Here is a 56,915-nt window from a genome sequence, read left to right on the forward strand (position 1 = left end):
CCCAACACGCGCCTGCATCTGGAATATGAGGCCGTCGGGGGACCGATCGAGCGCCTGATCGATGATAACGCCGACCTCGTGTTTCATCGCGCGGACCCGTCCGATCCGCGTTTCGAACGCATCGAACTCGCGACCACGACCATGGTGCCGGTTGTCGCTCCCGGGTTTCTGCCATTCGCGTGGACGAAGAAGATCGCGCCGGAGCAGATGCGTCCCTTCACGCAGTGTGTGATCCGTGACACGGCGCGGCAATCGACATCGGAAAGCTTCTTCCTGATCGACGGCGCCCATCGCTGTACCGTGCCGGATCAGATGATGAAGAAGGAGCTGATCCTGCATCGTCTGGCCTGGGGCCATCTGCCGGCGTGGCTGATCGAGGATGAGCTCAGGGATGGCCGACTGATCAGCATCGCGGGACCGAATTTTCCGGGCCGCGAGGAACATCTGGCGGCGATCCGCCATCGGCAGCATGCGCACGGACCGGTCGCGGAAGCGCTTTGGCTTCATCTCGAAGAGTGGCGGCTCGCGCGGCGCGCAGGGCAGGGCACCAAACGGCTCCGCGCAAAGCGCGGGCGATGAACGGGCCTAACTCACCGCAGTGATGTCGCGGAGAGGTGGCGGATTACGCTTGCGCTCATCCACCCGACAAAGTGCCGCCGCGACGAGGGCGTGCAACGTGTTGTTAAGAATCGGCCCGCGCCGATTTTTCGATTCCGATTCGTTCTTCGCGAACGAAATGGAGTCGAACGGAGAACGTGGCGGTGATGTCGTCTGTCGCACAATCCGGGAGGCCGGCACATGCGACGGACCCGAACCACACGGCGATATCCCGCACCGAGCGCAATAATCCCACCATGGCACAACATCGATCACTCAGACTCGGTACGTGCACAGAGGTTGTTAACGCCTGAGCCGCACCGATTTTTCCGATTCCGATTCGTTCCTCGTGAACAAATTGGAGTCAGATGCAGAACGGAGTGGTGGCGTGCGATGCGTTTCTCTGCTCCACTCGGTGCCCACAACAGAGATCGCGCCGATGGCCAAGAAGACAACCAGGAAGGCAAGCAACAAGAAGACGCAAAGAGCCGTGTCGCGCCGGACGGTGCTGGCGATCGACATCGGCGGCACGCATGTGAAGGTCATGACTGACAAGGAGCGCATCAAGCGCGAGTTCGAGTCGGGTCCAACGCTGTCCGCCACCGAGATGGTGCGGCAGGTCAAGGCGCTGACCAGGGATTGGTCCTATGACGTGATCTCGATCGGCTATCCCGGGCCGGTGGTTCACGACCGTCCGTTGACGGAGCCGCACAATCTCGGCCGCGGCTGGGCCGGCTTCGATTTTCACAGCGCGTTCGGCCGGCCGGTGAAGGTCGTCAACGATGCGTTGATGCAGGCGATCGGCAGCTATCAGGGCGGACGGATGTTGTTTCTCGGCCTCGGCACCGGGCTTGGCTCGGCGATGATCGTGGAGGGCGTTTACGAGCCGATGGAGCTCGGTCACTTGCCCTACCGCAAGGACGGGACGTTCGAGGACTATGTCGGCGCTGCCGGCCTCGAGCGGCGCGGCAGGAAGAAATGGCGCAAGAGCGTCGATGACGTCATCGCGCGGCTGTCGGCGGCGTTGGAGCCCGATTACATCGTGCTCGGCGGCGGCAATGCCGACAAGGTCGACAACCCGCCGCCGAAAGTGAGGTTCGGCGACAACGCCAACGCGTTCGAGGGTGGCTTCCGGATGTGGAAGAAGGCAACGCGCAAGACGCGCGGTGCGCGTCGGTGAAACCAAGTCTGCCACCAAATTGCCGCAACTGCCGAAGTTTCGCGCTGCTCCGCCACCTCTGTTGCCGGAACTGATTGGGTGCGCCGCTCGTTTTATGCGGCATGACATCCCGTTCCATGAGGAGTGACTGATGCGAAGCTTGATTATTCCCGCCATTGCGGCGTTGGCGATCGGCGCAGCGACGCCGGTGATGGCCTATGATTCCGGCAGCCAGATCTCGATGGAGGCAGCCCTCGATGTCGCGACCAATCTCGGCGTCGTGACGGTGTCCAACACCCAGTTCCTCGGCGACGAGTGGGAAGTCGAGGGCCGCGACCGGCTCGGCCGCTGGATGCAGGTCGATGTCGATGCGCGCACCGGCGAGGTGCGCAATGTGGATCGCAGCTGGTAGCGGCTTATTCATCGCAACGTGAGCAGCCCGCGCCGGCGATCGGTCCTGATGTCGTTAGCTAAGTGACATCACGCACGCACGATACGAGGTTTTCGGACGGCCGGCGGCGCGGGCGCACGCCGGCCGTTCGTTATCCAGAGTGTTCGATGCAGTGTTTTGGCGGAATGGCACAAAGGTGGAGTATGCTTGCGGCAGATTCTTATGGATCAGCCGATGCGGCGATCCCTCGAGACAAGGAGACTGGCCGTGGTCAAACCGTTTCCGTCCAGAACCCACATCGGCAATCACCTGCTGCATCCGGAAACCCAGATGCTGAACTACGGCTACGATCCGCAACTGTCGGAGGGTGCCGTCAAGCCGCCGGTATTTTTGACCTCGACCTTCGTGTTCCGGACCGCCGAGGACGGCAAGGACTTTTTCGATTTCGTTGCGGGCCGGCGCGAGCCTCCGGAAGGCATGGGAGCGGGGCTGGTCTATTCGCGCTTCAATCATCCGAACAGCGAGATCGTCGAGGACCGGCTCGCGATCTATGAGCGCACCGAGAGCTGCGCGCTGTTCTCCTCCGGCATGTCAGCGATCTCGACCACGGTGCTGGCCTTCGCGCGGCCCGGCGACGTGATCCTGCATTCGCAGCCGCTCTATGGCGGCACGGAGACGCTGTTCACCAGGACGCTGGCGGGCTTTTCGATCGGCGCGGTCGGCTTTGCCGACGGCCTCGACGAGACCATCGTCCGCGCTGCTGCCGACGAGGCGATGAAGAAGGGCCGCGTCGCGATGATCTTCATCGAGACGCCGGCCAATCCGACCAACGGCCAGGTCGATATCGCGCTCACAAGGCGCGTCGCCGACGCGATCGGCAAGGCGCAGGGCTTTACCCCGATCATCGCCTGCGACAACACGCTGCTCGGGCCGGTGTTTCAGCGCCCGATCGAGCACGGCGCGGACCTCTCGCTGTACTCGCTGACCAAATATGTCGGCGGCCACTCCGATCTGATCGCGGGCGCGGCGCTCGGATCGAAGAAGCTGATGAAGGACGTCAAGGCGCTGCGCGGCGCGATCGGCACCCAGCTCGATCCGCATTCCTGCTGGATGATCAGCCGCTCGCTGGAAACGCTCAGCCTGCGCATGGAGAAGGCCGACCGCAATGCGCACATCGTTGCCGACTATCTGCGCGACCATCCCAAGGTGGCGCAGGTGCAATATCTCGGCCATCACGACGCAGCGTCGCCGGCGGGGCGTGTGTTCGCAAGCCAAAGCAGCGGCGCCGGCTCGACATTCTCGTTCGACATCGTCGGCGGGCAGCAAGCGGCGGAGAAATTCCTCAACAGCTTGCAGATCTTCAAGCTCGCGGTCAGCCTCGGCGGCACCGAGTCGCTTGCGAGCCTGCCTGCGACGATGACGCATTCCGGCGTGCCGGCCGACATCAGGAAGAAGATCGGGGTGCTGGATACGACAATCCGGCTCTCGATCGGGATCGAGCATCCATCCGATCTGGTCGCCGACATCGCGCAGGCATTGAGCAGGGTGTGAGCGTGCGGGATCGCTGCACGCCGGCGGAGCTAGAGTTGCGCCTTGAGCGCGGTGGCCAGGAAATCGATGGTGGCGCGAACGCCGGGCAGCATGCCGCGGCGGGACGGAAACACCAGATGGATGATACCTTCCCTGGCGCTCCAGTCCGGCAGGACGCGGACCAGCCTGCCTTCGCTGATTGCGGCCTGACATTGCAGCTCGGGCAGCAGCGCGATGCCGAGCCCGGCCTCGGCTGCGTGAATGAGAATGGTGAAGTCACCCGCCGAGATCTTCGGCTCGACGGCGACCGAGGCCTTTTGTCCGCGTGGGCCTGACAGCTCCCATGTCCGCACGCCCTGCGTTTCCGTGGCATCGAGGATCGGCAGCGCCGCGAGATCGCTCGCCGCCTTGGGCACGCCGTGCGCCTTGAGCAAGGCCGGGCTCGCGACCAGCAGCCTGCGGCTGGTCCCGATCCTGCGCATCTGCATCTCGCTGTCGTCATCGAGGCTGTCGCGGATGCGGATGGCGACGTCGACCTGCTCCTCGATCAGATTGATCGGCCGGTTGGTGATGAGAAATTGCGCCCGCAGCCGCGGATATTTGGCGAATAGTTCCGGCAGTTTCGGCGCCAGCGCCCGCTGCACGCCGACCGGGCAGCCGATGCGGACCAGGCCCTGCGGCTCGGATTTCATCCGCAACGCGACTTCATCAACGGCCTCGGCGGCGTCGACCACGGTCTGCGCATGCCGATAGACGTCGCGGCCGATCGCCGTGATGCTCAACCGGCGGGTCGAGCGTTCGATCAGGCGAACGCCGAGTTGCTCTTCCAGCAGCGCGACATGGCGGCTGATCCTGGACTTCGGCAGGCGGAGCGCGCGCGCCGCGGCCGAAAAACCCTCGTGCTTGACCACGGCCGCGAAGAAATAGAGGTCGTTGAAGTCCCGCATGAAAGGCACTGCCAGGTCAATTCCGCCCGCATCGGGCGGGACCAGATCATTCATCCGCATCATAGTTCCCTTGGATTTTCAACGTCGAATCGCCGCCTGTCGACCGGAAAGCCGTTCGACAGGCAGCGCGGCGAAAGCCTGCATGGCGGCGAGGGCGCCTCGTGAGCGGCCTCACCAGCCATCGTCGAGGCTGGTCTTCGGGGTTGCGATGTCGCCATCGTCCTCGTCGTCGTCCCGGACGACCGGCGTGAGATAGGCGTGCTGGAAGCCGCGCAGGGCCTTGATCAGGTTGTGTTTGAGGATGTCGCACATGGTCCGTCTCCTTCGATGCATGGGATCGTAGAGACGATCGGTCGGTCGCATTAGCCGGCGTTTGTCAGACGGAGCGTTCCACTGACTGAACGACGCTGCGCGATCCGGATCATGTCCCGCGATCGTTCTTCTGGTGGAACGATCCGTCTGAAACTGGACGGCTAATCGATCGGCGGTTGCGGGGCGATAACAGGGAAGAAGCGGACAGCACAACGGTTCGCGACCGGCGAGGCCACCGACGGTGGGGCGCCGTATTCATCCACGCAACAAAGGATCACGACCATGAGCGCTACCAAATATCTTCCCTTCGCCGGCCGGCTTCTGATCGGCCTCCCGTTCGCCATGAGCGGCCTCGGCAAGCTCGGCGCGTATGCGGCCACCACCGGTCTGATCGGTGCGGTCGGCCTGCCGTTTCCGCCGCTCGCCTTTGCGGTGGCGGTCGTCGTCGAGCTCGGCGGTGGCCTGCTGCTGATTGCCGGCTATCAGGCCCGCGCCGTGGGGCTGGCACTGGCGGTGTTTTCGATCGCGACCGCGGTCGCGTTCCACAGCAATTTCGCCGACCAGAACCAGATGATCCACTTCCTGAAGAACGTGATGATGGCGGGTGGATTGCTGCAGATCGCAGCGTTCGGCGCCGGCGCGCTCAGCCTCGACAACCGCGCCAGCCATGCCGTGCCACAAGCCGTCGCTGCGCATTGAGCCGAATGCGAACCAGCAACCGCTGCCGCGCCAGAAGCGGCAGCGGTCGGCTGCGTGATGCTACGCTTGCGGCTTGATCCCGCCGGCCTCGGCGATCAGCTCGAACGATCGCAGCCGCTTCTGGTGGTCGTAGACGTCGGATACGATCATCAATTCGTCGGCGCCGGTCTCGGCGACCAGCGCATCGATGCCGGCACGCACCGTCGCGGGCGAGCCGATGATGGTGCGGGCGAGCATCCGCATCGCCTGGACCTTCTCCGATGGCGACCAATAGGTCTCGATGTCGTCGATCGGCGGCTGGCTGAGACCGCGCGCGCCGCGGAAGATGTTGGTGAACGACATCTGCTGCGTGGTGGCGAGCCGCCGCGCTTCCGCGTCGGTGTCGGCGGCGATGATGTTGACGCCGACCATGGTGTAGGGCTGCTGGAGCTGCTCCGACGGCTTGAAGCGCGCGCGATAGATCTGCAGTGCCTGGATCAGGAGCTCAGGGGCGAAGTGCGAGGCGAAGGCGTAGGGCAGGCCGAGCTCGCCGGCCAGCATCGCGCCGAAATTGCTCGATCCGAGAATCCACAGCGGCACGTCGGTGCCCGCGGCCGGCACCGCCTGGATGCGCTGGTTGGGACCGGCGGCGGCGAGGAAGGCCTGTACCTCGAGCACATCCTGCGGAAAGTTCTCGGCGGATTCGGGCGTCCGGCGCAGCGCGCGCAAGGTGAGCTGATCGGTGCCCGGCGCGCGGCCGAGCCCGAGGTCGATGCGATCAGGAAACAGCCGCGCCAGCGTGCCGAACTGTTCGGCGATCACGTAAGGCGCGTGGTTCGGCAGCATGATGCCGCCGGCGCCGACCCGGATGGTCTTGGTGCCCGCCGCGATGTGCCCGATCACCACCGATGTCGCGGCGCTCGCGATGCCAGCCATGTTGTGGTGCTCCGCCACCCAGATCCGGCGATAGCCCAGCGCCTCGGCATGGCGAGCGACATCGCGCGCATTGTAGAGCGCGCCGCGCGCGTCGGTCTCTTCGGTGACGCGGACGAGATCGAGAATAGAGAGGGCGGCCACGGGAGCTCCGGAATGAGAGGAGGGTGCGCAAGGGACGAGGCCGGTGGTATCAGGCTGTGTCCACGGTGGGTGCGAATTTCATGCAGATGCATATGGATACGGTCGCCATGCGGGTCAATCCGCCTGATCCGACCGAGGTGCGCTGAAGCGGCAAAGCTGCCCGTCCCAAAATATCGAAAACAACCCCATGCAAAGTAGCCGTGGCCGCCGCGACCCGGAGAAGCGACTTGACGCGTCGGGCAACTCAGTAGTATTTTTCCATTATTCCGAAATTGTGCAAGTGCCCGCGGTTCGACCGCCGCCGCCCGAGAATCGTCGCGTCAGCCCCCAGACGATTGCGGCCGTGGCTGCCGTCGCGAACAGATGCTTCAGGGTGTGTCCGCTGACGAAGCCGAGCGTGTCTGCGATCCGATGGTCGAGCACCTCGGCGATCTTGGCCGCGACGTACAATCCCATCGCGGCGGCGAAGGCGATGCGATCGGCGCGCGGTGCGCGATAGATCGACTGCCACAGCGGAATCAGAATCAGCGGCAGCACCTGCAACAGCAGATACGGTCGTAGGTCGCCCGCACCGTGTCGGTCGGTATAGACCCACCATGCGACGCTGGCGGTGGCGAAAAGGGCGAGCACGATCGCTTCGATGTTCGTCTTCGATACCGGCCGGGTGTCGCCGCGAACGCCGACGAGCAGTCCCGCGCCGGCGAGCGCGATTGGCAGCATGTCCCAGGTCAGCCGGCCATTGCCGGGGGCGAGGTGAAAGAAGGCGGACCCGAAGGCGGTCAGGAACAGGCCGATCAGGAACAGGCGATAGCCCGGCCATCCGGCGCGAAGCTGATCGCTGTTGCGGTAGGGGCGCAGCGCCAGCCAGCCCCAGATCGCGACCAGGGTGAAGCCTGCGTTCGACAAGACATCGGCGGCGTGAGGGATGCCGAAGACGGCCGAGTGGTCTGCGAAATCGTTGTAGTTGGCCGGCTGCGCGATGCGTCCGTGCACCGCGAATGCCGCAATGATGCCGATCGTGATGATCGTCGGGGCGACTTTCATCCACGGTTTCGCGGGCCGCTCGGCCCCGGTCGAACCGTCGATCCGGAAGGTCGTCTGCATCGTCGCCTCCAACAAAAATGAACAATGTTCAATAATAGATCAAGAAAATGAGCGATGTTCAAGTTCTATTTTTGAGGGAGTTTTGGCGGCCGCTGATGGGCAGGTGCCTGGAGACCTCAACTGAAGCTTCGAAGCGGTCTCTGGCCTTGCCGGGGCGAAGTCCGCCTTGCTCCACGGCAAAGCTGAGCGCGCAGCGCGCTTCAGCGAGGCGTTACTTGCCGAAAATGTGCTGATGACAGCGGCTTACGTCCGCGGCCGATCCACCTTACCTTCGCTGAGCGCTTACCGCAGAGCCTTAACCGATCCGATCCGGAGCGAACCTATTCCCCAACTCATCTTCGGCCTGACCGGTCTCTTGATTCTGGCCCGCTTCATCTGGCCGCTCGACTGGCCGCTTTCGGCAAAGATCGTCGCAGCGTTGCTGGTGCTGGTCGCCTTGCAGTTTCACCGCTGGAACAGATGGTCGTCGGGATCGGAGTTCTCGCCGGAGTTTCCGCGTCCGGTGGTCGCGCTCTTCAACTGGGCGTTCGGTGCGGTCATGCTGTTGGCGCTGCTGCAACTGGCGCTCGATGCGGGCCTATTGGTCGCAGCCCTGATCCACGGCGGCTTCGTCGGCGCGCCTGACGACGTCCGCTACGCAATTGCAGCGCTCGCGGCCGTAGCCGCCGCGATCGGCGTCCATCAGGCCATGCGAATTCCGCCGCTCAGGGATGTTGAGGTCGCCATCCGCGGACTTCCGCGGCAGTTCGACGGCTACACCATCCTGCACCTGACCGATCTTCACATCAGCCGGCTGTTTCCGGCGCCATGGGCGCGCGAGGTCGTCGCGCGATCGAACAAGCTCGGCGTGGACCTGATCGCGATCACCGGCGACCTGATCGACGGCACCATCGATGCGCGGCGCAAAGGACATCGAGCCGTTGCGGGATCTCGTGGCCGCCGATGGCGTCTACGTGATCTCGGGCAATCACGAATATATCTTCGGCTATGACGCCTGGATGGCGCACTACGAAGCGTTGGGCCTGCGCTCGCTCGAGAACAGGCACATCGTGCTCGAACGCGGCGGCGGCCGCCTGGTGATCGCAGGGATTACCGACCGCGCGTCGCGCCGCAGGAAGCATCCCGTCCGCGATCTTGCCGCGGTGCTCGAAGGCGCCCCCAAGGGCGCGCCCGTCGTCCTGCTCGACCACCAGCCCAGCGACGCGCGCAACTCGGCTGCGCTCGGCGTCGCGCTGCAACTCTCCGGACACACCCATGGCGGATTGATCTGGGGCATCGATCGCCTCGCGGCGCCCGCGAATGCCGGCTTCGTCTCGGGCCGCTACGACGTCGACGGGATGACGCTCTACGTCAACAACGGCACCGCGCTCTGGCCGGGCTTTGCCCTGCGGCTCGGCCGCCCGTCCGAATTGACGCGGATTACGCTGCGTGTGGCTGGCGACGCCTGAGTGATTTGTTTCGGATGCGGTGATGTGAGTTCGAGCATGTAGGGCGGGTTAGCGAAGCGTAACCCGCCGATCGGCGAGAAGGGCGGCGGATTACGCCTTCGGCTAATCCGCCCTACGGTTGCTGCGAGCGTATCATCGTCACAAAAATACCTCAGCTATGAACACGCCGCAGCGGTCGCATGCTTAAGGTATTGGTCATCTCTTTGCTTTCATTTTCACGACCTCATTCAGCAGGAGGCACCATGTCTGACATCACCATTCCCGGCGGAAAAATTCGTTCCTTCGTCGAGCGGGTCGAGAACCTTGACACTGAAATCCAGGAACTGACCGAGCAAAAGAAGGAAGTCTTCTCGGAGGCCAAGGGCGAAGGCTTTGACGTGAAGATCCTCAAGGAGATCATCAAGCTGCGCAAGCAGGACCAGGACGAACGCGACGAGCGTGAATCCCTGCTCGATCTCTACATGCGCGCGATGGAAACCGCGCCGGCAGAGAAGGAAGCAAAGGCGGCGTGAGGTCGAGGGGCGCATCGTATGCGTAGGGCGGGTTAGCGAAGCGTAACCCGCCGCGACTGTTGCGAGCGAAGCGGCGGATTACGCCCACGGCTAATCCGCCCTACGCTTTACTCTTGTGCGACGGTGGTTGTCCGCAGATGCGGGTGGGGTAATTGGACGTGGTCATGCTTTCGCGAGGGCTAGTCATTGTTGCAGCTACGCTCATGCTCGGGACCTTGTCGGTGCGCGCGCAGCAAAGCACCGAGTACGATGCGTGCATGGACAAGGCCGAAGGGGTGTCAACCAAGATGCTCGATTGCGGCAAGGCTGCCATCGAGAAGTGGGACGTCAGGCTCAACGCCGCTTATCAAGCGCTGCTCGCAAAGTCGAAGGGCGAGGCGCACGCGCAATTGCAGACCGAGCAGCGGACCTGGCTGAAGCATCATCTGGGTGAAACCCATCGCCTCGCCGTGGACCCCAACAACGGGTCGGTCGCGTTCCTCGACTCCCAGGCATTCGAATTGCAGGACATCTCCGACCGCACGCTGCTCCTTGAAAAGCGTGCCGGCCAGTAGGGCGCATGATGTCGCGACGGGCCATCGGCGACGTGACGAGGCGCGCGACGAAGCGTTGCGAAAGTCAGGCGCGAGGCTCCAGTTGCTCGCCATTGAAAATATGGAGCATCCCGGCAAATCCGGGATGATCGGCCTCCACGACGTAACGCACTGCACCGGCTCGCGTCGTGAAAACTGAAACGATAATGCCGGGATACTCATAACCGGCACGCTTCCTGACGAGATCGCCGACTTTGAAAGGATGGGACATTGTTCCTCGTGAAGTTGCGAGCGGCCATTGCTGAATCACTCAGGCGAGCTGCCATCATAGCAGGTCACAACGGCAGGTCGCTGAGCGAGTAGGGCGGGTTAGCCAACGGGTCCGCCCGCAGGGCGGCGCTTGCTCATGCTCGCTGCCAGGCAATCGATGGCCGCCCGTAATCGGCCTGCTGCGGAGCGTGCGGCCGCAGCGCAAGTGGTCTGCACGCTGAATAACCCGCACACTGCGTCGCCTCAGCAACGCGGGAGGCGTGTGATGGAATTCTTCTGTGGCCTGGATGTCGGCATGGACGAGACGGCGATCTGCGTGGTGGACGACAAGGGCAAGGTGCTGCTGGAGGCGGCGGTGGTGACCGATCCCGACGCGATCAAGGCGGCGCTGGCGCTGTATCTCGGCCGCTTGCGGCGGCTTGGCCACGAGGCCGGCTCGCTGTCGCCCTGGCTGCATCCGGAGCTGTTAAGACTTGGATTGCCGGCGGTCTGCCTGGAGACCCTGCATGTGCGCGCGGCGCTGAAGGCGCAGCGCAACAAGACCGACAAGGCGGACGCGCTCGGGATTGCCCATATCATGCGCACCGGCTGGTTCCGGCGTGCGCATATCAAGAGCGCGGCCTGCTACCGGCTGCGGCTGCTGCTGACGCACCGGCGCAATCTGAAGCGCAAGTTTCTGGATCTCGAGAACGCGATCCGGCATTCGCTGAAGGTGTTCGGCATCCGCCTGAACCGGGTCAGCCGTGGCGGCTTTGCGCAAGCCGTGCGCGAGGCCGTGGACGGCGACGCGCTGGTCAGCGAGCTGATCGACGCCATGCTGGCCGCGCGCGCGGCGCTATGGCAACAATACTGCCGGCTGCATGACCTGGTGGTCAAGCTGGTCGCCGGCCACGAGCTGTGCCGGCGCTTCATGCAGATTCCCGGCGTTGGCCCGATCGCGGCCTTGAGCTTCATGACCGCGGTCGACGATCCCTCGCGCTTCAAGAGGTCGCGCGATGTGGCGGCATATTTTGGCCTGACCTCGCGGCGCTGGCAGTCCGGTTCGTCGATCGACGTCCACGGGCGGATCAGCAAGGCCGGCGACGGCGACGTGCGCCGCGCGCTCTACGAGGCGGCGAGCGCGCTGCTCACCCGCTACAAGAAAAAGGACAAGGTCAAGAGCTGGGGGCTGGCACTGGCCAGGCGGTCCTCGCACCGCAAGGCGACCGTGGCGGTGGCGCGCAAGCTCGCCGTGATCATGCACGCCATGTGGAGCAGCGGCACGTTCTACTGCGGTGACCCGGATGTCGCGGCAGCAGACGTCAGCGCGCGCGCCGCGGCCAAGGATCGCCGGCTGCTCGGAGTCTACGCATGAGAAGCGCAAGGGATTTGCACGTCGGCGGCACGATGCCCGCCGCGAATTGAACACGGAGCTCCGCGCGAGCGGATGAGGACTGGTGCAGCACACGAACGACGGAACGCACGTTATCTTGCCTGCGACGGTGCATCTTCGGATGCCGACCGATCGCGCCGGATTGCCTGTGATGTGGCTCCGTCATGCCGATGGAAAGATGCGCCGCGACGGCGTCCGCGCTGCCTTGCTGCAGCGAAGCCTGGCCGTCGATGAGCGCGGAAGACTGCACGGCGCATCAGGACTCATGACGATCGCGGCGCTTCGCGTCATGGCGTGGATCAAACAGGCTTGTCGCAGAAAAGAAAGGAAGCGAGAATGGCTGAGATCAGAGAGACGAGACGCCCGATTAAGACGGCAAGATAATGCCATGCTCCCTGAAGGGCGAATTGCAGTGCGATTATTTCAGGACGCTGCGACAGGCAGCCCAATCCATCCAGCGCAATCGGCGATCTCAGAATAAACCTCTCGACGGGCGGAAACACCACGACGTGCCTTTCGCGCGGCACGTATTGACCGGGAGCCGCACGGTCCCTATTGGCGGGCGCGGAGAATGCCGACGCAACGATACGGGATGGGCTCGATGCAAGTGACTTTGATGAAGGGCAAGATTCATCGCGCGCGTGTCACCGAAGCGGACTTGCACTACGAGGGCTCGATCTCGATCGACCGCAACCTGATCGAGGCCGCCGGCTTCCTGATCAACGAGCGCGTCGACATCTACAACATCGACACCGGCGCGCGGTTCTCGACCTACGTGATCGAGGCGCCCGCAGGCTCCGGCACCATCGGCCTCAACGGCGCCGCCGCGCGCCTCGCGATGGCGGGCGACAAGGTCATCATCGTCGCCTATGCCGGCTTTGATGCCGAGGAGGCGCGCCGGTTTCGTCCGCGCGTGGTGATGGTGGATGAGAAGAACCGGCGGGTGGAGGCGGGTGGGGTGTCGTCTGGTGCTGTGTTGGCTGAGGCGTAGGTCACGCTCGCCGCGTCGTTGAGCTGCGTAGTTACCGAAGCGTAACCCACCGAAAACTGTTGCCGGCAAAACGGCGGATTACGGCTTCGGCTCGTCCGCGTCGAATTTTTGTTTGGCCGTCTTGATCAGCCCTTTAATCGCTCGCAATGTGCGGGACAATGACGGGGCATTTCCATCAGCTACGGCGCGAGTAGGATCCCATTGCGTATGTGCGAATTCGATTATCCAAGCTGCATACTCAGGGCCAATCGAAATACCCGCGCCCTGTTCAGGGACTAGACCAATCTTAACGGCCCTTTTTCGCGACTTTCGCGCAAGATTCACGATCGTCAACTTGGGATCTTCCAAGGTTTCAGGTTGGATCGGAACTTGGGCGAACGGCACACCTATCGCGCTCGCAAATGCTTCCCGATCTGCCAATAGCCAAGCTTCAGTCTCCCTCACGGCAATCCGAAAACACATCAGCTCATTTGATGAGGGCAAGTTCTGGGCTCTTAATGCAGGAGCGCAAGCTGCATCGTGATCCATGTCGCGGATCGCTAACCAAGGGTAGTGGGCTGCCGCCGCATTGTACTTTGATAGATCAGCAACGAGTTTGCTCTTTCCACCCATTACACGTTCAATGCCAGGCGTCGCGCCGCCGACGCGAATCAATGTGCGCGCAATAGCGGCATCAGTGACGCCCTCAACTAGATAGTTTATCTCAGGAAGAGATGGCATCGAACAGCGACAGTTGCTCGACCCCCTTGGGGCGCGCAAGTGGCATAGTGGCCTCTCCGACAGAGAGCCCACTTTCAACAAGAGTTCGGACTTGCTTGTTATTCTTTGCTGTCTCTATGGTCGTTCCGTTCTCGCTGGGGATCAGACGGTGGACTTCTTGAAGCCCAACGCCATCTGCACCGACTAGCGCGTCAGAGTGAGTGGTCATACAGACTTGGCGTCCGGAAACTCGTTGCATCCGCGCAATCATTGCAGGCAACTGACGCACGACGTCGGGATGTAGAGAGAGTTCCGGTTCTTCCAATAGTAGAGGACCGTCTTTCTCACCTAAAGACCAGAGGAAGCCAATTAGTCTAAGTGTGCCATCCGAGAATACTTCCTCAGTCTGGTACGTAGGGCGAGGACGCCAATGCTTGAAGCCAGCTTTCAGGTGTGGTCGTCCCTCCTTGTCATGATCAAGCTTCAGGTCAACGAACTGGGGAACTGCGATCTTGAGAGCGTCGGCGACTCGACGCAGGCGAGATTCGCGGGTCCGGGGCGTCGCCTCGTTGATACGCTTGAGGAGGTCGCCCCCATATGGATCCTCGCTACGTTCCAAGGCTCTCCGAGGGTCACGAACAATCTGAGGAACTACATGGAGGTATCGTATTGACGTGAAGAATCCGACTAGCTCTCTAAAGTTGGATTGGTTAGCTGCCTGTTGAATAAGTGACTGGCTGTATCTAATTGGGTCAGGTGTTACCTTTTTTCGGCTCTGTGCCGCAATTAGCTCGCCATCGCGCTTGATTTCTTCTTCTTCCACGGTGGGAAAAGGCTCCCGGCCGAACCTAGTAAAGCGTATCCGATAGGACCATATCGCTTGTTCGTCGTCCGTGCCGATATCGACGTCAATTTCTACGTAGCTTACCCTTCGGGCTTCTAAGCAACGAATGGCTCTCAGACCATCGCGGTCCTCGATTGCGGTGCTGAAGCCGCCAGCAATCGGCTTGACGAGATCTCTAAGAAATCTAATTGCATCCAGGAGATTAGATTTTCCCGATGCATTTGGCCCAATGAAGAACGCTCTCTTGGAGAGCGCGACTTCGGCCGATTGGAAGTTTCGCCAATTGGTAAGTTTCAGCCGAGTTAAGCGTAGTCTTTGGTGTTCGGGCTTGGCCATCTTGTAAGTCCACCGAGCGCAATCTTCCGTCGGAGTTTAGTCTGGAGTGACAGAAGATTGCGCACTGTGGGTATCAAAGACTGCTACGTCAAGGAGTTACGAACACCCCGTCGTGCTGCCGCAAGTATCGCACTTCATGCAGGTGCCATTCCGCACCAGCGTGAAGTTGCCGCACTCCGAGCACATCTCGCCTTCGTAGCCCTTGGCCTTCGCCTCGGCGCGACGCTCGGCCTTGGACGGGGCAGCGGCTGCGGCGGTGCCGGGCTTGCTCCAGTTCAGCGCCTCGAGCTTCTCGGTCGGCGAGAGGTCGTGGCTGACTTCCTGCTTGAGGGCAACCGCGCCTTCGATGGTGTCGGAGACGCCGCGGGCGGTTGCGCCGTGCGGAGCGAGAGCCGTGACGCGGCTGCCACCGGCGGGGGCGTTGTCGGCGTTGCCGCTGACCGCGGCCGAGCCGCCGCGCATGACGACGAGGTTGTCAGTGCGCGACCGGGTCAGGCCCTTCGACACGTACTTGGTCGCCTGGTGGGTCGGGGCCTCATCCGGCTCCTTGCCTTCCTCGACGCCCTTGCCGAGCGCGTCGAAGCCGCTTTCGTTCGGATCGACATGGGCGAGGTCGAAGCGGCTCATATAGCTCACCGCGAGCTCGCGGAAGACATAGTCGAGGATCGAGGTCGCGTACTTGATCGAGTCGTTGCCCTGGACGGGGCCTGCGGGCTCGAAGCGGGTGAAGGTGAAGGCGTCGACATATTCTTCCAGCGGCACGCCGTATTGCAGGCCGAGCGAGACCGCGATTGCGAAGTTGTTGATGAAGGAGCGCAGCGCCGCGCCTTCCTTGTGCATGTCGATGAAGATCTCGCCGAGCCGGCCGTCGTCATATTCGCCGGTACGGAGATAGACCTTGTGGCCGCCGACAACCGCCTTCTGGGTGTAACCCTTGCGGCGATCGGGCATCTTCTCGCGCTCGCGCATCACGATGATGCGCTCGACCAGCTTCTCGACGATCTTCTCCGAGACCTGGGCGGCACGTGCGGCCATCGGCTTCTCGTAGAGCGCTTCCACCGCATCGTCCTCGTCCTCATCGTCGGAGATGAGCTGCGAGTTGAGCGGCTGCGACAGCTTCGAGCCGTCGCGGTACAGCGCGTTGGCCTTCAGCGCCAGCTTCCACGACAACAGGTAGGCGGACTTGCAGTCCTCCACCGTGGCGTCGTTCGGCATGTTGATGGTCTTGGAGATCGCGCCCGAGATGAACGGCTGCGAGGCCGCCATCATCCGGATGTGGCTCTCGACCGACAGGTAGCGCTTGCCGATCTTGCCGCAGGGGTTGGCGCAGTCGAACACGGGATAGTGCTCGGCCTTCAGATGCGGGGCGCCTTCGACCGTCATCGCGCCGCAGATGTGGACGTTGGCGGCCTCGATCTCGCGCTTGGAGAAGCCGACCGCCGAGAGCAGGTCGAAGCCCGGCGCAGCAATCGCCTCAGCGCCGATGCCGAGCGTGTCGCGAATGAAGTCTTCGCCAAATGTCCACTTGTTGAAGGCGAACTTGATGTCGAACGCGGTCGGCAGCGCCTTTTCCACCTTGGCAATGGCTTCGTCGGTGAAGCCTTTTGCTTTCAGCGTCGTGGCGTTGATCCCGGGCGCATTCGACAGCGAGCCGTGGCCGACGGCATAGGCCTCGATCTCCGCGATATCAGCTTCGCGATAGCCGAGCGCGCGCAGCGCGGCCGGCACCGCCTGGTTGATGATCTTGAAGTAGCCGCCGCCGGCGAGCTTCTTGAACTTCACCAGCGCGAAGTCAGGCTCGATGCCGGTGGTGTCGCAATCCATCACGAGGCCAATGGTGCCGGTCGGCGCCACCACCGTGGTCTGGGCGTTGCGATAGCCGTTGACCTCGCCGAGGGCGAGGGCGTCGTCCCACGCCAGCTTGGCATGCGCGACGATGTCGGCCTGCGGGCAGGACTCGTGGTCGAGCGCCACCGGATTGACGGCGAGCGCCTCATAGCCGCGGCTTTCACCGTGCGCGGCGCGGCGGTGGTTGCGGATCACGCGCAGCATGTGGGCCGCGTTCTTCTTGTAGCCCGGGAAGGTGCCGAGCTCGGCCGCCATCTCGGCCGAGGTCTTGTAGGAGATGCCGGTCATGACCGCGGTCAGCGCGCCGCACAGCGAACGGCCTTCCCTGGAGTCATAGGGCAGGCCCATGGTCATCAGCAGGCCGCCGATGTTGGCGAAGCCGAGGCCGAGGGTGCGGAACTCGTAGGAGAGTTCGGCGATCGCCTTCGACGGGAACTGGGCCATCATGACGGAGATTTCGAGCACGATGGTCCAGAGCCGGCAGAGGTGCTCGTAGGACTCGATGTCGAACCGCTTGGTGGTCGAGCTGTAGAACGTCAGCAAATTGGCGGAGGCGAGGTTGCACGCCGTGTCGTCCAGGAACATGTATTCCGAGCACGGATTGGAGGCGCGGATGTCGCCGGACGCCTTGCAGGTGTGCCAGTCGTTCATCGTGGTGTTGAAGTGCAGGCCCGGATCGGCCGACGCCCAGGCGGCGTAACCGATCTTCTCCCAGAGGTCGCGCGCCTTCAGCGTCTTCGTCACCTTCTTGGTGGTGCGGCCGACCAGATTCCAGTCGCCGTCCGTTTCCACCGCGCGCAGAAAATCATCCTTCAGCGACACCGAGTTGTTGGAGTTCTGGCCGGAGACGGTGAGATACGCCTCGGAATCCCAGTCGGTATCGTAGATGTCGAACGAGATGTCCTTGTAGCCCTGCTTGGCGAACTGGATGACGCGCTTGATGTAGTTGTCGGGCACGAGGCTGCGGCGGGCGAGCTTGATCTCGCGGCGGAGCGCCGGGTTCTTCTCGGGATCGAAGCAATCGTCGCCACTGCCTTCGCAGTTCACGCAGGCCTTCATCACGGCCTTGAGGTGCTTCTGGTTGATCTTGGAGCCGGTGACGAGGGCCGCGACCTTCTGCTCCTCCTTCACCTTCCAGTCGATATAGGTCTCGATGTCGGGGTGATCGGCATCGACCACCACCATCTTGGCGGCGCGGCGGGTGGTGCCGCCCGACTTGATCGCGCCCGCGGCACGGTCGCCGATCTTGAGGAAGCTCATCAGGCCGGACGAGCGGCCGCCGCCGGACAGCTTTTCGCCTTCGCCGCGCAGGCTGGAGAAGTTGGAGCCGGTGCCGGAGCCATACTTGAACAGGCGCGCCTCGCGCACCCAGAGGTCCATGATGCCGCCCTCGTTGACGAGGTCGTCGCCGACGCCCTGGATGAAGCAGGCATGCGGCTGCGGATGCTCATAGGCCGACTTCGATTTTGTCAGTTTGCCGGTCTTCCAGTCGACGTAATAGTGGCCCTGGCCGGGACCATCGACGCCATAGGCCCAGTGCAGCCCGGTGTTGAACCACTGCGGCGAGTTCGGCGCGACCATCTGCTTTGCCAGTTGGAAGCGCAGTTCGTCGAAGAAGGCGAGGGCATCTTCTTCGGTCGAGAAGTAGCCGCCCTTCCAGCCCCAATAGGTCCAGCAGCCGGCGAGGCGATCGAACACCTGCTTGGCGCTGGTCTCGCCGACGATGCGCTCGTTCTCGGGCAGGGTGGCGAGCGCCTCGGTGTCGGGCACCGAACGCCACAGCCAGGACGGCACGGTCTCTTCCTCGACCTTCTTCAGGCGCGCGGCGACGCCGGCCTTGCGAAAATACTTCTGCGCCAGCACGTCGGAGGCGACCTGCGACCAGAACTCCGGAACCTCGACGTTCTCGGCACGGAACACGACCGAGCCGTCCGGGTTGCGGATCTCAGATGTGGTCAGGCGGAAATTGATCCCGGCATAGGGAGATTGTCCGCTGGTGGTGTTGCGTCGTTGGATCTGCATGGTCGAGCCCCGTCTCTTCTTCTGCCCGGCCCCACGTTTCCCCGCAGGTTGCCGGAATGTTATCTGTTCGCGGACATCAGGGAAAACGCGTCAGCACGCCTCCCGTCATCCGCAGCTCAGCCGGTGGACCCGGCCTGTTTTCTCTCGTCCGTCCGGCGCCGGTTTGACCCGGCCCAGCGGCGGCATGATCCCGCGGCGGCGCCCGACTGGTCGGGTCCTCCGGGTCATGCATTCAACGCCCCAAACGCTCACGCGACACGTCACGCGTACGCTTCTCGCGGGCCGGTTACGGCCTCTGTTTCCGGGTCCTTCTCGGCCCGTTCGTCGTCCCTACAGCGGCCCAAAAACAGGGCAGACAAGCCCTTCACCCGCGGCCCGAAGGCCTGGCGGAGTGGTCATTTTGGAACCCTTGTGGGAGCGACCGGCGGGGACCCAAACACACTCGCGCCGAACAGGTTGAAAGCTAGGCCATGTCCGTTGCGCCCGTCAAGGACTAGTACGAGTTTCTGAATCAAACACTAAATATGGTGGACGAAGGGGGATAACAGGGGTCGGTGCCGCGCCTGTGATCGAGCCAACTATCGGTGAGTCCTCAGGGATTCCCAAGCCAAAAAAATTCGCTCCGCCTGTGGATTGGAGGTTCGCCCCGCTGTTCACAGGCGAAGTTTTTATTCGCCGTGGCGGATTGAATTTTGGGGACTCACGTAGCCCTACGGGCAAACTACGGATCAGGCATGTCAGAGGCGTGATGGTCGGGCGACAAAATCGCGGGCAAGCTGCGGCCGACTCACTCCTCTTCATACCTTTGCTCTTCACACCCTAGCCGGGTTCCATGACAGATCCGAAGCCTTCCGGGCGGACGCGCCTTGCGCCCGCCGGCCTGATGTTCCTCGCCATCACCTCGGTGGGCTGGGGGTTCAACTGGCCGTCCACCAAGTTCCTGCTCAGCGAGCTGCCGCCGCTGACCCTGCGCGGCATCACCGGCGTGATCGGCGCCGTGCTGCTGGCGGCGCTGGCGCTGCTCCGCGCCCAGAGCCTGCATGTCGAGGCAAGGCTGTGGCCGCGCCTCGTGCTGTATGCGGCGCTCAATGTCTCCGGCTGGATGGTGCTGATGGGGCTCGCGCTGTTGTGGCTGCCGGCGAGCGAGGCCGCATTGATTGCCTACACCATGCCGGTGTGGGCCTCGCTCCTGGCCTGGCCGGTGCTCGGCGAGCGGCCGACGTGGCTTCGGACCATCGCGCTGGTGATGGCGTTCGCGGGGCTTGCCGCGATCATGGGCGGCAACGGGATTTCCGCGAGCAAGGACAAGCTGCCGGGAATCATCATGGCGCTCGGCGGCGCGTTCGGCTTTGCGCTCGGCACGGTGCTGGCGAAGAAATACCCGCTGGTGATGCCGCCGATCCCGGCCGCGGCCTGGCAGATCGGGCTCGGCTGCGTGCCGATCGCGATCATCGGCCTCCTGATCGAGACCACGCATCTCGATCGCGTCACGACGGTCGGCTGGTGGCTCCTGGTCTATTCGACGCTGATCCAGTTCTGCGTCGCCTATGTCGCCTGGTTCGCCGCGCTCGCCCGCCTGCCGGCCTCGGTGGCGGCGATCGGCACCATGGCGGTGCCGGTGATCGGCGTGATTGCTTCGGCGATCGCGCTGCACGAGCCGCTCGGGCCGACCCAGATCACAGCGCTGCTGTTCACGCTCGCCGGCGTCGCGCTGGCGACAAGGTAGCTCACATCACTCGCCGAGCGCCTGCTGCAGCATGCTGGCGAGCTGCGCCTTGCGATAGGGCTTTGCCAGCAGCAGCACGCCTTCGTCGAGGCGGCCGTGATGCACGATCGCGTTCTCGGTATAGCCCGAGGTGTAGAGCACCTTCATGCCGGGGCGCCGTTTTGCCACTTCGTCCGCGAGCTGCCGGCCGTTCATGCCGCCGGGCATGATGACGTCGGTGAACAACAGGTCGAACTTCTCGCCCTTGTCGACCAGCGCCAGCGCGGCGCGGGCGTCAGGCACGGCAATGGTTTTGTAGCCGAGCGCGCCGAGCTGCGTGACCACGTAATTGCGCACCAGCTGGTCGTCTTCCACGACCAGGATGACTTCGCTGCCGCGCCGCGGCGGCTCCGGTGCAGGCGCCTCGACCTCGACCTGGCCGCGGGCAGGGGGCAGATAAAGCTTGATCGTGGTGCCGTGGCCTTCCTCGCTGTAGATCTTGATATGGCCGCCGGACTGCTTGACGAAGCCGTACACCATGCTCATGCCGAGGCCGGAGCCCTTGCCGACCTCCTTGGTGGTGAAGAACGGCTCGAACACCTTGTCCTGCACCGCGTGCGACATGCCGGTGCCGGTGTCGCTGACCGCGAGCAGCACGTAGCGGCCCGGCGTGATGTCGGGATTAACAGACGCATAGGCGTCGTCGAGCACGATGTTGCTGGTCTCGAACAGCAGCTTGCCGCCGTTCGGCATCGCGTCGCGGGAGTTGATCGCCATGTTGAGCAGCGAGTTGGCGAGCTGCGACGGGTCGATGTGAACGCTGGCGACATCGGAAGCGAGCACCTGATCGATCTCGATCTGCTCGCCGAGCGTCGGCCGCAGCAGCTTGGCGATATCGACCACGGTGCCGTTGATGTCGACGGTGCGCGGCTCCAGCGGCTGGCGGCGGGCGAAGGCGAGCAGATGCTGGATCAGCTCGCGGCAGCGCTCGGCGGCGCGGTCGATCAGCTCGGCGGTCTGCGCAAGCTTCGGCTGGCTGCGCAGGCTGTCGACCAGCGTCTCGGTGGTGCCGGTGATGACCGTCAGCATGTTGTTGAAGTCGTGCGCGACGCCGCCGGTCAGCTTGCCGATGGCGTCGAGCTTCTGCGCCTGCTGCAGCTTGTGCTCGGTTTCGCGCGAGGCGGTGATGTCGTGATAGATCAGCGCCGCGCCAGTGATGGTGTTGTCGCCGTCGCGCAGCGGCCGGCCCGACACCACGAGGTGAATCTCCGACGCGCCGCGCACCGGCCGGGCGACGAATTCCAGCCCGTCGAATTCCTCGCCGCGCAGCGCCTTGGCCGAGGGCATGTCATCGGCCTGCATCGGGGTGACGCCGTCGGCCTGGAACACGTTGCTCATGGCGCGCAACTGCCGGACGGTCATGCCGGGCTTATAGCGCAGCATCTTCTCGGCGGCCGGGTTCGAGAGCAGCACGATGCCTTCGGCGTCGATCACCAGCACCGCCTCAGCCATGGTGCGGAAGGTGGTTTCCATCACCGAGGTGGAGCGGCGGAGCCCTTCGAGGGCGGCGCCGAGGTCCTTGGTGCGTTCGGCCACCTTGCCCTCGAGCGACAGATTGGTCGCCTTGGTCGCGCTGAGCGCGCCCTGCAATTCGCGGCTGGCGCGCCGGGCCGCCAGCGTCAGCGCGACCGCGAGCAAGAGGATCATCATCACGCCGGCAAGGTCGACCGCCAGCAACAGCCGGCCATTGGTCTTCGACTGTTCGGTGCGAATCCCGAGCAGGCGGCGTTCCTCGGCGACCAAACGGTCGAGCGCCGTACCGACCTTGTCCATCAGCGCGCGGCTCTCGTCCGCCGAGATCAGCGCCGCGGCGCCGGCCGTGTCACCCGCCGTGCGCAACCTGATCAGTTCGGCGCCGAGCGCAACGGCGCGCTCGACCTGTCCCTTGGTGCCCGCGATCAGCTGCGCTTCCTCCGGGGCCGACTTCACCGCGGCCATCAAATCGTCAAACGCGGCGGTGAGGGCGGTGCTCTGCTGGCGAAACTCGTCGGCAAAGGACGTATCGCCCGTCAGCGCGAAGCCGCGCGCCGCGCTCTCGACGCCGCGCGGCAGCGAACGCGCATCCGAAATGCGCTTGAGGATGCCGAGCGCGTGATCGACCGAATCAATCTCGCTGCGCGACTTGACGTCCAGCCCGATCGACGCCGCGCTGATGACGAGGAGGATCGCAAGGCCGCTGCCGAGGATGAGACGCTGGGAAGCCATCGACGATTAGTACGAGCAATTATTTGGAAAGACGAGCAGAAGGAGCAGACTTCGCAAGACATTCGTTAACGGCGGCAACCAGCGCCTGCGGGGTAAACGGCTTGCGCAGGCAGGCCGACGCGCCGAGCTCGATCGTCATCCGCAGGAAATCCGGCGCACGGTCGGCATTGGCGAAGGCATAGCCGGACATCGCGATGACGGGAATATGGGGCGCGCGCTCGTGGAAGACGCGGATCGCCTCGAAACCGCGCATATGCGGCATGAAGACGTCGACCAGCATGACGTCGAACGACGCCTTGTCCAGCGCGCGCATACCCGATTCACCGCCATCCGCGACGGTGACGTCGAAGCCCTGGCGCTGCAAACACACCTCGATGGCGACGCACACCATCGGGTCGTCATCGACCACGAGAACGCTCGGCACGATGCATCCTCTTCCTGCGGCCTTGCGTGCCGTCGACTCGCTTGGCCCGTCTGCCGATTAAGGCGGAACCTGGATGGAAAGTCTGTATCATAGAATGCATATGCTGTTTGCTGACAAGCAGATTTCCAGCTAGCCCTGACACCATCACTTGTATTTGTCCGCCCACATTACGACGGGTCCATGACCGCAGTTCCAGTCGCCGGCCGCGCCCCGCTGTCACCGCTCGGTCTCGCATTCCTGGTGGTCGCATCGACCGGCTGGGGTCTCAATTTCCCGATCATGAAGTTCCTGCTCACGGAGTGGCCGCCGCTGTCGTCGCGCGGGCTCTGCGGCGTGGTCGGCGCGATCGCACTCGCTCTGGTGGCGGTCGCACGCGGACAGACGCTGCGCGTCCCTGACGGCATGTGGTTGCGGCTTGCCCTAGTGTCGACGCTGTCGATCGGTGGCTGGGTCGCGTCGATGGGCCTGGCGCTGATCTGGCTGCGGGCCAGCGAGGCGGCCGTGCTCGGGATCTCGATTCCGGTGTGGGTCGCGCTGGCCGCCTGGCCGGTGCTCGGCGAGCGCGTGTCGCTGCCGCGTGCGCTCGCGCTTGGCGTGGCGCTTGCCGGCATCGCCGCACTGATCGGCGGTGGCGGCCTCGACGCGAGCCTCGGCAAGTTGCCGGGCCTGCTGTTCGCGCTCGCGGGCGCGCTCTGCGTCGGGCTTGGCACGGTGCTGACCAAATCCTTCAAGCTCGCAATGCCACCGCTGTCGCTTGCCGCCTGGCAGCTCGCGATCGGCTGCGTGCCGATCGCAATCGCCGGCGTCCTGATCGAGCAACCGCAGCCTGTCGCGCTGTCGCAGCTCGGCTGGGCGTCGATGCTCTACATGACGCTGATCCAGTTCTGTCTTTGCTATGTCTGCTGGTTCGCGGCGCTGGAGCGGCTGCCGGCGGCGACCGCGTCGATCGGCACGCTGCTGGTGCCCGTCGTCGGCGTGCTGGCGGCAGCGGCCATGTTGCGCGAGCCGCTCAGCACGAGCGACGTCGCGGCGCTGGTGGTGACGTTCGCGGCCGTCGCGGTGGCGTTGCGGACATGAAAAAGGGCGGCGTTGCCGCCGCCCTTCGCCAACTCAAAGATTCAGGTCGTGATTACGGGCAGGGGTGCCGCAGGCCGTCAAAGCCGAGATAGGTGCCAGAGGCCGGATCGTAGGACCTGTAGCGCTGCGCGCAGTAGCTCGCATCGCCGCCCGGCGCGGCCTCGACGGCGACAGGCGCGCTGTCGTCGTAATAGCCGTAGCTGTCGTCATAGTAGCCGGGGCCGTAGCCGCCGTAATACGCGCCCGAGGCGAGGGCACCGCCGACGACTGCACCGGCAACCGCGCCCGGCCAGAAGCCGCCGCCGCGGTGATAGCCACCGTGCCAGCCGCCACCGCCGCCGCGCCAACCGCCGCCGCCGCCACCACCGGCCCAGTGGCCGCCGCCGCCGCCACCGGCCCAATGACCGCCGCCGCCACCGCCCATCGCGGCACCACGGCCGCCGCCAAAGCCACCACCGCCGCCGCCGACATGGCCACCGCCACCGCCACCGCCGCCGCGAGCACCACCGCCACCGCCCATCGCGCCCATCTGCGCGGCAGACTGGGCGAACGAGATGGTCGGCGCCACAGCCAACGGCAGCGCAAGCGCCAGCGCCGCGGCGGTGCTCAGAACCTTCATATTGATCATTTTGGACTCCATTAAATCGGACAATGTCTAACCATCTCTGGGGTCGGACGTTCCTGCGCTCGACATTGATTGTCCGTCATCTTTGCTTGACCGGCGGCGCATGTATGGCGGGTGAACAAAACTCCTCGTGACCGCGTCATTTGGTCGCCAAAAGTCCCGCAACCCGGGGTCTATTCCGGGAGTGCCGGCTACCTTGGGGGCGGCTGGACATTTGGAGATTCAGGTGGCATCAGAGCCGGACTGCCTCGAACCGACCGGCCACGCATGAAACAATTCCTGCTGAAATTCTTCACCTGGTGGAACGGCCAGACCTTTGGCACGCAATTTTGGACCTCGCGCTATGGCGAGCTGGTCGGCGAGGACGAGCAGGGCAATCGCTACTACCGGACCAAGGGTGGCGAGATCGATCCGACGCTGCATTTCGAGCGCCGCTGGGTGATCTATAACGGCTATGCCGAAGCGTCCCGGATCCCGGCCGGCTGGCATGGCTGGATGCATCACACGGTTGATGTGCCCCCGACCGAGGAGACGTACGCGCCGCGGGAATGGGAAAAGCCGCATCTGCCGAACATGACCGGCACCGCGCAGGCTTACCGTCCGTCCGGCTCGACGCTGGCGAGCGGCCGCCGCCCCAAGGCGACGGGCGACTATCACGCCTGGACGCCGGGTAGCTAAGCTTCACGCATTTCGGATGTGCGCGCGCGTAACACCGCGCGTGCGTCGCACACGGGCCTGTGGCAGCGCAAGCGCGCCTGTGAACAACGGTAACAGCGGGGACAGGTGCGCCGCATTCGATGCTGTCCGCTTGCGCTGTGCGCGCCTTCGCGGCTCAATGAAGCCATCTTACGGAGATGGGAAACCATCGCGTCGGATCGGGCTCCAGATCGCGACTGTCCCGATGAGCAGCGGCCTCCGAGTTGGATGCGGCCGGGAGATAGGCCCCCGGTGCAGACGTCCGGAAATCGCCCGCAAATGTGAGGCTGCCGTGAGACAGGAAGGGCCGCTCGGGAAACCGGGCGGCCTTTTTCTTCGTCTCACGATCTTCTTTGTCTCACGATCGGGTCAGGACAGCCGTGCCGCGGCGCGGCTCATCAATTCGCCCCGGCGCGCGTGTGCCGGTCCCATCCGCTCCTTCATGAAGGCGAGGATCTCGGCCGGCGCGGTATCGGGTGAGCCGGCATTGAACGGCGGGGCCGGGTTGTATTCGAGCCTGAGCTGGATCGCTTCCGCGGTCTTGCGATCGACGAGTTCGGACACCAGCGTCAGCGCGAAATCGATGCCGGCCGTAACGCCGCCGCCGGTGAAACGGTTGCGGTCGACGCAGACGCGCGTCTTGGTCGGGATGGCTCCGAAGCTCGACAGGAAATCGATCGCGCTCCAATGCGTGGTGGCACGATAGCCCTTCAGCAGACCGGCGGCGCCGAGCACCAGCGAGCCCGTACAAACCGACGTGACGTATTTCGCTCCTTCGGCCTGCCTGCGCAGGAAGCCGAGCATCTCCTCGTCGCCGACCATGTCGTCGGTGCCGAACCCGCCGGGCACGCAGATCACGTCGAGCTGCGGACAGTCGGTAAAGGTCGTGGTCGGCGTCAGGATCATGACGGAGTCGGTCGGAACGGGTTCGATCCGTTTCCAGATCAGATGCACCTTGGCGCCGGGGACCGAGGAGAACACCTGCAGCGGGCCGGTCAGGTCGAGCTGGGTCACCTTCGGGAAGACGAGCAATCCAATCTGCAGGGGTTCGGACATCGGAGGTCTCCAAATAGCGCTTGACGGAACCACGATGCCATGGTGGCCTCCTGTCCAAAATGGCGTAATTCCCTCATTTTCGGACGTCGACGCCATCTCCCGGTATTCGGCATTGCGAGGATTTGGCAGATGATCGGCGTCCTGATCTTTCCCGACTTCCAGCTGCTCGACGCAGCCGGCCCGATCGCGGCGTTCGAGATCGCGGCACGCTTCGCCAACAATCCGCCTGATATCAAGACGATCGCGCTGAAGGCCGGGCCGGTGCGCTCTTCGTCCGGCGTCGAGATGCTGGCGCGCGGCTTCAAGCCGTCGGCGGCGATCACGACGCTGATCATCGCGGGCGGCAACGGCGTGCGCACGCCGGCGACGTGTCCGATCACGCTGTCATTCGTGGGGCGGATGGCGAGCCGCGGCATCCGCGTCGCCAGCGTCTGCTCGGGCGCCTATGTGCTGGCCGAGGCCGGTCTGCTCGACGGCCGCCGTGCCACCACGCATTGGCAGCGCACGCCGCATTTCGTGAAGACCTATCCGAAGGTCAAGCTCGAGCCGGACCAGATCTTCGTCCGCGACGGCAACATCTGGAGCTCGGCCGGCATCACCGCCGGCATCGATCTCGCGCTCGCCATGATCACCGAAGACTACGGCGACGAGGTCGCGCAGAAAACCGCGCGGCAGCTCGTGCTGTATCATCGGCGCAGCGGCGGGCAGTCGCAGTTTTCCTCGCTGCTGGAATTGAAGGCGCCGAACGGTCGGTTCGGGCCGCTGCTCGCCTGGGCGCGCGAGCATCTCGACGCGCCGCTGACGGTCGAGGATCTCGCCGACAAGGCCGGGATGAGCTCGCGGCATTTCACCCGCGCCTTCATCGCGGAGACCGGCACGACGCCATCGAAAGCGGTGGAGCGGCTGAGGATCGAAGTGGCGCGACAGCGCGTGCAGTCGTCGGGCGAGGCGATCGAGCGCGTCGCCGAGATCACCGGCTTCCGCGATCCGGAGCGGATGCGCCGCGCCTTCATCCGCGCCTTCGGCCAGCCGCCGCAATCGCTGCGCCGGGCATCGCGCGCGGGCTAGGTCGTGGACGCGCGGAACTCCGGCGCGTTGTTGGAAAGATTGGGTGATCATTCCAGCGGCGAAGCGAACGCGGCTGCCGATGAGGGACCGTCGCCAAGCTCACCGGCGCTGCCGGCAGCGGTAATTTGAGTTTGGGACAAGCTCGTTGTCCGATCTCACGCGATTCATTCAGTCGTTGCACCGAATGAACCGGCGCGAAGGTTCCTGTGACCCACGTTAGGTGGGGCGTTGCGGACCCGAGGAGGTTCCACATGACCAAGCATCGAACGATTACCGGGTTCGTGGCCGTCACCCTGCTGGCTGTCACTGCAACCGCCGCGACGATCAGGTCGCACCTGCCCCGGACCGAGGGTGTCGTCGTCTCCGACACGGACGCGCTCCCGGCCAAGGATTTCAGCGACCGCTGGTCCCCGATTTCAGCCTTGCCTCCGGCAATGGACATGACTGAGCGCGCACCTGACGTGCGTTAAGCCGGTCATCGACGCAGATCCGGCCCAGTCGCGGACACCCGCGCGCAGAGTTCACCGCAGCACAAAGGCCCCGCCGAAGCGGGGCCGGATGTTGAACCACTTGATGTTGAACGACTTAATCCCGAACGACTTGATCTCAAATAGAACTAACGGTCCCGCCGCGCCGGAATAGCGCAGGCCTTCACCTATGCACGACCAAAATCCACGGACGGCTGAGTACGAAACGTGCCCGAGCCAAATATTAATTGCCCAATGTGTCTGTCGCGATCTTCTTCTTGAGTGCTTCGCAGGTATTCCTGACCTCCGTGGTCATCAACGAAACGGCTTCGATCTGCAGGAAGAAACGCTTGCCCTGGTCGCGGTAACCCGCGGCGAACTCCTTGATTTCCGCGATCATCTCATGGACGCCTGCCACCATTGCCTCACAGTTCTTGGCAGCCGCTTGCAGTTCCGATCCGAGGGCCTCGATCTCTTTGACCGCCGCTTCGTATTCGCGCACGACCGCCTCGGCCGATAGCTTGCCAACCTCGTTGACGCCGTTGCGGTGCTCGACGTAGTCCGGCATCGGTGAGAGAGGCCTGACGTTGCTGCGTGGTCGAGGCGAAGTCATCGTGTCGACTTCGCTCTGCAACTGTTCCAGCGGGGCGCGGGCGAGGACTTCTGCACTGACACTCATGCGAACGCTCCATAAGTTGTTACGACGAATGGAGTTTAGCAATGTCAACGGATTTGTCTCGCTTTTCCACAAGTTTGAAGCAATCCAATTGTGCGCCGCAGCATGGTGAGTTCCACATTTGCCTCAATGCGGCGCGTCCGGATGCCAGCCGAGTAGGGCCAGCATCACGAAGAAGCCGACGACGTAGGCCACCATGATCGGCCAGCCCTGGGTGATCCAGCGGACCACCGACTTGGCTTCCGGATACATGTTGGACACCGCAACGCCCGCGGACGAGCCGAACCAGACCATCGATCCGCCAAATCCGACCGCGTAGGCGAGGAAGCCCCAATCGTAGCCGCCTTGCCTAAGTGCCAGCGCGGTCAGCGGAATGTTGTCGAACACCGACGAGATGAAGCCAAGCCCGAGTGCGGTCTGCCATGATGCGGCCGGCAGCGTCTCCACCGGCATCATCGAGGCCGCCGTCACCAGCGCGAGCAGGAACACGGTGCCCTTGAACGTCTCGGGCATCACCGACCAATCCGGCCGCCGCAGCAGGGAGGTGACGAGGATCGCGGCCCAGACCGCGAGCCCGAGCACGGGCAGCGCATCGAGCAGCGCGGGGAATTTCAGATTGGCGGTCACATTGGCCGAGAGCGCGGCGAGCAGGATCACCGCGACGATCGCAACCCGCGACCAATCGATCGCGAGACCGGACGGCGGGTTCTTCACGATCGGGGAATAGCGGTGCTGCTGCAACGAGGCCGGCACCGCAAACACCAGCATCGCCACGATGGCCGCGACATAGGCGTCGACGACGGTGAGCGGGCTGACGCCGTCGATCCACATCATCGTGGTCGTGGTGTCGCCGACGACGCTGCCGGCGCCGCCGGCATTCGATGCGGCAACGATCGCCGCGAGGTAGCCGATATGGACGCGGCCGCGGAACACGGAACGCGCGACGGTGCCGCCGATCAGCGCGGCTGCGATATTGTCGAGGAAGGCCGACAGCACGAACACGATCACCAGCAGGATCAGTCCGCCCTTCCAGTCGTCGGGCAGCAGCGCCGGCATCTCGTCCGGGATGCGGCTCTCCTCGAAATGCCGCGACAGCAGTGCAAATCCCATCAGGAGCAGGAACAGGTTCGCGAGCGTGACCCACTCATGCTCCATCTGGTGCACGAGGCCGGGCAGGCCCGCGCCGAACCTTGCGAAGCCCGTGAACATCAGCTTGTAGGCGACGATCGTGGCAAGGCCGGTCAACGCCACCGCGAGCGTATGGTGATGGAAGATCGCAACGCCGAGCAGCGTCAGCGCGAACAGGATGAATTCGAGCGGGATACCGTAGACGAGGATGGACGTGAACAAGACGATCTCGATGGCTGGAGTGCCCGGTGGCGCGAAGCGTGCCCGGCCGCACTATCGCGCGGCGCGGGGAACTTCAAGGCGCGCTAACGCCGCAAGCTGCGCGCGCCATCCACTCCGAGCTTCGATCGAGAGGGCGACGCTGCAAGCGCGTCGCCCGGATCGGATCGCTAGCCCAGCGTCTTCAGCCAGGCGCTGATCTCGGTCACCGCGATGTTGGCCTGGTTGAGCAGCTTGCCCATGGTGAAGAAGCCATGGAACTGGCCGGGGAAATGCCGGTAGGTGACGGGCACGCCGGCGTCCTTGAGGAATTTCGCGTACTCGTCGCCTTCGTCGCGCAGCGGATCGGCGCCGGCGGTCAGCACATAGGCCGGCGGCAATCCGGCGAAGTCTTTCGCGCGCGCGGGCGAGGCGCGCCAGTCGCTGTTGTCGGCGCCGCCGAGATAATGGTCGCCGAACCAGCCGATCACCGAATGCGTCAACAAGATGCTGGTCTCGGGCTCGCGATGCGAGGGATGCTTCCGCGAGAAATCGGTCGCGGGATAGACCAGCAGCTGGGCGGCGAGCTTTGGTCCGCCGTCGCGGGCGGTGAGGGCGACCACCGCAGCCAGATTGCCGCCGGCGCTGTCGCCGCCGACGATCAGGCGCGTGGCATCGATGCCGAGGCTCTTGGCATTAGCGGCGACCCATTTGGTCGCAGTGACGGCGTCGTCCACCGCAGCAGGGAAGCGGTGCTCGGGCGCCAGCCGGTAATCGACCGAGATCACGATCAACTCGCCCTCATGGGCAAGCTTCTGACAAACCACCTCATGGGTGTCGAGATCGCCGATCACCCAGCCGCCGCCATGGAAGAACACCAGGCAGGGCGCGAGCCCATCCTTGTTGCGCAGCGTCTTCGGCGTGTAGATGCGGGCCGGGATCGTGCCGTGCGGCGCCGGGATCGCCAGCGCCTTGCTCGATTCCAGCGGCGGCGGCTCGGGATTGGAGACGATGCGGGCGGCGCGATAATAGTCGCGCGCTTCCGGTGCGGTCAGCGATTCATAGGCGGGGCGGCCGGCCTCCTGGAAAGCCTTGTAGACGGCAGCGGCATCGGGATCGAGAACGACGGGCATAGGCGGCAAACCTTGTTGTGATGCTTGGTGATGTCATTCCGGGATGGTGCGTTAGCACCAGACCCGGAATCTCGAGATTCCGGGTTCGATGCTGCGCATCGCCCCGGAATGACAACGGGTCCTAGGCGGCGGTGCGGCCGCCGTCGACGGTGTAGGCGGAGCCGGAGACGTAGCTCGCCTCGTCGGAAGCGAGGAAAGCGACGATCGAGGCGACCTCGCTTGCAAGGCCGAGCCGGCGCGCCGGGATGCGGTCGACGATCTTCTCGACCGGCGGCGGCGCGTTGCCGCCGGAACGGCCCTGCAGGATGGTGCTCAGCATCCGGCTCTCGATCATGCCGGGGCAGACGCAATTGACCCGCACGCCGGTGCCGGTGCATTCCCAGGCCGCGCTCTTGGTCAGCCCGATGACCGCGTGCTTGCTGGCGCTGTAGACCGCGATCATCGGCGATCCCATCAGGCCGGCGATCGAGGCGGTGTTGATGATGCTGCCCTTGTTCTGCTTCAGCATGACGGGCAGCACATGCTTCATGCCGAGGAAGACGCCGACGACATTGACGTCGAGCACCCGGCGAAAGCTCTCCAGCGAATATTCCGGGATCGGCCTGACGTCGCCCTCGATGCCGGCGTTGTTGTAGAAGGCGTCGATGGTGCCGAAGCGGTCGACGGCGGCGCGGACATAGTCCCTGACCTCGTCCTCATCGGTCACGTCGGCGGTGATCGCGAAGGCCTCGGCGGAGGCGGGGAAGTCCTTGATGGCGGCCGCAAGATCGGCCCCCTTGCGGTCGACTGCGACGATCCGTGCCCCGCGTTCGGCGAGCAGCTGGAGCGTGGCGGTTCCGATGACGCCGGCAGCCCCGGTGACGACGGCAACCCGGCCGTCGAGCCTGATGCGATCTGGCATGTCTGGGTTTCCTCTGGCTGGTCCGGTTCGATCCGGATTTTCTCAGGTTTTCGCGCGGTGCCGCGCGCCTTCAGCGTGAGGACTATCACACGTGTTCCCAGGAGTGACTAGAGGGGTGACCTGTGCCTGGCCGGCAGCCCGGGGACGGGCCTCCGGGCGCCCTTTCCCCGCCGTATTCGGCGTGTTAACCGGTGGCCTGCGAGCGGCCGATATCAAGGTAGACTGTCGCGAGCCCGATTCGCCTTTTTAAAGCCCGCGAGATGCTTCGAACCATTGCCCTGACTGGCTTTGCGGCCCTGGTCGCCGCCTCAACCATCTCGCTTGCGCCGCCCGCGCGCGCGCAGATCGGAACGATTTTCTCCGATCCCGCGCCGCGTCCGCCCGGCTCGATTCCGCGTGGCCAGGTGGCGCCGCCCAGCGACGACGACGAGGAAGTGCCGGAATTGCCGCGCGGCCGCCTGTTGCCGACGCAGCCGCGCGCGTTGCCGCCGAGCCAGGCGGTGCCGCCGCCCGGTAATGTGCAGTCGCAGCCTTTGGCACCGCCGCCAGGCAGCACGGTCGCGCCGCCCGGCGTTGCGGTGCAGCCGCCGCAGCCCGGTGGGCCCGCCGTTGCCAACACGCCGCCCGCAGCCAACCCGGCGCCGGGGCAGCGTCCGGCCGCCAAGGGCGCGGCTCCGGGCGCGGCGCCGCAGACGCCGGCCGCTTTGCAGCCGGGCGACGAGGTCGTGCAGGAGCCGCCGTCGACGAAGATCACCAACAAGAAGGCGAGCTTCTCCGGCCTCGACAAGATCACCGGACGCATCATCAATTTCGACGAGGATATCGGCGAGACCGTGCAATTCGGCGCGCTGCGGGTGAAGACCGACGCCTGCTACACCAGGCCGTCGACGGAAGCCGCCAACACCGACGCCTTCGTCGAGGTCGACGAGATCACGCTGCAGGGCGAGGTGAAGCGGATATTCTCCGGCTGGATGTTCGCGGCGAGCCCCGGCCTGCATGGCGTCGAGCATCCGATCTACGACATCTGGCTGACCGACTGCAAAGGGCCGGACCAGACCATCGTGACCGCCGCGCCCGATCCGCCGAAGGCGCCGACGCCTCCGCCGCCGGCCCAGAAGCGCGCGCCGCCGAAGCAGGCCGCGCCGCGTCCGCCGCCGCAACCGCTGCCGCAATATCAGCAGCAGCCGCCACCTCCGCCGCCCCAGCAGCAGCGGCCGGGCGGGTTGTTCGGCGGATTGTTCGGAAACTAGGCGAGACTGCGTAGCCCGGATGGAGCCAAAGCGAAATCCGGGTTTGTTTCCGCGGAGAAGACTCGTCCCGGATTGCGTGGAGCCTGTCATCGGGCGCGCGTTTGCGCGACCCGTTGGCTCCATCCGGGCTACGGCAGCGAGTTAAATCAATTGTGCGCAGCGATGATCGAAAGCGCGTCGGCACCCTTGATCGGCTGTGTCGTGTCGAGCTTGCGGAATTCCGCCGGCTCGCCTGCGATCGCCTTGTCGAGCAGCGCGCGATAGCGGCGGCGCGAAATCTCCACCGCACCGAACGTCTTCAGATGCTCGGTCACATATTGCGTGTCGAGCAGCTCGAACCCGCCCGCGATCAATCGTGCCACCAAATGCACCAGCGCGACCTTGGACGCGTCGCGCGTGGTGTGAAACATGCTTTCGCCGAAGAAGGCGCGGCCGAGGCTGACGCCGTAGAGGCCGCCGACCAGATTGTCGTCCTGCCAGACCTCGACACTGTGGCAATGGCCTGACGCGTGCAGCCCGAGATAGAGATCGCGGATGCGCTTGTTGATCCAGGTGTCGTCGCGGCCGGGCTGCGGCGCCGCGCAACCGGCGATCACGGCCTTGAACGCGGTATCGACGGTGACGCTGAACGCATCCGAGCGCACGGTGCGCGCCAGGCGGGAGGCGACACGGAAGCCGTCGAATGGAATCACGCCGCGCAATTCGGGCTCGACCCAGAACAGGGTCGGATCGTCGGCGCTCTCGGCCATCGGGAAGATGCCGCAGGCATAGGCGCGCAGCAGCACCTCGGGCGTGATCTCGGAGGAGGCGGAGTCGCGTGCGGTCATGCCGGCGAAGATAGCAAAGCGCGGGCGGACTTGCGATGGGGCCTGCCAGGGGTCGCGACGTGTTGACGAAACGCGCCGGTTCCTCCACAAGCCGCGCCATTCCGCCGCAGTTTCCCGAGACGGACTGCGCGGCCATGCTACATTGCCGCAAAAAGATGGCGCCGACGCCCGGGACATGGCGGCTTGCGCGCCTGACAATCAACACAGGTGAGGGGGACGCTGCATGAAGTCGTCATGGCGGACGTTTGCGCCGTTGCTGGTCTGGCTGGTGATCTATCTGGTGCCGGTGCCATCAGGGCTGAACGCCAATCAGTGGCACTATTTTGCGGTGTTCGCCGCCGTGATCACCGGGCTGATCCTCGAATCGATGCCGGTCGGTGCCGTGGGCTTGATCGGCCTGACGGTCGCCGGTATCGGCGGCTACGTCGAGCCTGACCCGAACAAGTCGCTGCGCTGGATGCTCGCCGGCTTTTCCGAGAGCACGGTGTGGCTGATCGTCGGTGCCTTCGTGTTTTCGATCGGCTATCGCAAGAGCGGGCTCGGCCGCCGGCTGGCGCTGCTCCTGGTGCGCGGGCTCGGCCGCCGCACCATCGGGCTCGGCTATGCGGTGGCGTTCTCCGATCTGGTGCTGGCGCCGGCAACGCCCTCCAACACCGCGCGCTCGGGCGGCACCATCTATCCGATCGTCAGCAACATCCCGCGCATCTACGGCTCCGAGCCCGGCCCGACCGCGGGCAAGATCGGCACCTTCGTGATGTGGACGGCGTTTGCGACCACGGCCGTCACCAGCTCGCTGTTTCTGACCGCGCTGGCGCCGAACGCCGCCGCGCTGTCGATCGCCAAGAAGCTCGTCAATATCGAGGTCGGCTGGTCGCAATGGTTCATCGGCTTCGCGCCGCTGGGTATCCTCTTGCTGCTGCTGGTGCCGCTGTTGAGCTACGTCATCTGCCGGCCTGAGATCAAGGAGAGCCCGGAGATCGTGACCTGGAGCGAGGGCGAGCTCGCCAAGATGGGGCCGCCGTCGCGCCACGAATGGATCATGGCGGTGCTGGTGCTGCTCGCGATGTTCCTGTGGATCTGCGGCTCCAATCCCAACATCAGCGTGCCGCTGCTCGGCTCGAACTTCATCAACGCGACCACGGTGGTGTTCGTCGTGATCTCGCTGATGCTGCTGTCAGGCGTGATCGCGTTCGAAGACATCGTCGCGGAGAAGAGCGCGTGGGAGGTATTTTTCTATTTCACCTCGCTGCTCACGCTGTCGTCAGGTCTCAACGAGATCGGCTTCATCAAATGGGTGGCCGAGGGTTATGCGAAGCCGCTCGCAGGGACGTCGCCGCTGGTCGGGATGATCCTGCTCGTCACATTCTTCTTCTGGATCCACTATTTCTTCTCGAGCATCACCTCGCATACCGCTGCCGTGCTGCCGGTGGTGCTCGCCGTCGGCTCCAGCATTCCCGGCCTGTCGGTGCAGACCCTGATGCTGCTGTGCGTCTATTCGCTCGGACTGATGGGGGTGATCTCACCCTACGCCACCGGACCGGCGCCGATGTATTACGGCAGCGGCTATATCGGCAAAGGCGACTTCTGGAAGTTCGGGCTGATCTTCGGCGTAATCTACTTTGCCGGATTGTTGCTGATCGTGTTGCCCTGGCTACAGACGATCGGGTAAAATAGCCACAATCCAGCGAGAAACAGCGGCCGACCGGGAAGGAGGGCTATCCTTTCCGATTCTTAACGCGCTTTGTCCGACCGAAGCGTTCAAAATGCTTCCTCGGATGTGGCGCGCGCGAACTTCAGGGGACACATAGAGCGGCGCGAGCTCGTTCGTGTTTCTTCGTGGGCAAGTTTATGGACCAGCATGTCAAAGACCCGTCGATTGTGGCGCCCGAGCAAACCAGGCGGCCGTCGCGCGGGCGAGGGTTTCTGACCGGGTGTGTCGTGCTGGCGGTGCTCGCCGGCATCGTCTGGTGGACGCGGCAGCAGGCCGCGCCGCCGCAGGCCGGCGGCGGGCGCAACGCCGGGCCGATGTCGATCGTGCCGGAGGCCGTCGGCAAGGGCGATATCGGCGTCAGCCTGAATGCGCTCGGCACCGTGACGTCGCTCGCCACCGTGACGATCCGGAGCCAGATCAGCGGCTACCTGATGAAGATCGATTTCAAGGAGGGCGATGAGGTCAAGAAGGGTGACCTGATCGCCGAGATCGATTCGCGTCCCTATGAGGCGACGCTGGCGCAGGCCAAGGGCACTCTGGCGCGCGACGAGGCGCAGCTGAAGGGCGCCCAGGTCGATCTCACCCGCTACCAGAACCTCGCCACGCAGAACGCCGTGCCGCATCAGACGCTCGATACCCAGGTCGCGCTGGTTGCGCAGTATCAGGGCACGGTCGAGGCCGACCGCGCGTCGGTGAAATCGGCCGAAGTGAATTTGCAATATTGTCACATCGTCTCGCCGATCAACGGGCGGGTCGGACTGCGCCAGGTCGACCTCGGCAACTACGTGACGCCGGGCGACACCAACGGCCTTGTCGTGATCACGCAGCTCGAGCCGATCAGCGTGCTGTTCACGCTGCCGGAGGACAATCTGCAGGCGGTCGCGAAGCGGTTGAAGGAGGGCGCGGTGCTGCCGACGGCGGCCTATGACCGCAGCGGCGCCAACAAGCTCGCCGACGGGTCGCTGCAGACCTTCGACAGCCAGATCGATGCGACCACCGGCACGATCAAGCTGCGCGCCCAGTTCGAGAACGAGAAACGCACGCTGTATCCGAACCAGTTCGTCAACATCCGCCTGCTGCTCGACACCCACAAGGATGCCACGACGATGTCGACCGCCGGCATCCAGCGCGGCGTCCCCGGCACCTTCGTCTATCTCGTCAACGCCGACAGCACGGTCTCGGTGCGGCCGGTGAAAATCGGCGTCACCGACGGCGACCGCGTCGAGGTGCTCTCAGGGCTTGTGCCCGGCGATCGCATCGTGATCGACGGCGCCGACAAGCTGCGCGAGGGCGCCAAGGTGGTGGTGCGCTCCGCCGCCGATGCCGCGAGCCCGGCCGGCGCGGCCAAGGGGACGGCGAATGGCGCCGCCAAGGGAGGCGGCGCTGCTCCCGACAAGCCGGGAGGCGGCGACCATAAGGGTCCCGCGGACGGGCAGACGAAATGAACCCGTCGCGGCCATTCATCCTGCGGCCGGTGGCGACGACCCTGATGATGATCGCCATCATGCTGTCGGGCATGCTGGCGTTCAGATTCCTCCCCGTCGCGGCGCTGCCGGAAGTCGATTATCCGACCATCCAGGTGCAGACCTTCTATCCGGGCGCCAGCCCTGACGTGATGACGTCGTCGGTGACGGCGCCGCTCGAGGTGCAATTCGGCCAGATGCCGAATCTGAACCAGATGAGCTCGGTGAGCTCTGCCGGTTCATCTGTCATCACGCTGCAGTTCGGCCTGTCGATCTCGCTCGACGTCGCCGAGCAGGAGGTGCAGGCCGCGATCAACGCCGCGGGCAACCTGTTGCCGTCGGACCTGCCGGCGCCGCCGATCTACGCCAAGGTCAATCCGGCCGACGCGCCGATCCTCACTCTGGGCCTGACCTCGAAGACCATGCCGCTGACCCAGGTGCAGGACTTCGTCGACACGCGACTGGCGCAGAAGATCTCGCAATTGCCCGGCGTCGGCCTCGTCAGCATCAGTGGCGGCCAGCGGCCCGCGGTGCGCATCCAGGCCGACATCCGCAAGCTCGCGGCCTATGGGCTGAACATCGACGATCTCCGCACCACGCTCGGCAACGCCAACGTCAATACGCCGAAGGGCAATTTCGACGGCGCGATGCGGGCCTACACCATCAATGCCAACGACCAGATCCGCAATGCCAGCGACTACCGCTCGCTGATCGTCGCCTACAAGAACGGCTCGCCGGTCCGCCTCAGCGACGTCGGCAACGTCGTCGACGGCGCGCAGAACGACAAGCTCGGCGCCTGGATGAACGAGACGCAGGCGATCATCCTCAACATCCAGCGCCAGCCCGGCGCCAACGTGATCTCGGTGGTCCAGGGCATCAAGGACCTGCTGCCGCAACTGCAGGCGACGCTGCCGGCCGCGATCGACCTCAACATCCTGACCGACCGGACCGTGACGATCCGGGCCTCGGTCCGCGACGTCGAATACGAGCTGGCGCTTGCGGTGATCCTGGTCGTGCTGGTGATCTTCGTGTTCCTGCGCTCGACCCGCGCCACGCTGATTCCGAGCCTGTCGGTGCCGCTGTCGCTGGTCGGCACGCTGGGCGCGATGTATCTGTTCGGCTTCAGCCTGAACAATCTGTCGCTGATGGCGCTGACGATCGCGACCGGCTTCGTGGTCGACGACGCCATCGTCGTGATCGAGAACATCTCGCGCTACATTGAGGAGGGCGAATCGCCGCTCGAGGCGGCGCTGCGCGGCTCCGAGCAGATCGGCTTCACCATCATCTCGCTGACGGTGTCGCTGATCGCGGTGCTGATCCCGCTGCTGTTCATGGGCGACGTCGTCGGCCGCCTGTTCCGCGAATTCGCGATCACGCTGTCGGTCACGATCCTGATCTCCGCCGTGGTGTCGCTGACGCTGGTGCCGATGGCCTGCGCAAAACTGCTGAAGCCGGAGAGCATGACGCGCGAGAACACCTTCCAGCGGCTCAGCCGGGAAGGCTTCGACGCCGTCATCGCGATCTACGGCCGGATGCTCAACTGGGTGCTCGACCGCCAGACGTTCGTACTGCTGATCGCGCTCGCCACCTTTGGTCTCACGGCGCTGCTCTACGTGGTCATCCCCAAGGGCTTCTTTCCGGTGCAAGACACCGGCGTGATCCAGGCGATCTCGGAGGCGCCGCAATCAGTGTCCTATGCGGCGATGGCCGAGCGGCAGCAGCGGCTCGCCAGCGCGATCCTCAGGGATCCCGACGTCGAGAGCCTGTCGTCGTTCATCGGCGTCGACGGCACCAACACCACGCTCAACAGCGGCCGCATCCTGATCAATTTGAAGCCGCACGAGCAGCGCAGGGCCGGCGTCGCGACGATCATGAACCGGATCAAGGCCAGTACGGCTGATCTGACCGGCATCACGCTCTACATGCAGCCGGTCCAGGACCTCACCATCGAAGGCACCGTGAGCCGCACGCAGTATCAGTTCATCCTGCAGGACGCCGACCCGAACGAGCTCGCGGAATGGACGCCGAAGCTGGTCGACAAGCTCAGGGAATTGCCGGAGCTCAGCGACGTCACCAGCGATATTTCCGCGCAGGGGCTGTCGGTGTTCGTCGACATCGATCGCGACCAGGCGGCGCGGTTCGGCATCACGCCGGCGACGATCGACAACGCACTGTACGATTCCTACGGCCAGCGCATCGTCTCCACCGTCTTTACCAATTCGAACCAGTACCGCGTCATTCTCGAGGCCGATCCGTCGTTGCAGAACTCGCTGGATTCGCTGTCGTCGATCTATCTGCCGTCGTCGGTGGGCTCGACGCCGGTGCCGCTGTCCGTCATGGCCAGGATGCGGGTCGAGACCGCGCCGTTGCAGGTCTCGCATCTCGGCCAGTTCCCGTCGGCGACGGTCTCGTTCAACCTGGCGCCGGGCGCCTCGCTCGGCGGCGCGGTGACCGCGATCAAGCAGGCGCAGGCCGAGATCAACCAGCCGCTCGGCATGATCACGAGCTTCCAGGGCGCGGCGCTGGCGTTCCAGTCCTCGCTGTCCAACCAGCTGTTCCTGATCCTCGCCGCGATCATCACGGTCTACATCGTGCTGGGCGTGCTCTATGAGAGCTTCATCCATCCGCTGACCATCCTCTCGACGCTGCCTTCGGCCGGCATCGGCGCGTTGCTGGCGCTGATGATGGCAGGCCAGGACCTCACCATCATCGCGATCATCGGCATCATCCTTCTGATCGGCATCGTGAAGAAGAACGCGATCATGATGATCGACTTCGCGCTCGATGCCGAGCGCAACGAGGGCAAGCCGCCGCGGGAGGCGATCTACCAGGCCTGCCTGCTGCGGTTCCGGCCGATCATCATGACGACGATGGCAGCCATGCTCGGCGCGCTGCCGCTGATGCTCGGCAGCGGCGCGGGCTCCGAGCTCCGGCATCCGCTCGGCATCTCGATCGTCGGCGGCCTTTTGGTGAGCCAGCTGCTGACCCTGTTCACGACGCCCGTGATCTATCTCTGGTTCGATCGCCTGGCGCTGCGGTTTGCAGGGCGGGCGGACGAGGTCGGCGAGGCGAGCGGGTCGCGTTGAGCCATGGATCCGTCAACGCCCTTCATCCGCCGGCCGGTCGCAACCACACTGTTGACGTTCGGGCTTGCGGCGGCCGGTCTTGTCGCATTCTTCAAGCTGCCGGTGTCGCCGCTGCCGCAGGTGGATTTTCCGACCATCTCGGTGCAGGCGACGTTGCCTGGCGCCAGCCCGCAGGACGTCGCGACCACGGTCGCCAGCCCGCTTGAGCGGCATCTCGGCCAGATCGCCGATGTGACTGAAATGACGTCGTCGAGCTCGGTCGGCTCGACCCGGATCACGCTGCAGTTCGGGTTGAATCGCGACATCAACGGCGCGGCGCGGGACGTGCAGGCCGCAATTAATGCGGCGCGGGCCGATCTGCCGACCAGCCTGCGCAGCAATCCGACCTACCGCAAGGTCAACCCGGCCGACGCGCCGATCCTGATCCTGACGCTGACGTCGGATACGCTGACCCGCGGCGCTCTCTATGATGCCGCCTCCACGGTGCTGGCGCAGAAGCTGTCGCAGGTCGAGGGCATCGGCGAGGTCGTGGTCGGCGGCAGCTCGCTGCCCGCCGTGCGCGTCGATCTGATCCCGCAGGCGCTCTACAAATACGGCATCGGTCTGGAAGACGTCCGCGCGGCGCTGTCGAGCGCCAACGCCCACAGCCCCAAGGGCGGCATCGATGTCGGCGACCAGCGCTACCAGGTCTACGCCAACGATCAGGCCAACAAGGCCGACGACTACAGATCGCTGATCGTGGCCTACCGCAATGGCGCGCCGGTTCACCTCTCCGATGTCGGTGAGGTGGCCGACGGCGTCGAGAATTTGCGCAATGCCGGGCTCGCCAACGGCAAGCCCGCGGTGCTGCTGATCCTCTACCGGCAGCCGAACGCCAACATCATCAGTACCGTTGACCTGGTGAAGGGGCTGATGCCGCAATTGCAGGCCTCGATTTCGCCGGCGATCGACATCGGTCTCGCGGTCGACCGCTCGACAACCATCCGCACCTCGCTCCGCGACGTCGAGCGAACGCTGGTTCTGGCGGTGATGCTGGTCATCATCGTGGTGTTCGCCTTCCTGCGCAATTTGCGCGCCACCTTGATCCCAGTGGTGGCGGTCTCGGTGTCGCTGGTGGCGACCTTCGGGGCGATGTACCTGATCGGCTACAGCCTCGACAATCTGTCGCTGATGGCGCTGACGGTCGCGACCGGCTTCGTGGTCGACGACGCCATCGTCGTGCTGGAGAACGTCACCCGCTACATCGAGGAGGGCCTGAGCCCGCTCGAGGCGGCGCTGAAGGGCGCCAACGAGGTCGGCTTCACCGTGCTGTCGATGAGCATCTCGCTGATCGCGGTGTTCATCCCGATCCTGTTGATGGCCGGCATCGTCGGGCGGTTGTTCCGCGAATTCGCGATGACGATCTCGATCTCGATCCTGATCTCGCTCGCGGTCTCGCTGGCGACCACCCCGATGATGTGCGCGGTGCTGCTCAAGCCGGACCGCGGACGCCACGGCCGGCTCTATTGGGCCAGCGACCGCTTCTTCGAGGCGATGCTGAATTTCTATCGCAGGACGCTGACCGCGGCGCTGGCGCATCCGCTGTCGGTGATGCTGATCCTGGCGGCGGTGTTCGGCCTCAACTTCTATCTCTACGACGTGATCCCGAAGGGCTTCTTCCCGCAGCAGGACACCGGGCGGCTGGTCGGCTCGATCCAGGCCGACCAGAGCGTGTCGTTCCAGCTGATGCAGCAGAAGCTCGCGCAGTTCGTCGGCATCATCCAGAAGGATCCGGCGGTCGAGACGGTGGTCGGCTTCACCGGCGGCGGCCAGACCAATTCCGGTTTCGTGTTCGTCTCGCTGCGCCCGCTCGACCAGCGCAAGATCGGCGCCGACGGCGTGATCTCGCGGTTGCGCCGGGAGATGGCGGTGGTGCCCGGCGCCAGCCTGTTCCTGCAAGCGGTGCAGGACATCAGGGTCGGGGGCAGGGCCTCGAACGCGCAGTATCAGTACACGTTGCAGGGCTCGACGCTGGAGGAGCTCAATGACTGGACGCCGAAGATCGCCGCGGCCATGCAGCGCGATCCGAACCTCGCCGACGTCAACAGCGACCAGCAGAACAAGGGGCTGGAATCCGACCTCGTGATCGACCGCGACGCCGCGGCCCGGCTCGGCATCACGGTGAGCCAGATCGACAACACCCTCTACGACGCCTTCGGCCAGCGCCAGGTCTCGACGATCTATGTCGCGCGCAACCAGTACCACGTCATCATGGAGGTCGCGCCGCGCTACTGGCAGAACCCCGAGACGCTGAAGGACGTCTATATCAGCACGTCGGGCGGATCGGTCGGCGGCTCGCAATCGACCAACGCGGTGGCGGGCACCGTGGTGGCGCCGGGAGCCTCGAGCGCGGCCAGTTCGGCCAATGCCCAGGCCGCGCGCAACCAGGCCACCAATTCGATCGGCTCGACCGGGAAGGGCGTGGCCTCGACCGGATCGGCGGTCTCGACCAACAGCGAGACCATGATCCCGCTGTCGGCGGTCGCGGCGTTCAAGCAGGGCGCGACGCCGCTTGCGGTCAACCACCAGGGCCTCCTGGTCGCCAACACCATCTCGTTCAACCTGCCGCCGAACGTGTCGCTGAGCACCGCGGTCGGCAGTATCGAGGCGACGATGAACCGGATCGGCGTCCCGGCCACGATCCGCGGCACCTTCCAGGGCTCGGCGAAGGCGTTCCAGGATTCGCTGAGCAACCAGCCGTTCCTGATCCTGGCCGCGATCGTCACGATCTACATCGTGCTGGGCGTGCTCTATGAGAGCTACGTCCATCCGCTGACCATCTTGTCCACACTGCCCTCCGCAGGTGTGGGTGCCTTGCTGGCGCTGATGGCATTCAAGACCGAGTTCAGTATCATGGCGCTGATCGGCGTCATCCTGCTGATCGGCATTGTGAAGAAGAACGCCATCATGATGATCGACTTTGCGCTGGACGCGGAACGCAGGCGCGGGCTGGAGCCGTTCGAGGCGATCAAGGAGGCATGCCTGCTGCGCTTCCGTCCCATCATGATGACGACGATGGCCGCGCTGCTCGGCGCCGTGCCGCTCGCGATCGGGATGGGCGACGGCGGCGAGCTGCGGCAGCCGCTCGGCATCGCCATCGTCGGCGGCCTGATCCTGAGCCAGGTCCTGACGCTCTACACGACGCCGGTGATCTACCTCTATCTCGACCGGTTCCGCTTGTGGGCCCTGCGCGTCCGCCGCGGCAGCGCCGTGCGGATGCCGGGCTCCTCACTTCAACCGGGCGAGTAAATGCCGACAGGTGCAGCGTTGCATAGTCTTCGAATCTTGCGGAAACCGGTCCGGTTTCGGCGCGTGGCCGCGTTCGGCGGCCTCAGCCTTGGTCTGAGCCTTGGCCTGACCGGCTGCATTCCCGGGGTGGAGAAGCCCGAGCTCAGTCTCGAAGTGCCGGCGAGCTATCGCGCCGCGGCCAAGGGTGATGCCGACGCCGCCGTTCCGGCGCTCGCCTGGTGGCGCGGCTTCCGCTCGCCCGAGCTGACCGGGCTGATGGAGTCCGCGCAGCAATACAATCTCGATATCGCGGTGGCGATCGCCCAGATCGTGCAGGCCGACGCGCAGGCCGGCGTGTCCGGCGCGGCGCTGCTGCCGTCGATCTCGGGATCGGCGAATGCCGAGCGTCAGCGTGTGGCCACAGGATCGAGTTCATCGCTCGCTGGGGGCAGCACGTTCTCGCAGTACAGTCTGGGGCTGAGCGCGAGCTACATCGTCGACTTCTGGGGCAAGAACCGCGCGACGCTGTCGGCGTCGGAAGAGAGCGCGACGGTTGCCCGCTACAATCGCGAAGTGGTCGCGCTGACCACGATGGCGACGGTGGCCAACACCTATTTCCAGGTGCTGGCGGCGCAGGACCAGATCAAGGCCACGCGCCGTAATCTGGCGGCGGCCGACCGCATCCTGACCCTGATCAAGTCGCAATTCGCCGGTGGCACCGCCTCGCAACTGGACCTGTCGCAGCAGGAGGCGCTGGTCGCCACGCAGCGCGCGGCGATCCCGCCGCTCGAGGTGACGCTGGGACAAAACACTGCGGCGCTCGCGCTGCTGGTGGCGCGCGCGCCGGCTGATTTCTCGGTGCGCGGCGGCAGCACCACGCAGATCGCGGTGCCCCGCATCACGCCGGGGATGCCGTCGGAATTGCTCTACCAGCGGCCTGACGTCCGCCAGGCCGAGGCGCAGCTCGCGGCCTCCAATTTCAGCGTCGACGCGGCGCGCGCGGCGTTCTTCCCGCAGATCCAGCTGACCGGCACCACGGGCTTCCAGAGCGCGGCGCTCGCCTCGCTGTTTGCGCCGGGCGCCTGGTACTACACGCTCGCCGCCGGGCTGACCCAGCCGCTGTTCGACGGCTTCCTGCTGGAGAGCCAGCTCAAGCTCGCCAAGGGCCAGCAATTGCAAAACCTGCAGGCCTATCGCAAGGCGGTACTGTCGGCCTTCGCCGATGTCGAGAAGGCGCTGATCGCGTTGCAGAAGTATACGCTGCAGGAGCGGCTGCAGTCCGACGTGGTGGCGAGCTCGCGCAAGGCGTTCGAGGTCTCTGAGACGCAGCTGCGCGGCGGCACGGTCAATCTCATCACGGTGCTGCAGACACAGCAGACGCTGTTCACGGCTGAACTCAATCTTGTCTCGGTGCGGCTCAACAAGCTGCTGGCGGCGAGCAGCCTGTTCCAGGCGCTCGGTGGCGGCTGGACACCGGCCGGCACGCTCGCGGCGGCAGTGCCATGAGGTCGGTCATGCAGCGGTTCGTCACACTCCTCGTCGTTACTCTCGTCATCGCGCTCGGTGCGCCGGCCGGCGCGGCCCGGGCGCAGCAGCGGCCACCCAACAGCATTCCGCTCGCCTTCGGCATGAACCCCGACCAGGCCAGCCAGTCACTCGGCGTTCCCCTGAACTACGTTCGCGGCACGCCGGGCAATGAACTGTTCGTCGCGCTGCCCAATGTCAGGGGCAGCGTGCTGTCGCGGCGCAGCGACGGGCTCTATCTGCAATTCGGCAAGGGACGCCTGATCGCCTGGAAGGGTGATTGGGGGACCATTCCGCAATGAAGGCCTTGGCCATGACCGCTATCAGAGCATTGATCGCCTGCGCTGCCATCGCGCTCGGCACGGCCGCTGCCTCGGCCCAGAACCTGTCTCATGACTTGGCGCCGCAACGGCCGCTGCGTTACGGCAGCACCGGCGGTGCATATTTCGACGGCAGGAACGACGATCGCGATTTCCGCAGCAACGGCTCCTTTCCGGGCAGCTTCGCCGCCGATCCCTTCAGCGCGGGCTTCGGCGCAGCGGGTCTGTTCGGCTCGACGCCGTATCACTCCGCGCGGCCCTATCCGTCGCAGGTGATCTTCGGCGCGCCATGCCAGGATTGCCGTCCGCATCGCCCGCGGCGGCAGCGCGATCGGCCTGATTGAGGGTTTAGCTCTTGCTCAGAAGGTCGTCGATGATGCGCAGCTTCATCCAGCCGGCCTTGTCGATGATCTCCCGGCGCAGCGCGTCCTTTTCCATTTCATATTGCTCGTGCGGGACGTGGTGGCCGCCGCTCGCGGTCATTCCGAATTCCTTGAGCAAGGCGTTGTGCCGCGCCTCCCACGCGATCACATGCTCGGTCATGAGCTGCGTCACCGCCGGAAGGAAGCCGGGATGGCCCGCCAGGCCGCATGCTTCCGTGGTCTGCTGATCCTCCGCCAGCATGATCACGTTCCACTCGTCGTAGCCGATCAGATCCAGCTGCGCGTAGAGAAACGCGCCATGCGGCCCGTCCCAGATCTTGTGGTCGATGACCAGGAAGGGCAACGCATGGCAGTGGCCGTGGCGCGCCGTCATGTCACGGTTGAAACTCTCGGTGCGCTCCTGCAGCCGTTGGTTGGCCGCGGCAAACACGGCAAGGCGATTGTCCGCCGCCGGCACGATGCTGGTTGCGTCGTCGGGCACGAACCCCGCATCGCGCAGCATCGGCCCGATCCGCGGATCTTCCCACTGCCTCTTGTGAAAGCTGGGTGCCGCGCCGTCGGCACCCGGTGCCGGACGCAAGGGCTCCCTAGGATCACCCGCGGTCGCCTGCTTCTTTCCGAAAACCACCCTGCGCTCGAACATCGTGCCGTTCCTGCCAAGCTGGGGGAAAAGCATGGCAAGCAATGCCCAGATTTGTCTTAACCCGGTCAGGGCAGGCGGCTGCGATCGAACAACAGGGTGACGCGGCCGTTAACGCCAACGCGAAAACTCGATCAATCCGCTACCGTCAGCGGCCTAACTGGCGGCGACGCTTGTCGACTTCGCCCGAGCGAGGGTGACGCGCGGGAACCGTACCACGAAGCGGGTGCCTTTCTGGCTGGGGTCGCGCTCGACGCTGGCGTCGAGCTTGACGGCCATCGCCGCGACGATGCGCTGGCCCATGCCGGTGCCGCGCGGATCGGCCTTGTCGGAGAAGCCCACGCCTTCATCGCTGATCGCAAGCTGCAAATCGTCCGCCTGTGGCTTCAGCTCGACATGGATCGGGCCGGCGCCGTCGGGATAGGCGTATTTCACGGCGTTCATCACCAGTTCGTTGACGATGATGCCGATCGCGACCGCGCGGTCCGGATCGATCTCGACCGGATCGGCCTTCAGCGTCAGCCGCGACATCTTGTTGCCTTCGGCCGATCGCCTGAGATCCTCGAGCAGCGCCTCGAGATACTGGTTGAGCATCACCGTCTTGAAATCGTGCGAGGTGTAGAGGCGGCGATGCACCTGCGCGACGGCTGCGACACGGCCCATCGCATTGGTGAGCGCCGCCTTGACGTCCTGCTGGGTCGAAGAATTGGCCTGCAGATGCAGCAGCGAGGCGATGATCTGCAGCGAATTGCCGACGCGATGGTTGACCTCGCGCAACAGAACCTCGCGCTCGGCGGCGAGCGCGGCGTAGCGGTCGCGTGAAGCGTGCACCTCGGCCTCGGCCTCGTCGCGCGCCTTCTGGATCGCGGCGCGCCTGATCGCGCCGTTCACCGCGACCTGGAGCAGGGGGATGAATTCGCCCCTGACGTCCTTGACCAGATAGTCCGCCGCGCCGGCCTTCAGCGCGGTGACGGCGATCGCCGAATCCTGCGAGGCGGTGACGAACACCACCGGCGGTGCGTCCGCGATCTTGAGGATCTGCTCCAGCGTCTCCAGCCCGTCGAGGCCGGGCATGTACTGGTCGAGCGCGACGACGTCGATGCCGCCCTGCGCGAGCCGGTCGAGACCGTCCTGGCCGCTTGCGGCGTGCACGACCTTGTAGCCCGCGCGCGTCAGCCCGCGTTCGACCAGGCGCGCCAGCGCCGCGTCGTCGTCGATATAGAGCAGTGTCGGCGTTGCGCTGGTCATATTGAAGCTGGCGGCACCTGAATCACGGAAAAGAACAGGCCAAGCTGGCGAATGGCGTTGGCAAAGCTTTCGTAGTTCACCGGCTTGGTGATGTAGACGTTGCAGCCGAGTTCGTAGCAACGCTTGATCTCCTGGGAGTCGTCGGTCGTGGTCAGCACGACTACCGGCGTCGCCTTGAGATGCTTGTTTTCCTTGACCCGCTTCAGAATGTCGATGCCGGTCATGTCAGGCAGATTGAGATCAAGCAGGATGAGCAGGGCCTGGTTCTTGCGCTCGACCGCGCTGCCATCCTTGCCGAACAGGTAGTTGACGGCCTCTGTACCGTTGGTGAACGGGACGATCTCATTGTTGACACCTGAGCGCCGGATATTCCGCTCAATCAGGCGAGCATGGCCCTCGTCGTCCTCGATCATGATGATGGTGACTGGATCGCTCATGATTCCCTATCCCGGTTCTTGCCTGAGTTCTTGCCTGACCATTTGATGGGCAGCGTGATGGTGAACGTGCTGCCGTTGTGAAGTTCCGATGCTACCGACATGGTGCCGCCCAGTCTGCGCACAAGTGCGCGGACATGGGCAAGCCCGATGCCCTGACCGGGCTTGTCCTGGGTTCCGGCACGGCGGAACAGATCGAAGATGCGCTGGTGGTCCTTCGGATCGATGCCGCGGCCGTTGTCCGTCACTTCGAAGATCGCAAAGCCCAGCTTGGTGCGGCCCTCGATCGCGATCTCGCCGGGGACGCCGTCCTTGAGGTATTTGAGTGCATTGTCGATCAGGTTGGAGAAGATCTGCTCCAGCGCGAGGCGGTCGCTGACGATATTCGGCAAAGCGCCGATCTCGACGGTCGCATTGGCCTCAGCGGCCTGATGCGCGACCGTCTTGACGATGCTGTCGATCAGCTCGCGGAGATCGATCCGCTCCGGCTTGAACTCGCGGCGGCCCTCGCGGGTGAGATTGAGGATGGCGCTGATCAGGCGGTCCATCTTGGCGATCGAGGATTTGATGAAGCCGAGCGATTCGTTGAAATCGTCGGATAGCTGCTTGTCGGAGCCTTCGAGCTCCGGCTCGGCCACGTCGGTCGCATCTTCCATCGCCGGCGCCAGCGATGCGGTGCGATTGAGCGTGGCGATGCGTCTGAAGATGTCGCCGCGCAATTCCTCCAGCTCGCTGGTGAAGCCCATGATGTTGACCAGCGGCGAGCGCAGGTCGTGGCTGACGATATAGGCGAAGCGCTGGATTTCCTCGTTGGCCTCGCGCAGGTCGGCGGTCCGCTCGTCGACGATGGTTTCGAGATTGACGTAGTTGTCGCGCAGCCTGGCCTCGGCGTCGTCGCGCGCCCGCGAGGATTGCCGCAGCAGCACGAGAGAGAGGGCGGCGAGCGCCAGCACCATGCAGGAGCCGGCGATGGTGACGGAGGAGGCGAGCACCTGCGTCCGGTCCGCGGTTGCGGTGCGCGCCGCCAGCAGGCGATCCTCCTCGGCGCGCATGTCGCGGCCGATCCGGGCGATCGCCTCGACCGCATCGGTCGATGTGCCCTTGCGCAGGATGTCGACGCTGGTGGCGACGTCGTTGTTCTTGACGCGCTCGACGCCGAGGGCGAATTCGGCGAGGCGCTGCTCGACGGCGGCCTTCAGCTTCGCGGCATTGGCGACCTGCGCCGGATTATCGACGGTCATCATCTGAAGGTGACCGAGCGCGGCCGGGAGCCCTGCCGCGGCCGACTGGTACTCGGACAGGTATTGTGGTGCTGATGTCAGCAGATAGGCCCTGGTCGCGCTCTCGGCGCGCCTGATGTCAAGCAGCAGGTTGGCGACCTGGCTCTCGACCTCGACCGTATGGACCACCAGGGCATTGTCCTCGCGTGCCTTGTTGACCAGCAGGACGGACGCCACGCTGATCGCGACCAGCACGAAAAATCCCGCCGAAAGCAGCAGGATCTGTAACGTGGACCGGCGTCGTGAAACTTGTGTCACGACGGTCTCTTCGCAGGAGTGGGATTCAATGCGTCCCCGTGGAAAGCCAATAACCCTTAGTACGTTTGAACTGGGCTTTGGGTTCCACCGGGTTCCAAACTATTTCGGGGCGTCGGATGGCTGGCCGGCGAGATACTGCTCCAGCCAGTGGATGTGGTAGTCGCCCTCGATGATGTCGGGCTCGCGCACCAGCGCGCGGAAAAGCGGCAACGTCGTCTCGATGCCGTCGACCACCATCTCGTCCAGCGCCCGGCGCAGCCGCATCAGGCACTCGCCGCGGGTCTTGCCGTGCACGATCAGCTTGCCGACCAGCGAGTCGTAATAGGGCGGAATCACGTAGCCCTGATAGACGGCGGAATCGATCCGCACGCCGAGGCCCCCCGGCGCATGGAATTGCGTGATCCGTCCGGGCGAGGGGCGGAAGGTCTGCGGGTTCTCCGCATTGATGCGGCACTCGATGGCGTGGCCGATGATCGCGATGTCGCTCTGCTTGGCCGGAAGCTCGCCGCCCGCCGCAATCCGGATCTGCTCGAGCACCAGATCGATGTCGGTGATGCTTTCGGTGACGGGATGCTCGACCTGGATGCGCGTGTTCATTTCGATGAAATAGAACTCGCCGTCCTCGTAGAGGAATTCGATAGTGCCGACGCCGAGATACTTCATGTCCCGCATCGCCTTGGCGCAGGTCTCGCCGATCCTGGCGCGCGCCGCGGCCGCGAGCACCGGCGAGGGGCCTTCCTCCCAGACCTTCTGGTGACGGCGCTGCAGCGAGCAGTCGCGCTCGCCGAGATGGATGGCGCCGCCGCGGCCGTCGCCGAGAATCTGGATCTCGATGTGGCGCGGCTTCTGCAGGTATTTCTCCAGATAGACCGACGCGTCGCCGAATGCCGACTTGGCTTCGTTGGCCGCAGTCGTGAGCGCCAGCGCGAGGTCAGCCTCGGTGTGGGCGACCTTCATGCCGCGGCCGCCGCCGCCGGCCGCCGCCTTCACCAGCACCGGGAAGCCGATTTCCCTGGCGATCGTCATGGCGTCGTCGTCCGCCGTCACCGCGCCGTCCGAGCCGGGCACCACGGGAATGCCGAGGCGCTTGGCGGTCTTCTTGGCCTCGATCTTGTCGCCCATCAGGCGGATGTGCTCGGCCTTCGGTCCGATGAAGCCCAGATTGTGGTCGGCGAGGATTTCGGCGAAGCGCGCATTCTCGGACAGGAAGCCGTAGCCGGGATGCACGGCGTCGGCGCCGGTGATCTCGCAGGCGGCCAGCAGCGCCGGGATGTTGAGATAGGAATCCTTCGACGGCGGCGGGCCGATGCAGACGCTCTCGTCGGCGAGCCGCACATGCATGGCGTCGGCGTCGGCGGTGGAATGCACCGCGACGGTGGCGATGCCGAGCTCCTTGCACGCCCGGAGCACGCGAAGCGCGATCTCGCCGCGATTGGCTATGAGGATCTTGTCGAACATCGCAGCGCCTGACGTTGACGGAAGCTATTCAATGATGACGAGCGGCTCGCCGAATTCGACCGGCTGGCCGTCCTCGATGAGGATCTGCGTCACGGTGCCCGCGCGCGGCGACGGGATCTGGTTCATCGTCTTCATCGCCTCGATGATCAGAAGCGTCTGGCCGGCCGTGACCTTGCTGCCGACTTCAATGAACGGCTTGGCGCCGGGTTCCGGAGCCCAGTAGGCGGTGCCGACCATCGGCGAGGGCACGACACCCGGGTGCTTTGCCATGTCGGTGGCGGCAGTGGCGGCAGCCGGCACGGCCACCGGCGCGGCAACCGCATGCACGGCTGACGGCACGGAGGCGGCGATGCTGATGTTGCGTGCGACCCGGACGCGCAGGCCGGCGCGCTCGATCTCGATCTCGGTGAGGTTGGTCTCGGCAAGCAGCAGCGCGAGCTCGCGGATGAGGACGCTGTCGTCGCTCCTGACGTCGTTCTTGGAGTCGTTCTTGGACTTTACGGCTGATTTGTCGTCTGGCTGGCGCGCCATGTTGTTTGATCCGAAATCTCTGTCTGGTGACGGGGAACGTCAGGATTGACGATTAAGTCTTTGCCTTCGCACCGATCCTGGTGGCGAGGCCGATGATCGCAAGCCGGTAGCCGTCGATGCCGAAGCCGCAAAGTGACGCGAAGGCGGCTTTAGCAGTGAACGAGTGGTCCCGGAAGCTCTCGCGGGCGTGGATGTTGCTGACATGGACCTCAACGGCCGGGATCTTGACCGCAACCAGCGCGTCATGCAGCGCGATCGAGGTATGGGAGTAGCCGCCGGCGTTGATGATGATGCCGACCGCCTTCTTGGCGTGGGCCTCATGGATGAAGTCGATCAGTTCGCCCTCGCGGTTGGACTGCCGGCAATCGGCGGTCAACCCGAACTGCCGCGCGGTGTCCGCGCACAGCTTCTCGACGTCGGCGAGGGTGGCATGGCCGTACGTCTCCGGCTCGCGCGTCCCCAACAGGTTGAGGTTCGGGCCGTTCAGCACATAGATCGTTCCGGCAGCAGCCATTTCCAGAGGTTCCGGCGAAGGGAAAGTGGGCCGGGTTATAGGTAACAACCGGCCGCAGGGGAAGTCTTTAGGTGAAATCGGAACCTCTTCAACAGCTTCCTCCGGCCTGTTAGATAGCTGGCGTAACCTATGGAAATTGCTGATTAACCAAATCCGGAGGTGGGCGCCCCTCGGCTGTGCTCCCGCCAGCCATCCACTGGCGACTGCGAGCTGCAGCCGCATGCAAAACCCCGCCCCTGAGGGGGCGGGGTTGAGATCGAGGCGAGGGCCCGTCAAGGCACCCTCGCGCCGAGGCCGAGGTCAGCCCTCGATGATGTAGACGATCTCGTGGGTCTCCGGCTGCACGATGATGTAGCGCCCGTGGACCAGGATGAACTCGTAACCGCGCCACTCCGGATAGATCGTCACGACGCGCTCCGGCACCGGGTAGAAGTGCACGTCGGCCGGGACGCGCGTGCCGACGGCGATGTTGACGTTCACGTTGGTGGCTTCGGTGACGTGCTCCGATTTGATCGCGGTCGAGATCTGGGTGCGCTTCTCGGCCGGCGGCGCCGCGGTGGCCGACGTCGCCGCGTTGCCCGTCGTGGTCTGGGCGCGGTTGGTGTCGGTCGGGCTCTTGGTCTGAGCGTTCTGGTTGGTGGTGGCGCCGCTCTTCTCACGGCTCTCGGCGGCGTTGTTCATCTTGCCGCTCTTGTCATGCTCCTCGGCCTTCATGTTGCCGCCCTTGTCGCGGCCTTCGGCCTTCATGTCCTTCGAACCTTCCTTGGCGCCCTTGGTCGCATCGTTCTCCGAGCTCATGCTCTTCGACTTCTGCGTGTTCTCCTGTGCACCCTTGGTGGCGGGGCCGGACTTTTCGGACTCGGCGCCCTTCATGCCTGGCGAGTCATCCTTCATGCCGCCCGTATCGCGCTGCATGGTGCCCGACGATGCACCACCGGACGGTGCAGAGTGCTGCACGGTCGCGCCACCGCCGGCTCCGGTCTCCTTGTTCGCGCCGCCGGCACTCTGTGCATTCGCAAATCCGGTACCTGCGATCAAAGCCGCCGCAGCGACCGAAATCAGAAAGCGGTTAGACATCATATTCTCCTCGTTATTCAGCATTGCCCGCGCCGACAACGGGAGAGGATGCGCGATGTTCCTATTGATTAGCGGTTCCCCGCGGTTTGTCTCTTGTGTGAATGCGCGATGAACGATTTGCGTTTCAACCGCAGGCCCAGTCGAACTCCATGCTCGCAAGGTCGAGCTGGCCGTTGCCGCCGCCGAAATTGAACCCGCCGAAATGCTCTTCGATCTCGAGATAGGTCGCGCTGTATTTCGGCGTCCACTGGTTTGGAAACATCGTGCCGCCGAGATGGTTGCGGCCGTGCAAACGCTCGAGGCCGCGTGCTCTGCCTTGCTCGTCGGAAGGCGCGATGTAGTCGCCGAGCTCGCCCTTGTGCAGCAGATGATCGCGCGGCGGCTTGCCGACGTTGGGATCGTCGTTGCGCGGTGCAAGGGCGATGCCGTAGGCGTGGTGCCCGGTCTCGGGGATGCCGCCGAACAGGCGGTACCAGTACGTCTTTTCCAGCGCGTCGGTGCGGGTGCGGCCGACATTGACGTCGAACGCGGTGCGCGCCGCGCCCTTCACCAGCCAGCGTGGAGGCGAGTTGGCTTCCAGCAGCGGATTGCCGGCAAGCTCCGGCGGCCGGCAGAGCGGTCCGGCAAACTCGGTCTCGGTGAGCCAGATCGCCGCAAAATTGTGATCGATGATGTCCTTCATCCGAAACTCCATCGAATGACGGTTCTGCCGATAGGCGAAGTAGGGCAGCAGATTGGGATCGGCTGGACGCGCGATGGTCTCTGCCGCGAGATATTGCGCGACCGCGTCGATCTCGTCGGGTTCGTCATATTGCTGATCGGCGAACATGGCGAGCGCGACATAGGCGTCACCCTTGGCGCGATACTGCGCCGGGACGCGCAGCGTGAAGCAGTGCTGCATCGGAAAGCCGTCGTGGGGACTGAGCGGCCATTGCTCTCTGCGAATGCCCGGCGGCAGGCCGTAGCACCAGCCGTGATCGTGGTCGGTGCCACGCTGTGGCGCCGTCTTCAGCAGCGTGAAATCGTAGCCAAGGGTTGGTGGAGCAAGGGTTGGCGAGGCCAGTGTTGGCGGGGCCAGTGGCATGGCGCGCAGCTTCCGTTGTTGGTGATGCCCCTTGGTTGCAGCCAGCGCGAAAGCGGTTCGGTGCCGCGAATAAAAAATCCGGCTGCCAGGGCAGCCGGATTTTGCTGAATGGATGAGCGCTGGTGAAGCGACGATCAGCAGGTCGCCTTGCCGCAGCGGGCAATGCCGATCTTCTCCTTGAGACCATCGACGCCGACCGCGCCGATCACGACCTGCTTGCCGATCACGTAGCTCGGGGTGCCGTTCATGCCCATGGATTCGGCGAGGCGGAAGTTCTCCTCGATGGTCGCCTTCACCTCGGGGCTGGCGATGTCCTTCTCGAGCTTGGTCATGTCGAGACCGACTTCCTTGGCGACCGCCAGCGCGCGCGCCTTGTCGGCGGCGCCGCGGCCGCCGAGGAGCTTCTGGTGAAACTCGAGATACTTCTTGCCGGTCGGATCCTGCATGCGCACGGCGACCGCGACCTGCGCGGCCTCGACCGAGCCCTGGCTCAGCACCGGGAATTCCTTCAGCACGACCTTCAGCTTCGGATCCGACTTCATCAGGTCGAGCATGTCGGACATCGCGCGCTTGCAGTAGCCGCAATTGTAATCGAAGAACTCGACGAAGGTGACGTCGCCGTCCTTGTTGCCGATCATGACGCCGCGCGGCGAGTTGAAGATCGTGTCGGCGTTCTTGGCGACGCTCTGCTCATGCTTCTCGGCTTCGGCGGCGGCCTGCCGCTTGCTGAGCTCGTTCATCGCCTCTTCGAGCACCTCGGGGTGCGCGATCAGGTAGTTGCGCACGATGGTCTCGATGTCGCCCCGCTGGGTATCGTTGAAGCTCTGCGCGGACGCAGTCAGCGGTGCGGCGCAAATGCCGAGCGCGAGCAGGGCAGGGGCGAGAAAACGAAGCGCTGGCATGGCAAAATCCTTGTTCGAGGTGGCCCGAAATACGGCAGGGCCGCGGGCCGGTTTCGGTGATCGTTGTATGGAACTACGGTTTATTTCTAGTTGTTTTTCTGACCCGGCATCGGCTTGGCGCTCACAATGTCGTCAGCTTTGACCCAGCCGGGCGTGCCGATCGCAAACCGCGTCTTGGCGCGCGAGGCCAGTTCGCGGGCCGTCTTGTTGTCGCCACGGAGATAGGCGGCCTGCGCCGAGGCAAGGTCGGCCTGGGCATAGTCGCCCTTGCGGCCATACGCCATCGCGAGCTGGGTATAGCCTATCGGCGCCTCCGGCTCGCGCGCCACGGCGTTGCGCAGCATGTTGATCGCGTCGTCGGTGTAGCCCTTGTTGTCGGAGGCGACCAGCGCCTGGCCGAGCAGCATCTCGATCAATGGCGAATTGCCGGAGAGCTGCACCGCGCGGCGCAGCGGCGCGATGGCCTCCGCCGGCCGACCGCCTTCGAGCAGTGCCTGGCCGCGCAATTCGTAGAAATAGGGATTGTTGGGCTGCACCTGGATCAGCCCGTCGATCTGCGCGATCGCCGAACGCAGGTCGCCGTGCAGATAGGTGGTGATCGCGCGGGCATAGCGCGCCGGCATGCTGGTGTTGGACAGCGGATAGCGGCGATAGACCGTGTCCTGCCGCTCCATGAAGCCCGAGATCTTGGCGCGCATCATGTCGTGGCGCAGCTGCAGCGCCGGATCGTCCTTCTTGTCCCAATAGGGGCTCGAGCGCGCCAGGTCCGCCAGCGCCGAGACACGATCGACCGGCATCGGGTGCGACTGCAAATAGGGGTCGGCGCCGCGCGCGGCGAACAGGCTCTCGTCGGTAAAGCGCTTGAACGTCTCGTACATGCCCTTGGCCGACTGGCCGGTCGCGTTCAGGAACTTGACGCCGGCGCGGTCGGCGTTTTCCTCCTGCTGGCGCTGGTAGGAGAGCAGCGTGCGCTGAATGACCGACTGCGGCGCCGAGATTGCGGCAGCTCCAGCGCTGGAGAGGCCGTTTCCAACACCGCCGCCCGCAGCGCCTGCGGCCAGCGCACCGACGCCGAGCAGCATCGCGATGATCATTTGGGTCTGCGCCTGCGCAAGCTGCTCGCGCATCTTGGCGAGATGGCCGCCGGCCAGATGGCCCGTTTCATGCGCCAGCACGCCGATGATCTGGTTCGGTGTCTCCGACTGCAGCAGCGCGCCGTAATTGACGAAGATGCGGCGGCCGTCGGCGACGAAGGCGTTGAACGAACCGTCGTTGATGATCACGATCTGGATGTTCTGCTTCTCCAGACCCGCGGCGCGCAGGATCGGCCTGGTATATTCGCGCAGCAGCTGCTCGGACTCGGTGTCGCGCAGCACCGGCGGGCCCTTCTGCTGGGCGCGCGCAGGGACGACGGGGCCGACGGCGAGCGCAACCGCGGTGAGCAATGCGGTCAGCTTGGAGGTCTTGGTGCGCAGCGTGAGGCGGAACAGCATGGGCGATCTATCGGCGATGGCTGGCCGCGCCGCGGCAAAGTCCGGTTCCCGACCCGACCGGATCAGGCGCGTGGCA

At 64.7% G+C, this 56,915-nt stretch carries 50 protein-coding genes and 1 pseudogene (1 of these 51 cut by a window edge); 23 read left to right on the plus strand and 28 right to left on the minus strand.

The annotated features are described in order from the left end of the window. From ACVIGA_RS40075 to ACVIGA_RS40090, 4 genes are all read left to right on the plus strand, one after another. Positions 1 to 579, plus strand: the 3' portion of a protein-coding gene (locus ACVIGA_RS40075; RefSeq protein ID WP_456670366.1) for a LysR family transcriptional regulator. It extends 360 nt beyond the left edge of the window; the window shows 579 of its 939 coding nt (coding positions 361-939); the start codon falls outside the window, past its left edge; the stop codon is at positions 577 to 579. Between the two features lie 457 nt (positions 580 to 1,036). Continuing rightward, entirely contained in the window at positions 1,037 to 1,777 is a 741-nt protein-coding gene (locus ACVIGA_RS40080) for an ROK family protein (RefSeq protein WP_456670367.1), read from the plus strand. Positions 1,778 to 1,907: 130 nt separating this feature from the next. Then, a complete protein-coding gene (locus ACVIGA_RS40085) occupies positions 1,908 to 2,168 on the plus strand; it encodes a PepSY domain-containing protein (protein ID WP_223967930.1) in 261 nt (86 codons plus the stop codon). 246 nt (positions 2,169 to 2,414) lie between these two features. Continuing rightward, the gene (locus ACVIGA_RS40090) at positions 2,415 to 3,698 is read left to right on the plus strand and encodes a cystathionine gamma-synthase family protein (RefSeq protein ID WP_456670368.1); all 1,284 of its coding nucleotides are present in this window, start codon (positions 2,415 to 2,417) and stop codon (positions 3,696 to 3,698) included. A 29-nt stretch (positions 3,699 to 3,727) separates the two neighbouring features. Here the strand turns inward: ACVIGA_RS40090 and ACVIGA_RS40095 are convergent, their stop codons facing one another. Both ACVIGA_RS40095 and ACVIGA_RS40100 read right to left on the minus strand, forming a co-directional pair. Continuing rightward, positions 3,728 to 4,678: a LysR family transcriptional regulator gene (locus ACVIGA_RS40095; protein ID WP_456670369.1), complete on the minus strand. Its 951-nt coding sequence runs from the start codon at positions 4,676 to 4,678 to the stop codon at positions 3,728 to 3,730. Between the two features lie 117 nt (positions 4,679 to 4,795). After that, positions 4,796 to 4,936 carry a hypothetical protein gene (locus tag ACVIGA_RS40100; protein ID WP_223967927.1) on the minus strand — a complete coding sequence of 47 codons (141 nt, stop codon included), beginning with the start codon at positions 4,934 to 4,936 and terminating at the stop codon, positions 4,796 to 4,798. Positions 4,937 to 5,218: 282 nt separating this feature from the next. On the opposite strand from ACVIGA_RS40100, the gene ACVIGA_RS40105 reads away from it, so the two are divergent. Further along, complete coding sequence (locus tag ACVIGA_RS40105) at positions 5,219 to 5,635, plus strand: DoxX family protein (RefSeq protein ID WP_456670370.1); 417 nt, start codon at positions 5,219 to 5,221, stop codon at positions 5,633 to 5,635. A 60-nt stretch (positions 5,636 to 5,695) separates the two neighbouring features. Here the strand turns inward: ACVIGA_RS40105 and ACVIGA_RS40110 are convergent, their stop codons facing one another. Continuing rightward, complete coding sequence (locus ACVIGA_RS40110; protein ID WP_223967925.1) at positions 5,696 to 6,691, minus strand: LLM class flavin-dependent oxidoreductase; 996 nt, start codon at positions 6,689 to 6,691, stop codon at positions 5,696 to 5,698. Between the two features lie 261 nt (positions 6,692 to 6,952). Then, positions 6,953 to 7,795, minus strand: a complete 843-nt coding sequence (locus tag ACVIGA_RS40115; protein ID WP_456670371.1) for a hypothetical protein — start codon at positions 7,793 to 7,795, stop codon at positions 6,953 to 6,955. Between the two features lie 322 nt (positions 7,796 to 8,117). Here ACVIGA_RS40115 and ACVIGA_RS40120 point away from each other — a divergent pair. From ACVIGA_RS40120 to ACVIGA_RS40130, 3 genes and pseudogenes are all read left to right on the plus strand, one after another. After that, positions 8,118 to 9,243, plus strand: a pseudogene (locus ACVIGA_RS40120) (metallophosphoesterase). Positions 9,244 to 9,485: 242 nt separating this feature from the next. Continuing rightward, positions 9,486 to 9,755: a DUF2312 domain-containing protein gene (locus ACVIGA_RS40125; RefSeq protein ID WP_223967922.1), complete on the plus strand. Its 270-nt coding sequence runs from the start codon at positions 9,486 to 9,488 to the stop codon at positions 9,753 to 9,755. Positions 9,756 to 9,913: 158 nt separating this feature from the next. Continuing rightward, entirely contained in the window at positions 9,914 to 10,309 is a 396-nt protein-coding gene (locus tag ACVIGA_RS40130) for a lysozyme inhibitor LprI family protein (protein ID WP_456670993.1), read from the plus strand. 64 nt (positions 10,310 to 10,373) lie between these two features. Here the strand turns inward: ACVIGA_RS40130 and ACVIGA_RS40135 are convergent, their stop codons facing one another. Beyond that, positions 10,374 to 10,559 (minus strand): hypothetical protein, encoded by a 186-nt coding sequence (locus ACVIGA_RS40135; protein WP_456670372.1) that lies wholly within the window; start codon positions 10,557 to 10,559, stop codon positions 10,374 to 10,376. Positions 10,560 to 10,823: 264 nt separating this feature from the next. Between ACVIGA_RS40135 and ACVIGA_RS40140 the strand changes: the two genes are divergently transcribed. Both ACVIGA_RS40140 and panD read left to right on the plus strand, forming a co-directional pair. Continuing rightward, positions 10,824 to 11,912: an IS110 family RNA-guided transposase gene (locus ACVIGA_RS40140; protein WP_456665228.1), complete on the plus strand. Its 1,089-nt coding sequence runs from the start codon at positions 10,824 to 10,826 to the stop codon at positions 11,910 to 11,912. 619 nt (positions 11,913 to 12,531) lie between these two features. Next, positions 12,532 to 12,921: an aspartate 1-decarboxylase gene (panD, locus tag ACVIGA_RS40145; protein ID WP_456670373.1), complete on the plus strand. Its 390-nt coding sequence runs from the start codon at positions 12,532 to 12,534 to the stop codon at positions 12,919 to 12,921. Positions 12,922 to 12,999: 78 nt separating this feature from the next. Here the strand turns inward: panD and ACVIGA_RS40150 are convergent, their stop codons facing one another. From ACVIGA_RS40150 to ACVIGA_RS40160, 3 genes are all read right to left on the minus strand, one after another. Further along, positions 13,000 to 13,641 (minus strand): hypothetical protein, encoded by a 642-nt coding sequence (locus tag ACVIGA_RS40150; RefSeq protein ID WP_456670374.1) that lies wholly within the window; start codon positions 13,639 to 13,641, stop codon positions 13,000 to 13,002. Beyond that, positions 13,625 to 14,800: an AAA family ATPase gene (locus ACVIGA_RS40155; protein WP_456670375.1), complete on the minus strand. Its 1,176-nt coding sequence runs from the start codon at positions 14,798 to 14,800 to the stop codon at positions 13,625 to 13,627. Before ACVIGA_RS40155 ends, ACVIGA_RS40150 begins: the two co-directional genes overlap by 17 nt. Positions 14,801 to 14,896: 96 nt before the next feature. Then, on the minus strand, positions 14,897 to 18,670 hold the full coding sequence (locus ACVIGA_RS40160; protein ID WP_456670376.1) for a vitamin B12-dependent ribonucleotide reductase: 3,774 nt from the start codon (positions 18,668 to 18,670) through the stop codon (positions 14,897 to 14,899). An 832-nt stretch (positions 18,671 to 19,502) separates the two neighbouring features. Between ACVIGA_RS40160 and ACVIGA_RS40165 the strand changes: the two genes are divergently transcribed. Next, positions 19,503 to 20,396 (plus strand): DMT family transporter, encoded by an 894-nt coding sequence (locus ACVIGA_RS40165; protein ID WP_456670377.1) that lies wholly within the window; start codon positions 19,503 to 19,505, stop codon positions 20,394 to 20,396. Positions 20,397 to 20,402: 6 nt separating this feature from the next. Here ACVIGA_RS40165 and ACVIGA_RS40170 read toward each other — a convergent pair whose 3' ends face one another. Together ACVIGA_RS40170 and ACVIGA_RS40175 are read right to left on the minus strand one after the other, a co-directional pair. Beyond that, positions 20,403 to 22,640 carry a CHASE3 domain-containing protein gene (locus ACVIGA_RS40170; protein ID WP_456670378.1) on the minus strand — a complete coding sequence of 746 codons (2,238 nt, stop codon included), beginning with the start codon at positions 22,638 to 22,640 and terminating at the stop codon, positions 20,403 to 20,405. A gap of 19 nt (positions 22,641 to 22,659) precedes the next feature. Continuing rightward, positions 22,660 to 23,064 (minus strand): response regulator, encoded by a 405-nt coding sequence (locus ACVIGA_RS40175; RefSeq protein ID WP_223967914.1) that lies wholly within the window; start codon positions 23,062 to 23,064, stop codon positions 22,660 to 22,662. Positions 23,065 to 23,244: 180 nt separating this feature from the next. Between ACVIGA_RS40175 and ACVIGA_RS40180 the strand changes: the two genes are divergently transcribed. Then, positions 23,245 to 24,141, plus strand: a complete 897-nt coding sequence (locus tag ACVIGA_RS40180) for a DMT family transporter (protein WP_456670379.1) — start codon at positions 23,245 to 23,247, stop codon at positions 24,139 to 24,141. Positions 24,142 to 24,193: 52 nt separating this feature from the next. Here ACVIGA_RS40180 and ACVIGA_RS40185 read toward each other — a convergent pair whose 3' ends face one another. Further along, positions 24,194 to 24,769 carry a BA14K family protein gene (locus ACVIGA_RS40185; RefSeq protein ID WP_456670380.1) on the minus strand — a complete coding sequence of 192 codons (576 nt, stop codon included), beginning with the start codon at positions 24,767 to 24,769 and terminating at the stop codon, positions 24,194 to 24,196. 264 nt (positions 24,770 to 25,033) lie between these two features. Here ACVIGA_RS40185 and ACVIGA_RS40190 point away from each other — a divergent pair, with 264 nt between their 5' ends. Continuing rightward, on the plus strand, positions 25,034 to 25,444 hold the full coding sequence (locus ACVIGA_RS40190) for an NADH:ubiquinone oxidoreductase subunit NDUFA12 (RefSeq protein WP_456670381.1): 411 nt from the start codon (positions 25,034 to 25,036) through the stop codon (positions 25,442 to 25,444). 387 nt (positions 25,445 to 25,831) lie between these two features. Here the strand turns inward: ACVIGA_RS40190 and ACVIGA_RS40195 are convergent, their stop codons facing one another. Beyond that, positions 25,832 to 26,518 (minus strand): DJ-1/PfpI family protein, encoded by a 687-nt coding sequence (locus ACVIGA_RS40195; RefSeq protein WP_456670382.1) that lies wholly within the window; start codon positions 26,516 to 26,518, stop codon positions 25,832 to 25,834. A gap of 129 nt (positions 26,519 to 26,647) precedes the next feature. Between ACVIGA_RS40195 and ACVIGA_RS40200 the strand changes: the two genes are divergently transcribed. Next, positions 26,648 to 27,586 (plus strand): GlxA family transcriptional regulator, encoded by a 939-nt coding sequence (locus tag ACVIGA_RS40200; RefSeq protein ID WP_456670383.1) that lies wholly within the window; start codon positions 26,648 to 26,650, stop codon positions 27,584 to 27,586. Between the two features lie 251 nt (positions 27,587 to 27,837). After that, a complete protein-coding gene (locus ACVIGA_RS40205; protein WP_456670384.1) occupies positions 27,838 to 28,056 on the plus strand; it encodes a hypothetical protein in 219 nt (72 codons plus the stop codon). Between the two features lie 241 nt (positions 28,057 to 28,297). Here ACVIGA_RS40205 and ACVIGA_RS40210 read toward each other — a convergent pair whose 3' ends face one another. The 4 genes from ACVIGA_RS40210 to ACVIGA_RS40225 form a co-directional block, all read right to left on the minus strand. Next, positions 28,298 to 28,732, minus strand: coding sequence for a hypothetical protein (locus tag ACVIGA_RS40210; protein WP_456670385.1), 435 nt, complete (start codon positions 28,730 to 28,732; stop codon positions 28,298 to 28,300). A 123-nt stretch (positions 28,733 to 28,855) separates the two neighbouring features. Next, positions 28,856 to 30,079 carry an SLC13 family permease gene (locus ACVIGA_RS40215; protein ID WP_456670386.1) on the minus strand — a complete coding sequence of 408 codons (1,224 nt, stop codon included), beginning with the start codon at positions 30,077 to 30,079 and terminating at the stop codon, positions 28,856 to 28,858. 167 nt (positions 30,080 to 30,246) lie between these two features. Beyond that, positions 30,247 to 31,188, minus strand: coding sequence for an alpha/beta hydrolase (locus tag ACVIGA_RS40220; RefSeq protein WP_456670387.1), 942 nt, complete (start codon positions 31,186 to 31,188; stop codon positions 30,247 to 30,249). A gap of 121 nt (positions 31,189 to 31,309) precedes the next feature. Further along, positions 31,310 to 32,089, minus strand: coding sequence for an SDR family NAD(P)-dependent oxidoreductase (locus tag ACVIGA_RS40225; protein WP_456670388.1), 780 nt, complete (start codon positions 32,087 to 32,089; stop codon positions 31,310 to 31,312). 260 nt (positions 32,090 to 32,349) lie between these two features. Here ACVIGA_RS40225 and ACVIGA_RS40230 point away from each other — a divergent pair, with 260 nt between their 5' ends. After that, complete coding sequence (locus ACVIGA_RS40230) at positions 32,350 to 33,339, plus strand: DUF2155 domain-containing protein (RefSeq protein ID WP_456670389.1); 990 nt, start codon at positions 32,350 to 32,352, stop codon at positions 33,337 to 33,339. A gap of 146 nt (positions 33,340 to 33,485) precedes the next feature. Here ACVIGA_RS40230 and aat read toward each other — a convergent pair whose 3' ends face one another. Further along, positions 33,486 to 34,166, minus strand: coding sequence for a leucyl/phenylalanyl-tRNA--protein transferase (gene aat / locus ACVIGA_RS40235; RefSeq protein WP_456670390.1), 681 nt, complete (start codon positions 34,164 to 34,166; stop codon positions 33,486 to 33,488). Positions 34,167 to 34,389: 223 nt separating this feature from the next. Here aat and ACVIGA_RS40240 point away from each other — a divergent pair, with 223 nt between their 5' ends. The 7 genes from ACVIGA_RS40240 (at position 34,390) to ACVIGA_RS40270 (ending at position 45,881) form a co-directional block, all read left to right on the plus strand. Next, positions 34,390 to 35,835 carry a DASS family sodium-coupled anion symporter gene (locus ACVIGA_RS40240; protein WP_456670391.1) on the plus strand — a complete coding sequence of 482 codons (1,446 nt, stop codon included), beginning with the start codon at positions 34,390 to 34,392 and terminating at the stop codon, positions 35,833 to 35,835. 179 nt (positions 35,836 to 36,014) lie between these two features. Then, complete coding sequence (locus ACVIGA_RS40245; RefSeq protein WP_456670392.1) at positions 36,015 to 37,322, plus strand: MdtA/MuxA family multidrug efflux RND transporter periplasmic adaptor subunit; 1,308 nt, start codon at positions 36,015 to 36,017, stop codon at positions 37,320 to 37,322. Next, entirely contained in the window at positions 37,319 to 40,426 is a 3,108-nt protein-coding gene (locus tag ACVIGA_RS40250) for an MdtB/MuxB family multidrug efflux RND transporter permease subunit (RefSeq protein WP_456670393.1), read from the plus strand. The genes ACVIGA_RS40245 and ACVIGA_RS40250 overlap by 4 nt, the downstream gene beginning before the upstream one ends. 3 nt (positions 40,427 to 40,429) lie before the next feature. Beyond that, on the plus strand, positions 40,430 to 43,714 hold the full coding sequence (locus tag ACVIGA_RS40255; protein WP_456670394.1) for an efflux RND transporter permease subunit: 3,285 nt from the start codon (positions 40,430 to 40,432) through the stop codon (positions 43,712 to 43,714). Beyond that, positions 43,715 to 45,199: an efflux transporter outer membrane subunit gene (locus tag ACVIGA_RS40260; protein WP_456670395.1), complete on the plus strand. Its 1,485-nt coding sequence runs from the start codon at positions 43,715 to 43,717 to the stop codon at positions 45,197 to 45,199. It begins immediately after the preceding gene. Positions 45,200 to 45,207: 8 nt separating this feature from the next. Beyond that, positions 45,208 to 45,519, plus strand: a complete 312-nt coding sequence (locus tag ACVIGA_RS40265; protein ID WP_456670396.1) for a hypothetical protein — start codon at positions 45,208 to 45,210, stop codon at positions 45,517 to 45,519. Positions 45,520 to 45,530: 11 nt separating this feature from the next. Further along, a complete protein-coding gene (locus ACVIGA_RS40270) occupies positions 45,531 to 45,881 on the plus strand; it encodes a BA14K family protein (RefSeq protein ID WP_456670397.1) in 351 nt (116 codons plus the stop codon). Positions 45,882 to 45,885: 4 nt separating this feature from the next. On the opposite strand, the gene ACVIGA_RS40275 is transcribed toward ACVIGA_RS40270, so the two are convergent. The 11 genes from ACVIGA_RS40275 to ACVIGA_RS40325 form a co-directional block, all read right to left on the minus strand. Further along, complete coding sequence (locus ACVIGA_RS40275) at positions 45,886 to 46,563, minus strand: hypothetical protein (RefSeq protein WP_456670398.1); 678 nt, start codon at positions 46,561 to 46,563, stop codon at positions 45,886 to 45,888. Positions 46,564 to 46,716: 153 nt separating this feature from the next. Continuing rightward, entirely contained in the window at positions 46,717 to 47,808 is a 1,092-nt protein-coding gene (locus ACVIGA_RS40280) for a sensor histidine kinase (protein ID WP_456670399.1), read from the minus strand. Then, a complete protein-coding gene (locus ACVIGA_RS40285) occupies positions 47,805 to 48,245 on the minus strand; it encodes a response regulator (RefSeq protein ID WP_223967892.1) in 441 nt (146 codons plus the stop codon). Before ACVIGA_RS40285 ends, ACVIGA_RS40280 begins: the two co-directional genes overlap by 4 nt. After that, positions 48,242 to 49,780 (minus strand): sensor histidine kinase, encoded by a 1,539-nt coding sequence (locus ACVIGA_RS40290; RefSeq protein WP_456670400.1) that lies wholly within the window; start codon positions 49,778 to 49,780, stop codon positions 48,242 to 48,244. The genes ACVIGA_RS40285 and ACVIGA_RS40290 overlap by 4 nt, the downstream gene beginning before the upstream one ends. 99 nt (positions 49,781 to 49,879) lie before the next feature. Then, entirely contained in the window at positions 49,880 to 51,238 is a 1,359-nt protein-coding gene (accC, locus tag ACVIGA_RS40295) for an acetyl-CoA carboxylase biotin carboxylase subunit (RefSeq protein ID WP_456670401.1), read from the minus strand. A 24-nt stretch (positions 51,239 to 51,262) separates the two neighbouring features. Then, positions 51,263 to 51,769 carry an acetyl-CoA carboxylase biotin carboxyl carrier protein gene (gene accB / locus ACVIGA_RS40300; RefSeq protein ID WP_456670402.1) on the minus strand — a complete coding sequence of 169 codons (507 nt, stop codon included), beginning with the start codon at positions 51,767 to 51,769 and terminating at the stop codon, positions 51,263 to 51,265. A 52-nt stretch (positions 51,770 to 51,821) separates the two neighbouring features. Further along, positions 51,822 to 52,283 (minus strand): type II 3-dehydroquinate dehydratase, encoded by a 462-nt coding sequence (gene aroQ, locus ACVIGA_RS40305; protein ID WP_342711091.1) that lies wholly within the window; start codon positions 52,281 to 52,283, stop codon positions 51,822 to 51,824. 300 nt (positions 52,284 to 52,583) lie between these two features. Further along, positions 52,584 to 53,360 (minus strand): DUF1236 domain-containing protein, encoded by a 777-nt coding sequence (locus ACVIGA_RS40310; protein WP_456670403.1) that lies wholly within the window; start codon positions 53,358 to 53,360, stop codon positions 52,584 to 52,586. A gap of 124 nt (positions 53,361 to 53,484) precedes the next feature. Beyond that, positions 53,485 to 54,444: a hypothetical protein gene (locus ACVIGA_RS40315; protein ID WP_456670404.1), complete on the minus strand. Its 960-nt coding sequence runs from the start codon at positions 54,442 to 54,444 to the stop codon at positions 53,485 to 53,487. A gap of 134 nt (positions 54,445 to 54,578) precedes the next feature. After that, on the minus strand, positions 54,579 to 55,346 hold the full coding sequence (locus tag ACVIGA_RS40320; RefSeq protein WP_375780769.1) for a DsbA family protein: 768 nt from the start codon (positions 55,344 to 55,346) through the stop codon (positions 54,579 to 54,581). Between the two features lie 86 nt (positions 55,347 to 55,432). After that, a complete protein-coding gene (locus ACVIGA_RS40325; RefSeq protein ID WP_375780770.1) occupies positions 55,433 to 56,839 on the minus strand; it encodes a M48 family metalloprotease in 1,407 nt (468 codons plus the stop codon). Positions 56,840 to 56,915 lie beyond the last annotated feature (76 nt).

The organism is Bradyrhizobium sp. USDA 3240, from assembly GCF_054063295.1.

Bases quoted from the DNA above. Each gene is read 5' to 3' on its own strand.
- ACVIGA_RS40270 (WP_456670397.1), top strand. From the start codon at position 45,531: ATGACCGCTATCAGAGCATTGATCGCCTGCGCTGCCATCGCGCTCGGC.
- ACVIGA_RS40150 (WP_456670374.1), bottom strand. From the start codon at position 13,641: ATGCCATCTCTTCCTGAGATAAACTATCTAGTTGAGGGCGTCACTGAT.
- ACVIGA_RS40125 (WP_223967922.1), top strand. From the start codon at position 9,486: ATGTCTGACATCACCATTCCCGGCGGAAAAATTCGTTCCTTCGTCGAG.
- ACVIGA_RS40155 (WP_456670375.1), bottom strand. From the start codon at position 14,800: ATGGCCAAGCCCGAACACCAAAGACTACGCTTAACTCGGCTGAAACTT.
- ACVIGA_RS40100 (WP_223967927.1), bottom strand. From the start codon at position 4,936: ATGTGCGACATCCTCAAACACAACCTGATCAAGGCCCTGCGCGGCTTC.
- ACVIGA_RS40255 (WP_456670394.1), top strand. From the start codon at position 40,430: ATGGATCCGTCAACGCCCTTCATCCGCCGGCCGGTCGCAACCACACTG.
- ACVIGA_RS40195 (WP_456670382.1), bottom strand. From the start codon at position 26,518: ATGTCCGAACCCCTGCAGATTGGATTGCTCGTCTTCCCGAAGGTGACC.
- ACVIGA_RS40210 (WP_456670385.1), bottom strand. From the start codon at position 28,732: ATGAGTGTCAGTGCAGAAGTCCTCGCCCGCGCCCCGCTGGAACAGTTG.
- ACVIGA_RS40275 (WP_456670398.1), bottom strand. From the start codon at position 46,563: ATGTTCGAGCGCAGGGTGGTTTTCGGAAAGAAGCAGGCGACCGCGGGT.
- accC (WP_456670401.1), bottom strand. From the start codon at position 51,238: ATGTTCGACAAGATCCTCATAGCCAATCGCGGCGAGATCGCGCTTCGC.
- ACVIGA_RS40170 (WP_456670378.1), bottom strand. From the start codon at position 22,640: ATGGCTTCCCAGCGTCTCATCCTCGGCAGCGGCCTTGCGATCCTCCTC.
- ACVIGA_RS40165 (WP_456670377.1), top strand. From the start codon at position 19,503: ATGACAGATCCGAAGCCTTCCGGGCGGACGCGCCTTGCGCCCGCCGGC.
- ACVIGA_RS40140 (WP_456665228.1), top strand. From the start codon at position 10,824: ATGGAATTCTTCTGTGGCCTGGATGTCGGCATGGACGAGACGGCGATC.
- ACVIGA_RS40095 (WP_456670369.1), bottom strand. From the start codon at position 4,678: ATGAATGATCTGGTCCCGCCCGATGCGGGCGGAATTGACCTGGCAGTG.
- ACVIGA_RS40265 (WP_456670396.1), top strand. From the start codon at position 45,208: ATGCAGCGGTTCGTCACACTCCTCGTCGTTACTCTCGTCATCGCGCTC.
- ACVIGA_RS40180 (WP_456670379.1), top strand. From the start codon at position 23,245: ATGACCGCAGTTCCAGTCGCCGGCCGCGCCCCGCTGTCACCGCTCGGT.
- ACVIGA_RS40245 (WP_456670392.1), top strand. From the start codon at position 36,015: ATGGACCAGCATGTCAAAGACCCGTCGATTGTGGCGCCCGAGCAAACC.
- ACVIGA_RS40260 (WP_456670395.1), top strand. From the start codon at position 43,715: ATGCCGACAGGTGCAGCGTTGCATAGTCTTCGAATCTTGCGGAAACCG.
- ACVIGA_RS40310 (WP_456670403.1), bottom strand. From the start codon at position 53,360: ATGTCTAACCGCTTTCTGATTTCGGTCGCTGCGGCGGCTTTGATCGCA.
- accB (WP_456670402.1), bottom strand. From the start codon at position 51,769: ATGGCGCGCCAGCCAGACGACAAATCAGCCGTAAAGTCCAAGAACGAC.
- ACVIGA_RS40115 (WP_456670371.1), bottom strand. From the start codon at position 7,795: ATGCAGACGACCTTCCGGATCGACGGTTCGACCGGGGCCGAGCGGCCC.
- ACVIGA_RS40080 (WP_456670367.1), top strand. From the start codon at position 1,037: ATGGCCAAGAAGACAACCAGGAAGGCAAGCAACAAGAAGACGCAAAGA.
- ACVIGA_RS40200 (WP_456670383.1), top strand. From the start codon at position 26,648: ATGATCGGCGTCCTGATCTTTCCCGACTTCCAGCTGCTCGACGCAGCC.
- ACVIGA_RS40285 (WP_223967892.1), bottom strand. From the start codon at position 48,245: ATGAGCGATCCAGTCACCATCATCATGATCGAGGACGACGAGGGCCAT.
- aat (WP_456670390.1), bottom strand. From the start codon at position 34,166: ATGACCGCACGCGACTCCGCCTCCTCCGAGATCACGCCCGAGGTGCTG.
- ACVIGA_RS40105 (WP_456670370.1), top strand. From the start codon at position 5,219: ATGAGCGCTACCAAATATCTTCCCTTCGCCGGCCGGCTTCTGATCGGC.
- ACVIGA_RS40315 (WP_456670404.1), bottom strand. From the start codon at position 54,444: ATGCCACTGGCCCCGCCAACACTGGCCTCGCCAACCCTTGCTCCACCA.
- ACVIGA_RS40280 (WP_456670399.1), bottom strand. From the start codon at position 47,808: ATGACCAGCGCAACGCCGACACTGCTCTATATCGACGACGACGCGGCG.
- ACVIGA_RS40320 (WP_375780769.1), bottom strand. From the start codon at position 55,346: ATGCCAGCGCTTCGTTTTCTCGCCCCTGCCCTGCTCGCGCTCGGCATT.
- ACVIGA_RS40225 (WP_456670388.1), bottom strand. From the start codon at position 32,089: ATGCCAGATCGCATCAGGCTCGACGGCCGGGTTGCCGTCGTCACCGGG.
- ACVIGA_RS40325 (WP_375780770.1), bottom strand. From the start codon at position 56,839: ATGCTGTTCCGCCTCACGCTGCGCACCAAGACCTCCAAGCTGACCGCA.
- ACVIGA_RS40205 (WP_456670384.1), top strand. From the start codon at position 27,838: ATGACCAAGCATCGAACGATTACCGGGTTCGTGGCCGTCACCCTGCTG.
- ACVIGA_RS40185 (WP_456670380.1), bottom strand. From the start codon at position 24,769: ATGATCAATATGAAGGTTCTGAGCACCGCCGCGGCGCTGGCGCTTGCG.
- panD (WP_456670373.1), top strand. From the start codon at position 12,532: ATGCAAGTGACTTTGATGAAGGGCAAGATTCATCGCGCGCGTGTCACC.
- ACVIGA_RS40240 (WP_456670391.1), top strand. From the start codon at position 34,390: ATGAAGTCGTCATGGCGGACGTTTGCGCCGTTGCTGGTCTGGCTGGTG.
- aroQ (WP_342711091.1), bottom strand. From the start codon at position 52,283: ATGGCTGCTGCCGGAACGATCTATGTGCTGAACGGCCCGAACCTCAAC.
- ACVIGA_RS40135 (WP_456670372.1), bottom strand. From the start codon at position 10,559: ATGTCCCATCCTTTCAAAGTCGGCGATCTCGTCAGGAAGCGTGCCGGT.
- ACVIGA_RS40250 (WP_456670393.1), top strand. From the start codon at position 37,319: ATGAACCCGTCGCGGCCATTCATCCTGCGGCCGGTGGCGACGACCCTG.
- ACVIGA_RS40160 (WP_456670376.1), bottom strand. From the start codon at position 18,670: ATGCAGATCCAACGACGCAACACCACCAGCGGACAATCTCCCTATGCC.
- ACVIGA_RS40190 (WP_456670381.1), top strand. From the start codon at position 25,034: ATGAAACAATTCCTGCTGAAATTCTTCACCTGGTGGAACGGCCAGACC.
- ACVIGA_RS40220 (WP_456670387.1), bottom strand. From the start codon at position 31,188: ATGCCCGTCGTTCTCGATCCCGATGCCGCTGCCGTCTACAAGGCTTTC.
- ACVIGA_RS40230 (WP_456670389.1), top strand. From the start codon at position 32,350: ATGCTTCGAACCATTGCCCTGACTGGCTTTGCGGCCCTGGTCGCCGCC.
- ACVIGA_RS40085 (WP_223967930.1), top strand. From the start codon at position 1,908: ATGCGAAGCTTGATTATTCCCGCCATTGCGGCGTTGGCGATCGGCGCA.